The organism is Glutamicibacter sp. (assembly GCF_032154645.1).
Taxonomy (GTDB): domain Bacteria; phylum Actinomycetota; class Actinomycetes; order Actinomycetales; family Micrococcaceae; genus Glutamicibacter.
On sequence record NZ_JALDXV010000010.1, the window covers coordinates 1 to 57,671 of the forward strand.

The following is a 57,671-nucleotide window of genomic DNA, read 5'->3' on the forward strand; positions in this document are numbered from 1 at the left end:
CTTCAGCAATAGATGAAAAGGTTCAGATTGCTGCTTGACAGACATAGAAGAGTCCGCGTGTGCCATTGCGCATGGCCAGACGCTTCCTGAGATCGTGCGTAGCCATCCGAAGAACGCACCAACCACAATGCACATTCCGCACATGAACACCAACCCCCAGGCCCCTTCCGCGAAGGGATAGTTGTACCCCAGCAGGATCAACGGCGCGTGCCACAGGCCCCAAATCACACCAGAAACGAAAATGGCGGGGACTCGTCCATATTTCTGCAGGCGTGGCCATAACCATCCGCGCCAACCGATCTCTTCACCCATCGCGGGCAAGAGATTCACCAGGGTTGCAAGCAAGATCGATCCAACCTGACTCATAAGATAAGCTCCGGTTCCTTGCGAGCCAGCCAGAAAATGAAGAATCGTAAAGTTCTTGAGGTCACCGGGAAAGGTACCCAACCACGTTCCAATGTATACGGCTTGAATAGTCAGAAAAACTGGAAGCGCAATTGCCAGCAGGAGACACCAGAGCAAACGCTTGGGATATTTCAACGGCCAGAGACCCACGTCTCTGACAAAACTGGACATCCTTGCTTCAATAGCACAGACCACCACTGCTGCGATGGTCGGAGTGGACATCATCGCTACTGCAAACAATGTGAATCGTGAATTATTGAGGCCTCCGTCGACCCAGATCGGCAAAGCGACCAACCATGCGAGAAAGCAACTTAGCAGCATAAAGATCAAGATGGCCGTTGAATTAGTAATTTTCCATCGTTGCACTTTAAGATCACCAAATCAGATTCGAGAGTACGTACCTATTGACCACACTAGACACATCGAATCGTAATTTGAGCGTCGCATAAGCTAAACTAATTCCGGTTACGCCTCCTTAGCTCAGCTGGATAGAGCAAGAGCCTTCTAATCTCTAGGTCGTGGGTTCGAATCCCGCAGGGGGCACTAAGGAAACACCGCCCTTCATTTGGTTAAACATATGAAGGGCGGTGTTTAGTTATTCAGCATTTCGCCTTTTCGCAGCAAGGTGCGGACTGGCCACATTTCCAATACCGAGTGCATAGAACAGTTGTACCAAAATCGGGTTGCTACGGATGTTTTATAGCGTCAGTCGTTCAGGTCGCTGACAATTCCGCGCCCAGTTTCACGGCCGCTGAAGAGACACCCTCCAAGGAACGTCCCCTCCAATGCGTTGTAGCCATGCATTCCACCGCCCCCAAATCCGCTGGCTTCCCCAACAGCATAGAGACCGTGAAAAACTGCACCATCCATTCTTAGGGCACGCCCTGCCAAGTCAGTTTGAATTCCACCCAATGATTTTCGAGTCAATGTATGCAATTTGACAGCGATCAGAGGGCCATCTCCCTTTGCCAGAATTGGGCGTGGCGCTACGACTCGCATTAGCTTGTCGCCAATATATCGTCGCGCGTTGTGAATGCTCTGAATCTGTGCATCTTTCGAAAATGCATTCTTAACTTGTAAATCCCTGGCTTCAATTTGCTCACGCAAGCGAACAGCGTCAAGATGCGCATCGGGAGCAATTTCATTCATCTTGTCAACAAGTAGTTCGATACTAGGTGCGACAACGAAGTCCTCTCCATGACGCAAAAAAGCGGCGATTGACGCTGGGGCCCCTTTGCCAAAAAGACGGTCCTTGAGAACAGCCTTTCGATCACGGTCGGTGATATCAGGATTCTGTTCCGACCCCGAGAGCGCAAACTCTTTCTCAATAATTCTTTGGTTCAAAACAAACCAGGAATGGTCGTGGCGGCGTGCCCGCTCGTTAGTCCGAAGAAATCTTAGGGTTCCAATAGTGTCGTGTCCCGGTATGCCGGGGACTGGCAGTCGATGCCCCTCAGCGTCGAACCATATCGAACTTGGCCCAGGGAGAATTCGTATTCCATGTTGTGGCCATATTGGGTTCCAATTGCGGATTCCCTCGGTGTAATGCCACATGCGATCACGATTCACCAGCCTTGCTCCAGCCGCTTCCGCTATCTCCAGACCACTGCCGTCGACATAGGCAGGCACACCAGTAATCATGTCGTCTGGAGCCCGCCCAAGCCGTTCCGGCCAGTACTGTCGCACAAGGTCGTGATTACCTCCGATTCCTCCGGAAGCAAGTACCGTCGCGCGTGCCTCAATCACAAATTCCCCTGACACTTCTCGCGAAGACTGCGTACCTCGCGGGCTATCGTCAGCGACCAGCACTTGACCTCGACAGCCCGTCACGTTCTCAGAATCAACCAAAAGCTCGGTGACGCGACATCGATTCAAGAAGTGGAGATTTCCTTCTGCCTGAGCATCCAAGGATTTTTGAACAAATGGCTCAGATACTCCGGTTCCGGTCCCCCAAGAAATATGAAATCTGGGCACCGAATTACCATGTCCTTGCGCATTTCCATCACCGCGCTCAGCCCATCCGACGACAGGCGTCAGCTCAATCCCCTGCTGTTTGATCCATGCCCGCTTCTCACCGGCAGAGAATTCAACATACTTTCGTGCCCACCTAATTGCCCACGAGTCCTCGTCCTGTTGACGATCAAATTGGGCACTTCCAAGCCAATCCGACCAGGCAAGTTCGAATGAGTCTCGGATTCCCATGCGACGCTGCTCCGGTGAATTAACGAGAAATAGACCTCCGAAGGACCAATAAGCTTGACCGCCCCAGTTAAGCGAGTTCTCTTGGTCCAGCACAATAACTTTGAGCCCGCCGGCTACAGCCTCAACTGCGGTGACCAGTCCGGAGAGACCAGCCCCAATGACAGCCACATCCGCCTTCAATCTTTTCACGCTCATCGCGATTCTCCGCATCCCTTGGTACGACCGTGACCCGAGACTACGTTGAATCCTCAAATTGCGCTACTAACAATGGGCTCTGACGTGGTGCAAATTCAAAGAGTTCTATCGGTTACTCAGCTATCGCGTATAAATCAACGCCCGCGGATAATTTTCACAGATTTGAACCAGCTGAGCGGAGCCGGAGAAATGAAACATAATGTGCATCCACGCCGATTACCTCACACGTGTCTCGCGGCCATTGAGATAAACTGAATCCGAATTACTAATCGGAAGGCAAGGGGTAAATGACCCAAGCAGTCAAGAGCTATACGCGGGAAAAAATGTCTGAGAAACAAAGTCTCAACATCATATTTTTCATCGCTGGCTTGTCTTTCGCCTCATGGGCCGGACGCCTATCTGTCATTGACGCAATTTTTGACTTCTCTGGCCTTACACTAGGGACTTTCCTACTTTGCATGACCACGGGAACTCTGTTCGGCATAAGCATTATTCCGACCATCAGCAGGAAAGTTAATACTAAGAATCTCCTTTTATTCTTACCACTATTACTTTCCGCTTGCCTAATTGCTCTCGGTTTTGCAATTTCCATAACAAAAGATCCAACAACTGCTTATATTATTCTATTCATCAATGGTGTATTTTTTGGCTGCCTGGATATCATGATGAATGTCAGTGGCGCGCGCGTTGAACGCCACTTAAATCGAAGTATTATGCCAATATTTCACGGATTCTTTAGCTTAGGAACCTTGGTTGGTGCCGGAATTGCCACTGCAACTATTAGTGTTCACATGTTTACGATTTGGCACTTTACTCTTGTTGCACTCATCATCGTTTTCCTCACGATGCTGTCTCAGCGCGGCTTGCGTGGGTGGGAAAACGAGAACTACAACAAAGACAAGTCGCAGTTGTCGACACCCACCAATTCCGACTCTCAGAAGCTCGGAGCGCTCCTACTTATCGGACTCATGGTTGCCGGACTTAGTTTTGCCGAAGGTTCCGCCAATGACTGGATTGCAGTTGCCGCTGTCAGCGGGCACGGCTTACCACATCAGGCGGGCGCGCTGATGTTCACCCTATTTGTTGCAGCTATGACAATTGGGCGTTTCACTGGCGGGCGCATGATTGATTCAATGGGTCCCAAGCGAACCCTAATGATCATGGGCACCATTGGTCTTGCAGGAATTTGCCTATTTATTTTGGGAGACGGACCGTTCATCCTAGGGGTATCCGCAGTGATGTGGGGGCTCGGAAGTTCTCTCGGCTTCCCAGTTGGCATGACGATTGCAGCTTCACAAAGCAGTCGATTGGGCCCAAATGCTGTGAGTATTATCAGTGCTTTTGGATATGGTGCAATGCTCGCCGGGCCACCGCTGATTGGATTCATCGTAGATCATGTCGGGTTGCCCAACGCGTTGTGGCTGGCAGCAGCCGTGATGGCCACGTCACTGATGCTCACACCGCGAGTGGCACGTAATTCCCATAGGTCACCGCAGAAAATCTAAACTGGAAGGATTGCCTGCCCCTTTATATTTCGCATCACGATGGTGCTTGTCAGTTTCTCGACGGCTGGTAGCCCAACCAGCACTTCGTCGTAGACGAGCTGATAATGAGCCAAGTCCTTGGCATATACGCGCAGAAGGAAATCCGGCTCGCCGAATAGTCGTTGTGCTTCAACGATTAGCTCTTCCGCCTCAACGGCAGATTCAAATTCTTTGAGGTGCGCACGATCTCGCAGCGTGACAAATACTAGGGCCTCGAATCCGAGACCCACAAGGTCTGGATTAAGCACGGCCTGATAACCGGCAATTACCCCTGAACGTTCTAGCTCACGAATTCGTCGATGACAGGGCGCAACAGACAGACCAATTTTTGAAGCTAGACTAGTTGCGCTCATACGCCCATCCATCTGCAGCTCCGCCAGGATCGCACGATCAAGATCATCCATGGGTTAATCGTAGCTCACAAGAATTTTGCGTTGAATTACAGAAAATATGAACTTCTTTGCGCAAATATTGGCTACCGAGACTTTATTCGCAAGCACATTTCGCTCATATTTTCATAGTCTTATCATCGCAACCAATTATCAACTACTGAACTCAGGGCATGATGGACCTCGCGCAGATCTCAACTTTCTTAGTCGTATCAGTAACCCTGGCCTGCACTCCCGGCGCCGATTGGGCCTACATTATTTCTTCCGCACTCAAGAAGGACAGCTACTACGTGGCTATCTGGGGCCTCCTGTCCGGATATTTGGTGCATACACTGTTACTTGCCTGCGGCATTGCGGCCCTTGTCGCCGGATCTCCTACCCTTCTCACTTGGCTGACAACCGCCGGAGCCCTGTACCTGTTGTGGTTGGGCCTCTCCACTCTTCGCAGCTGGAAAGCTGCAAAATTCTATAACAATGACTCGCTGAATACCGCTATCGAACCTCAACGAGACGGTAGGGGTTTACCGCTGCCAGCCGCTATCACATCAACGACCACTGCGATCATCGCAGAACGCAATATAGAAGCTTCCATAGACAGCAAGCGATCACAGTACTTCAAAGGCTTGCTCACGAGCGGAACAAATCCCAAGGCATTATTGCTCTATGTTGCGCTGATCCCTCAATTCATTGACCCTTCAAGCGCCATGCCGGTTGCATTCCAAACATCGCTTTTTGGGCTCGGTCATTTTCTAGTTTCAGTTGTCATTTATTTTGCAGTTGCCAAGGTGGCGCGTCGTTTGCTCCGCTCACGCCCAGCGGCAGCACGTGTCGTAACCATGTGCTCCGGCATCATCATGATCGTCATTTCCCTGATGTTGTTTTGGGAACAATTCAGCGTTGTATAGATGGCATCTTGAACAGTGATCAAGAAAATTGAACAGTGATCAAGTATGCTCTTTAGAAGTGGTGCAACCGCCACTTTCAAGTAACAGCTGAAGCGGCCAATTCGAAACTGCTTCAGTACCGTAGAAGAGGATCGCTGACTCACCGTGGACCTGCCGCAGATTCGACTTGAGAACGTCACCGTCACTGTTGAGAACAGAGACGTGCTCAAGGACGTCTCGTTGACGCTGAACGAACATCGTATTGGAATCATTGGGGCCAACGGGGCAGGAAAGAGCACGCTGTCGAGACTGATTAATGGTCTGGTACTACCAAGTCGCGGCACCGTTTTCATCGATGAGCTTTCAACAGCAAAACACGCGAAACAGATCCGCAGAGATGTAGGTTTCGTATTTCAAAACCCTGCGAACCAGATCATCATGCCTCTGGTTGCCGACGATATCGCGTTTGGACTAAAAAATCTGGGAATAAACGCCAACGAACGTGACGCGCGTGTAAGGGCAACCCTCGAAGAGTTGAACATCTGTCATTTAGCAGACCGCGAAAGTCATACACTTTCTGGCGGTGAGCAACAAATGGTCGCATTGGCCGCAGTGATTGCCATGCAGCCTCGAACCATCGTATTTGACGAACCAACTACGATGCTTGACCTGCGCAACCGTCTGGCCTTCCAAAAAGAAATATCTAGACTTCCCCAGAGAGCTATAGTCATCACCCACGACCTGGAAATCCTCGAAGATTTTGATCGTGTTTTGGTCGTGACGAACGGTCAGATATCTTTCGATGGATCTCCGGATCCAGCCATCGCGCACTATACCCAGTGGAGCAGGGCATGATTGCCGCGAAGAACTCCTCATGGCTTTCGAAGGTTCCTGCAGGCTGGAAGTTCGGAAGCTTGCTGCTGATCAGCATCGCCTTGTACCTGATCAGTTCCTGGCAGGTCCTGCTCATGCTACTCGTCATCAGCGTCGCCGTGCTCGTCTCGGCAAGGGTCGGATTCGCCCAACTGCGCGGACCACTAACCACGCTCTCAATCATCTTGGGAATAGTATTCATAGCGCTCGGACTGCAGACCAGTTGGCTCAACGCTAGCGTCTCGGTCACTCGACTATTGACTCTTTGCCTCTTCGCCTATTCAGTCAGCCTGACCACTAGCTTTAACGCAATGCTGGAACTTTTCCAACGAGTCGCTGCACCGCTACGGCACATCGGAGCGAATCCGGCACAAATCGCTTTAGCCCTATCCATGGCCATTCGCTTTATCCCGGAACTTCGAAGAGTTTATTCCGAGGTCAGAGAAGCCCAGCATGCTCGTGGTTTGGGCAACAACCCCTTCGCGGTCAGCGTTCCATTGGTGATCCGAGCCCTCCGGATAGCTGATGAAACCGCCGAAGCATTAGATGCACGTGGGTATGATTCGGCACCCGCTGACAACCGTTAATTCATACAACCCATCATCACTTGATATCACCCAACGTTAGGAGCCCGTTATGACTACAACAGCCGTTCGTCCCTCGCAGACGAAGAACACTGTATATATCGCAGTTTTCGCCGCACTCATCGCAGCCATGGGGTTAGTACCCCCAATCACCTTGGGCATCGTTCCGGTTCCTATCACGCTGCAAACACTAGGAGTCATGCTCGCTGGAGCGATTCTGGGTCCATGGCGGGGTGCGATGGCATCACTCGTTGTCGTGGTCCTATCCTTGGCAGGCCTGCCGTTGTTGGCCGGTGGCCGTGGCGGGCTTGGCGTACTCTTCGGCCCCACCGGCGGCTACCTAGTTGGTTGGGTCTTTGGTTCATTCGTCATCGGTGCCTTGTTCAAGTACTGGGTCATTCGCATCGAATCCAGGACCGCTCAGATTTTCGCTGGTCTTGTGTCCACCATTGTGGGAGGCATCGTCGTGATCTACGCGTTTGGTGTTCCTTGGACGGCGGTTGCCACCGGTCTTGACCTGAAGACTTCACTAGTAGGTTCCCTTGCCTTCCTTCCTGGTGACTTGATTAAGGCTGTAGTTGCAACCTTGGTGGCACTCACCGTCCACCGTAGTTACCGTGGTCTGCTCAAATAGAATCATGGACTTCACTCGGTCTTTAGAATTTTGGGCCCGAAGCGCACCGGAACGGATTGCTGTCGCAACGTTCAGCAAGGAACTCAGTTTCCTTGACCTTGCACTTCGGGCCCAAACTTTTGCTCAGCAGCTGCAAGATCTCCCATTTAGAAGAATTGGGATCTGTACAACCGACCCAATCAACATGGCGGTTGGCTTCTATGCTGCGATTCTCGCCGAAAAGTCGTTGGTCGTTCTTGATCCTTCATGGCCTGAGGAACTAATTACAAAAATGTCTGGTCAGCTGGGTGTGAATGCTGTTATCTCGGAAACAGAACTAACTGACCGTTTGACATCGATTCAACAACTTTTGCTTGCACCTCCTAAACCTCTTGACGAACTGCAACGTGTCCACTCAACCCGTCTTCCCAATCGAGAAATGTTGGTGATTTGTACCTCCGGTTCAAGCGGACTGCCGAAAGCAGTTGTTCGCACCCAAGAATCATGGCAGCAATCCGTATCGATAGGTTCCGATATTCTTGGTGCGCTCCCGGCCTCAACAACAATTTGCCCAGGCCCAATTTCCCACGGTCTAGGCCTCTACGCCCTAGTCGAATCCATAGCCAACGGCGGCACGTTGATTGCCGGTGGGTACTTTAACTCGAGAATTGTTCAATCACTCATGGAGCGCCACGCGTGCACTCGACTGGTATCCGTTCCAACGATTATTGATCGCATGCTCAGACTCCTGCCGCGACAAGTATTAGCTTCATTGACCACAGTCGTCAGCGGAGGCGAACCGCTCGATCAACGGATCGTCAATCAGCTGTTCAAACTGCCCGCATTTGAGGATTGCATCGAATATTACGGAAGCAGCGAACACAGCCTCATAGCCTTCCGACATCGTAATGTCGATGAGGTGGTCGACCGCGAATTCATCGGCAACATTTTTCCAAGCGTCAAAATTCACATCCATGATCCAAGACCGGTCAGTGGACTTGGTGAAATTTTTGTCGACAGTCCCTTCAATGCCAGTGGCTACGACTCCAGTTCCGGCGAAGGTATTCGACGATGCAAAACGTCAATTAGCGCTGGAGACCTGGGCAGAATTACCGCAGAAGGAACACTTGAACTCAAGGGACGCGGCGGTGAAATGATGAATCTCAACGGCAACAACATCCACCCCAGCGAAATCCTCGAAGTCTTCACGAAATGCGGAATCTCAGAAGTACGGGTGGGTGTAGAGTCGCGCAACGGCGAACCGATACTGGTTGCCTACACCTGCTCCGCTTCGATCCCCACCACCGATTTAATACTGCATCTGAACAAGGCACTGCCTCGATATAAAATCCCGCGCGAACTAGTATTCCTTTCTTCATGGCCAACCACGAATAGCGGAAAAACTGCATTCACCGCACTCTCCAAATACGAACACCACGTGATGAAACGAGTTGAATTGAGATGAATGATGCATTCGTCATTAACGCCCGGCGGACACCTATCGTCCGCGCAGGAAAACAATTCTCACGGCTTGGTGCTGAAAAGCTGCTGGGCAAGGTACTCGACACCCTGCTTGACGACGTTGCTATCGCCCCTGACGAGGTGGACCATGTCTTTGCAGGCAATGCAGCGGGACCGGGTGGAAATATTGCCCGGGTTGCAGTGCTGGCGTCGGCGCTTCCGGAAGGTATCGGTGCGACCAGCCTTGATGCCCAATGCGCAAGTGGATTGGAAGCCATTGCTGCTGCCGCTCGAATGATTCGCTGTGGAGAAGCCGAAGTGGTCATTGCCGGTGGTGTTGAATCGGTCAGTACCGCTCCATGGCGTATGAAAAAGTGCACCGATCCGATGGAAGAACCTCGACTGTATTCAAGGGCTCGGTTTACTCCAGAGCCAAACCCCGATCCAGACATGGGAGTTGCCGCAGAAAACATCGCCAGGCGATTCGGCATCGACAGGCAACGGCAGGACGAGTTTGCATTGCGCAGTCATCAACGCGCGTTGGAGGCCAGGTCTCGAGGAGACTTTGACGCGGAGCTTGTCCCCATCGCCACGGCTGACGGGCTGGTCAACAGCGACACTTGCCCTCGACCCGGCCTGAGCACGCGAAAATTGCAGGCACTAAAGCCAGCCTTCGCCCCCGGCGGCAGCGTAACGGCCGGAAATTCATGCCCTATCAATGACGGTGCCGCGGCGGTGATGCTGGTCAGCGGCAAGGTGCTTCGTCGGTTGAACCCCGGGTTCGCATTGAAGTACCTAGCTTCGGCTTCGGGTGGATGCGATCCAGAAGTGCTTGGCATGGCAGCGGTACCTGCCTATGAACGGCTTGCTAGAATCTTGGGTGACTCCCCCGCACAGGCAGATTCACTGATTGAGTTCAATGAAGCTTTCGCGGTTCAGGCCCTTGCCTGCCTAGATGAACTTGGTATCGAGGATCACCGTGTAAATCGAGAAGGCGGGGCGTTGGCCTTGGGCCATCCCTATGGGGCAAGCGGCGCTGTCCTCACAACACGTCTGTTTTGGCAGGCACACAGTGCTGCACTGTCGGGACAACGGGCGGTGGCATTGATGGCGGCGGCTGGCGGAACGGGCTCGGCAATTGCCTTTGAAATTACGACAGCCTCCCCGGTTACAGGTTGAACCCCAGGGCTCTCATCTGGTCACGGCCATCATCAGTATTTTTCTCTGGTCCCCACGGCGGGGTCCAGACCCAGTTGAGGTGGTAGACGCTGACAAGATTCTTTAGTGCCAGCTTCACCTGCTCTTCAATCATCTCGGTGAGAGGACAGGCAGCAGTGGTCAAAGTCATATCAATTTCAAGGACAGTGGACTCCCCATAGCGCAGTCCGTACACCAACCCAAGGTCGACAATATTCACGCCGAGCTCGGGATCGATGACATCTTTGAGAGCTTCTTCGATTTCACCGATGGGGCGGGCAATCCGTGTGCTCGTGCCACGCGAGTCTTCCAATGTAACCTCCTATATTAGGTAGCCCTTTTATGATTACAGAAGACTATACGTGCGTTATGGGCCCCATGGCTAACGCCATGCCGAGTCCAGACCTCGCAATGAACGCCTGTACATTAAACAGAAACCGCCGGGACAGAATTTTTCATTCTGTCCCGGCGGTTTCAATTAGCCATAGCTAGATGTTGAAGCCAAGGGCTCGCATCTGATCGCGACCGTCATCGGTGATTCGTTCTGGACCCCAAGGCGGCATCCAGACCCAGTTCAGCCGGTGTTCGTCTACAACGTTTTCCAGCGCCTTGCCAACCTGCTCCTCGATAATATCGGTCAGCGGGCAAGCTGCGGTGGTTAGCGTGAGATCCAACAGAAGCGCGCCGTCGTCGGCGTACTTCAGTCCGTAAAGCAGACCAAGGTCGACAATGTTGACACCCAATTCAGGGTCAATGACGTCCTTTAGCGCTTCCTCGACATCCTCCAAGGGAGTCGTTGTGGCCCCCTGGTGCTGTTCGGTCGATTCGCTCATTGGAATTTCCCTATCTAGGCGTTGACGTTGATGTAACGGTCGTAGCCTTCTTCTTCCAGGCGGTCCGCCAATTCTGGACCGCCCTGCTCTGCAACCTTGCCATCCACGAACACGTGCACGAAGTCTGGCTTGATGTAGCGCAGGATGCGGGTGTAGTGGGTGATCAGCAGGGTGCCCATCTGGTTCTCGTCCTGAGCGCGGTTAACACCTTCAGAAACGATCTTCAGCGCGTCGACGTCAAGACCGGAGTCGGTCTCGTCGAGAACTGCAAACTTAGGCTTGAACAGCTCAAGCTGCAGGATCTCAACGCGCTTCTTCTCGCCGCCGGAGAAGCCTTCGTTGACATTGCGCTGTGCGAAGTCGGCGTCGATCTTCAACTTGCTCATTGCTTCCTTGACGTCCTTGGTCCAGGTACGCAGCTTAGGAGCTTCGCCGTCGATAGCGGTCTTTGCGGTGCGCAGGAAGTTGGTCATGGTGACGCCTGGTACCTCGACTGGGTACTGCATCGCCAGGAACAGGCCAGCCTTGGCGCGCTCGTCAACACTCATCTCCAGCACGTCTTCGCCGTCCAGGGTAATGGAACCCGAGGTGACGTTGTAGCGTGGGTGGCCGGCGATGGTCGACGCCAGGGTCGACTTGCCCGAACCGTTAGGACCCATGATTGCGTGGGTCTCATTGGTGTTGATGGTCAGGGTTACACCCTTGAGAATTTCCTTCTCGCCCTGCTCGGTGTCGATCGAGACGTGCAGGTCCTTGATTTCCAGAGTAGACATACGTCGTTCCGTTTCTTTCTAAAAAGCTGATGAAGACAGGCGCTGACTAGTTGTCAGTTGCAGCCAGTTCGGATTCGATGGTGTCGGTCAGACGCTCCTGCAGAGCCTCGTCGCCGATCTGCTGAACGATTTCGTTCAGGAAGCCACGAACCACCAGGCGGCGTGCGGTCTTCTCATCGATGCCGCGGGCCATCAGGTAGAACAGGTGCTCATCGTCGAAGCGGCCGGTGGTCGATGCGTGTCCCGCACCGTCAATCAGACCGGTTTCGATTTCGAGGTTTGGCACCGAGTCGGCGCGGGCGCCGTCGGTCAGAACCAGGTTGCGGTTCGCTTCGTAGGAGTCGGTGCCCACAGCGGCCTTCTGGATCAGCACGTCGCCAACCCAAACGGTGTGTGCATCCTTGCCCTGCAGCGCGCCCTTGTACAGCACGTTCGACTTGCAGTTTGCCACTGCGTGGTCGACGAACAGGCGGTGCTCCAGGTGCTGGCCTGCATCTGCGAAGTACAAGCCGTACAGTTCAACCTCGGCGCGTTCGCCGGTGAAGCGAGCCGATGGGTTCACTCGCACCAGGTCGCCACCGAAGGTGACTGCCACGTGCTTGAAGGATGCACCTGCGGCGACCAGTGCCTGCTGCGAGGAAGCGTGAACGGAGTCATCTTCCCACGCCTGCAGGGATACGACGGTCAGGCGAGCGTTCGGGCGAACGTCGAATTCGACGTTCTGTGCGAGCACTGCCGAACCCACGTGGTCCAGCACGATGGTTGCTTCGGAGTTTTCCTCCGCCACAACGATGATGTGCTGTGCCGCGGCATCCAGCGATTCGCCGGTGATGCGCAGGGTGGCCTTTTCGCCCTCGGCGTTCTTTGGAACGGTCACTACCTGCGAGGTGGCGGCGTACTTCCAAGCGTTGGCCGAAACGCGGTCGTCCGGGGTGTGGGCGATGCCGTTGAGCACGTCATCCGCTGGTACCTCGGTCAGGGTGACAACGTCGCTGCCGTGCAGTTCAACCTTTGGCGCTGCGCCGGTCAGCTCGTCGCTGTGCAGACCCTTGATGCGCTTCAGCGGGGTGAAACGCCAGTCTTCTTCACGGCCGGTCAGCTTGGCGAAGTCGTCAACGTTGTAGCTGGTCAGGCGGCCTGCTCGCGAGGAGTCAGGCACACCTGCGCCGCCGCCGTGGCTGTGGGCCTTGGCAGCGGAGCCGCCCAGAGGCGAGCTGCTGTTTTCGTTGATCGGCGAAAGGTCTTCGCCCTCTTCGGTGAAGCCAGGGATGGATGGTGCGCCGATGCGCGCCTTCTCTTCTGGGATATGGGTGGTGGTCTCCGACATTCTTAGCCGACCGATCCTTCCATCTGAAGTTCAATAAGGCGGTTCAGTTCCAGGGCGTATTCCATTGGCAGCTCGCGGGCGATCGGCTCAACGAAGCCGCGCACGATCATTGCCATGGCCTCGTCCTCGGCCAAGCCGCGGGACTGCAGGTAGAACAGCTGTTCCTCGGATACGCGGGAAACGGTTGCCTCGTGGCCCATGGTGACGTCGTCTTCACGTACGTCGATGTATGGGTAGGTGTCCGAACGCGAAATCTGGTCAACCAGCAGCGCGTCGCAAACCACCGAGTTCTTGGTGCCCTTGGCGCCCTCGCGGACCTGCACCAGGCCGCGGTAAGCCGAACGGCCTCCGTTACGAGCCACCGACTTGGCAACAATTGCCGAGGAGGTGTTCGGAGCGATGTGCACCATCTTGGAGCCGGTGTCCTGGTGCTGGTCTGCGCCGGCGAAGGCGATCGACAGGGTCTCGCCCTTGGCGTGCTCGCCGACCAGGTAAACGGCTGGGTACTTCATGGTGACCTTGGAACCGATGTTGCCATCGACCCATTCCATGGTTGCGCCCTCTTCACAGACGGCGCGCTTGGTCACCAGGTTGTACACGTTGTTCGACCAGTTCTGGATCGTGGTGTAGCGAACGCGGGCGTTCTTCTTCACGACGATTTCTACAACGGCGGAGTGCAGCGAGTCGGACTTGTAGACCGGTGCGGTGCAACCCTCGATGTAGTGAACGTAGGAACCCTCATCAGCGATGATCAGGGTGCGCTCGAACTGACCCATGTTCTCGGTGTTAATGCGGAAGTACGCCTGCAGCGGGATCTCCACGTGGACGCCCTTGGGAACGTACACGAAGGAGCCACCGGACCAGGCGGCGGTGTTCAGCGAAGCGAACTTGTTGTCGCCGGCTGGAATGACCGAGCCGAAGTACTCCTGGAAGATCTCAGGGTATTCCTTCAAACCGGTGTCGGTGTCGAGGAAGATGACGCCCTGACGCTCAAGGTCTTCGCGCAGCTGGTGGTAGACAACCTCAGACTCATACTGAGCTGCAACGCCGGAAACCAGCGCCTGCTTTTCAGCCTCTGGGATGCCCAGCTTGTCGTAGGTGTTCTTGATGTCTTCTGGAAGGTCTTCCCAGCTGGTTGCCTGCTTCTCGGTGGAGCGGACAAAGTACTTGATGTTGTCGAAGTCAATGCCGGAGAGGTCTGGACCCCAGGTTGGCATTGGCTTGCGGTCGAAGTACTTCAGAGCCTTCTGGCGGATGTCAAGCATCCACTCTGGCTCGCTCTTCAGAGCCGAGATGTTTGCTACGACATCCTTATCGATGCCGCGGCGAGCATTCGCTCCGGCAACGTCCTTGTCGGCCCAACCATATTCGTAATTACCGATTCCCTGGAGTTCAGGGTTCTTCTCCAGAATCTCGGAAATTACACCTGGGTCTGCAGACTCCTGTGCAATCTGATCCGTCATCGCGGCCTCTCCTGCTTCGTGAACTGAATTCGAGTTCTCTTCTCGGCGCGCACTGGCGCCTTTTCACGACCCACGGGGATGTGGGTCGTACACACGTGTCCGCCTCCGGCCAGGGTCGAGAGCCTACGCACATCAACCCCAAGCAAACGGGCGAACATTTCAGTTTCCGTGTCACAAAAGACCGGAAACTCCCGTGCCAAGTCTTGTATCGGGCAGTGTCCTTGACACAGCTGAACACTGTGCATCAGGGCAGTTGCCACTTTCGTATCAACCTTGCGGGTATAACCCACAAATCCATCAGCACTGAGCAATTCGCTCAATACCTCTGCGCGGGCCTCAAGCCCTTCAACGCCTGCCAGTGCCTTGGCGTAGCGGGCCTCCATCGTTGCAAAACGGTCGCTGGCGAATTTGCGGATTGCATCCTCGCCAGCAGCCTGGCCAAGTACCTTCAACGCATCCGTGGCAATTTCCAAGTAATCGTTTCCGAGCTTGGCCTGTCCACGGTGGGAAAGCACATACCGGCGAGACGGGCGACCTGCGCCAGTCTTCTGGTTGGCTACCAGTTTTACTTCAACGAGCCCGGCCTTTGACAGGGCATCAAGGTGACGGCGGACCGCCGCGGGTGTGAAGCCGAGCTTGTTTCCAAGTTCAGCCGCACTGACCGGACCATCTTCTAGAACTGCGTTCAAGACCCGGTCGCGCGTGCGTTCCTCTGTATCACCCGGGACACCGACAAGTGCCGCGTCCGAGCCACTCTCTGAGTTTGATTTAGATGAATACACAACACAATCATGCGTAAATTTTGGCTGTCAGTCTAGTAAGGAAGGACTTACTAAGGATGAGCTTTCCCGCCTAGTGATTTCGCCAATTATTGACCTACAACTTTCCTCTTCAATTCTCTCGCGCAACGATGCCCATCTCGAGCAATCGTGACAAACCACTCAGCAAATGTGACTTCGACGTGGCGTAGAATGCTGTGGTGTCTTCTGTAACCCCCAGCCTTGTAATTAACGAGCTGGCCAAAGATTTAGGTCCTGTTCCGGCCTTGGACAATCGCATGCTGCGAGTCTTGGAGTCGGTGTCGCTCAAGGCCTACCCCGGCCAGGTCACAACACTTCTAGGGTCCAACGGCGCCGGTAAGTCGACGACGCTCGCCTGCGCTCAGGGGCTATTGCGCCCCGAAGGTGGAACTATTGAACTGCTGGGCCAAGACCCCTACGGCGACAAGCCGGAACTTCGCGCCCGTGTCGGCGTGATGTTGCAGGACGGCGGCCTGCCACCGTCGATGCGCCCGATTCCCCTCCTGCGACATGTTGCATCCCTTTACCGCAATCCCATCGATCTTGACGTCATCATCAAGCGCCTCGATCTGGAGTCCTTCGGTTCAAGAACCATCCGCAGGCTTTCAGGCGGACAGAAGCAGCGCGTCGCCCTGGCCATCGCCTTGGCGGGCGACCCGGAGGTCCTTTTCCTCGACGAACCAAGCGCGGGACTCGACCCCCAGTCGCGACAGGTGGTCTTCGACCTCATTGCGGAACTGCGTGACGCTGGGAAGGCAATCATCCTCACCACGCACCTGATGGATGATGCACAAAAACTCAGCGACTACGTCTACATCATTGACAAGGGCTGCACCGTCGCCCAGGGCACCGTCTCGGAACTGATTGCCCGCGCCCAAGAAGAACATGATGCCCGGCCGGTTTCATTCAGTGCACGTTCTGGACTGAACCTGCCACAGCCGCCGGAAGGCCTGTACCTCACAGAAACCTCTGCCGGTCAGTACCGGCTGGATGGAGTGAGCTCGGCAGATCATCTACATTGGCTCACCGGCTGGTGGGCGCGTGAATCGATACTTCCAACTCAACTTAATCTGCAGGCGCGCAGCCTTGAAGACGTCTTCCTTGAATTTGCCCAGAAGGAGGAGCAGGCATGAGCCAAACTACTGCCGAACCCCGCGCCGTCTCGCCGCTCAAACGCATTTTGATTCAGGGAAAATACGAGTCAATTCAGATGCTGAGCAATGGCGAGCAATTGATTCTGGCGGTCGTCATGCCGATGATCGCACTGTTCGTTCTGACATTCACGGATCTGATCTCTGACATCGCCGACCGCACCATCGATGCCGCGGTTCCAGGCGTCCTGGCCCTGTGTGTCATTTCCACCGCCTTTACCGGACAGGGAATCGGAACCGGTTTCGATCGCCGCTACGGCGTGCTGAAAATGTTCTCCACGACCCCCCTGGGGAAAACTGGACTGATCTTCGGCAAGGTCATTGCGGTCCTTACCGTCTTGCTTATTCAGGTAGTCCTGATCAGCGTCGCCGCTCTGCTGATGGGCTGGCAGCCGAATCCTTGGGGCATCCTGCCCGGCATCCTGTTTCTTTTGCTCGGAGCAGCGGCTTTTACTTCCTTGGGGCTTCTGATCGCAGGCACCGTGCGCCCGGAGGCCACCTTGGCCATCACCAACCTTGCCTGGATTCTTTTGGCTGGCGCCGGCGGTGTACTCTATCCGCTGAGCATGGCGCCGGCGTGGATACAGCCGACGCTGAACGCCCTGCCATCGGCCGCCTTGGGCGACGCCATGCGCGACGCATTGATTGACGGCCATTTCAACTTTGCCGCCTTGATCTTCTTGGTGCTTTGGGCCTCGGTGGGCTCCTTTGCATGCATCAAGAAGTTCAAGTGGACCTAAACCACCATTCGAATCTAGAGGGAGATTCCCATGCCTTCAGACCTAGCTTCCCGAAGCTGGTCCGCGAAACTGCCGACAACTGTCACCCGCTTGGTGCACGGTCTGGCGATCGCATCGCTGATCTCGCAGATCGGCATCATTGTCACCGGTGGCGCTGTCCGACTCACCAAGTCCGGGCTGGGTTGTTCGAATTGGCCCAATTGCGTACCGGGGTCGATGACGCCGGTACCAGAAATGGGCATCCACGGATTAATCGAGTTCGGCAACCGGACCTTGACCTTCGTCCTGCTGGTCATTGCGGTTGCATTCCTTGTGGCCATCTGGAACATGCGATCCACCCATAAGACGCTTTTCACCCTTGGCATCGTCCTTTTGGCCGGCATTCCTGCACAGGGCGTCATCGGAGGCATTACCGTATGGACCAAGCTGAATCCATGGGTTGTTTCCCTGCACTTCCTGCTATCCGGTGCACTGGTCATTTTGGCCACCCTCCTAGTCAATCGCACCGGCGCTGAGCTCAAGAAGCAGCCTTCGGAGCCAACAACAAAGAACATCCGCATTGTTTCCTATGCCACCTGGATCCTCTCCATGGTCGCGGTCATTCTGGGAACCATTGTCACCGGCACGGGCCCCCACGCCGGTGATGAGAACGCTCCACGGCACATGTTCGACACCCTGCTAGTAACGCGTCTACACGCCGCGCCCGTGTACATGCTGGTCCTGGCAACCATTGCCCTGGTAATCCTGGTGTACAAGGCGGGCGGCAACGCACGCCTGCGGAAATCGATCTGGTGGATGGTCGCCGTGATCCTGCTGCAGGCCGCTATCGGCTACACGCAGCATTTCACTGGGCTGCCGATCCTGCTGGTGCTCTTCCACATGTTTGGTGCAAGTCTTCTGCTCGCCTCCACCACCGACGTGTGGGATCGAGCCAACCTGCTTCCTAAGTACGAGCTCGCTTCCAAGTAGTAGACAACAACTCACACCTACTCAAGGTTCCACGGCCCAACTCGGGTGGTGGAACCTTGCTCTTTAACCCGCATCCCCTCCTGTTGCCGACTACTGGAAGGATGATATTCGAACTGCCTAGGCGCACGTCGCGAGCACCAACTGGCATTCCTATTAACAACCGTCCTCGAATGACCTGCCCACAGGCGTAATTTTTACCGTCATGCCGAGAGGCAGATGCGAAGGAACTATGCGCGTAGTTCGGTGGTCACAGCCACTGTGGTCCCCTGCCGCCTTGTCGAAATCCGTCGTGCTTCGAGGCCTCGGACTCCCGTTGCATCGCTTTTTACTTGGCACCGTTTGGCACGGCATCACGGCGCAGGTGCGAGCTGGAAAGGCAGCAGCTAATTCCCCTGCATGAATTCACGAATGCAAAAAGCCTCGGCCGCAGATTCTTTTTCAAGAATCTGCGGCCGAGGCTTTAGCGGTCCGCGTGAATGCTACGGGATCAGCGGTCCGCCGACGAATGGATCGATTGCCAATGCAAGGAAAAGAATCGTCAGGTAGGTGATCGAAATATGGAAGACCTTCATCGCCTTGCGGTTGACCTCGGCAGGCTTATGATCCGACTGGGCCTCGTGGTACAGCACGTGGGCTTCGTAAATGAACCACAGACCGGCCACGCTGGCGACGACCGTGTAAACGATGCCCGCGCCGCCCAGCGGCACGAGCAGCAGCGAGCAGACAACGGTTGCCCATGCGTAGAGGACCACCTGCACCGAAACACGACGGGCGTTGGCGATTGCCCCGAGCATCGGCACGGAAGCTGCGTTGTAATCATCTGCATACTTCATGGACAGCGGCCAGTAATGCGGCGGGGTCCAGAGGAAGATGACCAAGAACAGGATGATCGCTGGCCATTCAATGGTGTCCTTAACTGCGGCCCAAGCGATCAGAACCGGCATGCAACCTGCGATGCCGCCCCAGACAATGTTCTGAGCGGTGCGGCGCTTGAGGATCAACGTGTAGAAGACAACGTAGAGCAGGATTGCAGCCAGGCCCAATGCCGTGGTTAATGGGTTGGTTCCAAACCAGAAGACGACCAGCGAGGCAACGGCCAATACCCATGAGAAGATCAGCGCTTCCTTGGGTGTCAAATCTCCGGTCACCAAGGGGCGGCCCTTTGTTCGCTTCATCAGCTTGTCCATATCGCGATCGATATAGCAGTTGAATGCACCCGAAGCGCCGGCAGCCATGGCGCCGCCAACGATGGTGGAGATCATGAGCCATACCGACGGGAAGCCACGCTCAGCAAAAATCATGGTCGGAAGGGTGCTCACCAGCAACAATTCAACAACGCGAGGCTTGGTCAGCGCGAGATACGCACTGGCCTTGCGGTTGATGAAGGCGCCGAGAGCCTCTTCAGGCTGGCGCGATGCGCGTGGCACTGACGTGCCAGCGACACTTTGAGTCTTCAATTAAACGCACTCAGTTCTTCACGGGTACAAGGACAGACACAACTTATTCTACGCTCAATAGAAATTGAAAGAAACTCTCCGCCGCAAGATCATGCCGGAATATCTAGTGATCTCAGTCAACTTCGCAACGATAATTTGCTGTTACTCCGCCTTCGGATTCATCGCTCTGGGCCGTCGCCCACCGTCCAACATGCGAACCTCAGGCACCCACTACGCCGACCACCATGAGGGATGTGTCCACCACCACCTAAGCACTCTCGTCCTCGCGTCCTCTCGTGGGAACCATCTCACGCAATCATTCGCCTGATCGGTTTTCATCACCGAGCCGTGCAGGCTTGTCACCGCGAACAAAGAATAAATCATGTATCAGATACCTACACAAGGACTTATCTTGATACTGGGATGTAACGGAGCTAAGTTCTGGCATCTATTCCCTCGGCGTGAAAACCAACCAAATCAACACTGCGGGCACTGCGCGGAACACCCCCATGACTGCGGGGCTGAAAACCTGTCTAGATTCTTCTCATGTCATCTTGCTTAACCCGCGCATCACAGGGCGGTTTCGCGATAGAGTTGAACTTGATTGCGCCGTCGCGAACCATGACCCCTTAAGCTCGAGCACCGGGTACATAGGACCGACGGCGTATTGCGTGTCAGCGGGAGACATCTCCCGTCCAAGCCTGAATGGAAGGAACGCCGCCGTGGCGACTGAATCCTTAGTAGAAGAGTTCTCACTCACCGAGTTGGACCACAAAGCCATTGACACCACCCGTGTCCTGGCCGCCGACGCTGTAGAGAAAGTTGGCAATGGCCATCCCGGCACTGCCATCAGCTTGGCTCCGGCCGCCTATCTGATCTTCCAGAAGCACCTGCGCCACGATCCCAAGGACCCGAACTGGATCGGCCGCGACCGCTTCATCCTCTCCCCTGGTCACACCTCGCTGACCCTGTACCTGCAGCTCTTCCTCTCCGGCTACGGACTTGAAATGGAAGACATCGCCGCGCTGCGCACCTGGGGCGCCAAGACCCCCGGCCACCCGGAATACGGCCACACCGCCGGCGTAGAAATCACCACCGGTCCACTGGGCCAGGGCCTGGCATCCGCCGTTGGTTTCGCCTACTCCCAGCGCCGCATGCGCGGTCTGATGGATCCGGATGCGGCAGCGGGCACCAGCCCGTTCGACCACACCATCTACGTCATCGCCTCCGACGGCGACCTGCAGGAAGGCGTCACCTCTGAAGCCTCCTCGCTGGCAGGCCACCAGGAACTCGGCAACCTCGTCGTAATCTACGACGACAACAAGATCTCCATCGAAGACGACACCGACATCGCCTTCACCGAAGACGTGCTGGCACGCTACGCCGCCTACGGTTGGCACACCCAGCGTGTGGACTGGACCGAGACCGGCGAATACGTTGAAGACCTCGGCGCCCTGGACGCGGCGATCCGCGCCGCCAAGGCCGAGACCGGACGCCCGTCGATCATTTCGCTGCGCACCATCATCGGCTGGCCGTCGCCAACCAAGCAGAACACCGGCGGCATCCACGGCTCCAAGCTGGGCACCGAAGAGGTCGCCGGCCTGAAGAAGGCGCTGGGCTTCGACCCAGAGGCCAACTTCGCCATCGACGACGAGGTGCTGGCCCACGCCCGCGAAACCCTCACCCGAGGCGCCGCAGCCCACGAAGCCTGGAACCAGGACTTCGAAGCATGGAAGCGCGCCAACCCTGCCAACGCAGAACTACTGGCACGACTTGAATCCGGCAAGCTCCCCGAGGGCTGGACCGAGAAGCTCCCGGTCTTCGAGCCGGGGTCCACGCTGGCCACCCGCGCCGCCTCCGGCAAGGTCATCAACGCCATCGCCGATGAACTGCCCGAGCTCTGGGGCGGCTCGGCCGACCTTGCGGGATCGAACAACACCACCATCGCCACCGCGAAGTCATTCGCCCCCGAACGCCGCGCCACCGACACCTGGTCCACCAGCCCCTACGGCCGGGTGCTGCACTTCGGCATCCGCGAGCACGCGGCGGCATCGATCGTGAACGGCATTGTGCTTTCCAGCCCAACCCGCGCGTTCTCCGGCACCTTCCTGATCTTCTCCGACTACCAGCGCCCGGCCATCCGCCTGGCTGCGCTGATGGGCGTACCGTCGATCTTCGTCTGGACCCACGACTCCATCGGCCTGGGCGAAGACGGCCCAACCCACCAGCCGGTCGAGCAGCTGGCCTCACTGCGCGCCATCCCGAACTTCGACGTGGTGCGCCCGGCCGACGCCAACGAGGTGGCCTACGCCTGGCGCGGCATGCTTGAACTGACCGACACCCCATCGGGCATCGTGCTCTCCCGCCAGAACCTGCCGATCTACGACCGCTCGGCCGCAGGCTTCCGCGGCGCCGAGGGCACCCTGAAGGGCGGCTACATCCTGGCCGAGGCAGTGCGCGAGGGCGCAGAGGTCACCCCGGATGTCATCCTGCTGGCCACCGGCTCCGAGGTTGAGTTGGCGGTCGAGGCCCGCGAGGCGCTGGCGGCGAAGAACATCGCGGCCCGCGTCGTTTCCCTGCCAAGCCACGAATGGTTCGCCAAGCAGGACGACGCCTACCGCGAAGAGGTCCTGCCGGCAGCCGTGACCGCCCGTGTCTCTGTTGAGGCAGGCGTGGCCCAGGGCTGGCGCGAGCTGGTTGGCGCGAACGGCGAGATCGTCTCCCTTGACCACTTCGGCGCATCCGCCGATTACAAGCTGCTGTACTCGGAATTCGGCATCACTACCGAAGCTGTAGTGGCCGCCGCCGAGAAGTCAGTACAGAACGCTGCCAAGTAAAGGAACTGCTAAAAACATGAGCAACCCCAACACTCAGGCCCTCACCGACGCCGGAGTATCCATCTGGCTCGACGACCTCTCCCGCGAACGCTTGACCAGCGGATCGCTGGCCAAGCTGATCGAGGAAAAGAACGTCGTCGGCGTGACCACCAACCCGTCCATCTTCGCCGCCGCGCTGTCCAACGCAGCAGTCTACGGCGAAGCCATCGCGGCGCAGACCCACAACTCGGTGGAAACCGCGATCACGGAAATCACCTGCGACGACGTGGCCGCGGCCTGCGACCTGTTCAAGGGCATCTACGACGCCACCGACGGCGTGGACGGCCGCGTCTCCATCGAGGTTGACCCGCGCGCGGCCCACGACACCGCAACCACCATCGCGCAGGCCAAGGAACTGTATCAGCGCGTGGACCGCGAGAACGTGCTGATCAAGATCCCAGCCACCAAGGCGGGCCTTGAGGCGATCACCGAAACCATCGCCGAGGGCATCAGCGTGAACGTCACCCTGATCTTCTCCCTCGAACGCTACCGCGAAGTGGTCAACGCCTACCTGCTGGGCCTGGAAAAGGCGCACGCCAAGGGACTGGACCTGTCGAAGATCCACTCGGTGGCCTCCTTCTTCGTCTCCCGCGTCGACACCGAGATCGACAAGCGCCTGGATGCCCTCGGCACCGACGCCGCAGCGGCTGTGCGCGGTCAGGCAGGCGTCGCCAATGCCCGCCTCGCCTACCAGATCTTCGAGGAGTCCTTCTCTGCAGTGCGCTTCGAGGTGCTCAGCTCCGCCGGAGCACACGTACAGCGCCCGCTGTGGGCCTCCACCGGCGTGAAGGACCCCGCCTACCCGGCAACCCTGTACGTTACCGAGCTGGCGGCCCCGCACACCGTGAACACCATGCCGGAAAAGACCCTGGACGCCACCGCTGAACAGGCGCAGGTGCGCGGCAACGCCGTCTCCGGCAGCTACGATGCGGCAAACCGCGTGCTGGACAAGCTCGCGGCCCTGGGCATCGACTACAACGAGATCGTCGACCTGCTTGAGGTCGAGGGCGTGGCAAAGTTTGAAGACGCATGGATCGAACTACTCGAAGACATGGCAGTCGCCCTGAAGGGAGCAAAATAGATGGAACTGGGTCTTGTCACCTCCGGCGACGCCCTCGCCTTCGTCGATGCACAGCTTCCAGCGCTGATCGAGGCAAAGATCGGCAGCCGCATCGCCGCCGAGGACCCCACGATCTGGGGTCCCGCCGCGCAGGCCGAATCATCCATCCGCCTGGGCTGGGTCAACCCCTTTGAAGCAGCGGAAAAGCTGATCCCTGCAATCAACGCACTGCGCGATGAACTGGTCGACGAGGGCCTGACCCGCATCGTGCTGTGCGGCATGGGCGGCTCATCGCTGGCACCGGAGGTCATCTGCGCGCATGACGAGGTCGACCTGGTCATCTGCGACACCACCGACCCGTCGATGCTCGCACCGATCATCGCCACCGACCTGGAACACACCGTTGTGGTCGTCGCCTCCAAGTCGGGCTCCACCGTGGAAACCGACTCGCAGCGCCGTGCCTTCACGGCGGCCTTCCAGGCCGCCGGCATCGACCCGGCCACCCGGCTGGTGCTCGTCACCGACCCGGGTTCCCCCATGGACAACCCTCAGGGCGTGCGCGCGGTCTTCAACGCCGATCCGAACGTGGGCGGCCGCTACTCCGCGCTGACGGCCTTCGGCCTGGTGCCGTCCGGCCTGGCCGGCGCCGACATCGAGGCGCTGGTGGAGGAAGCCGGGCTGCTGCACGATGTACTCAGCGTGGACGACGAGGACAACCTTGCCCTGCACCTGGGCGCCGCCATGGCCACCAAGGGCCGCGACAAGCTGGTCATCGCCGGAGTCGGCGACGCACTGCCTGGCTTCGGGGACTGGGCGGAACAGCTCATCGCCGAATCCACCGGCAAGGAATCCAAGGGTGTGCTCCCGGTCGTCGCCCACGTGGGCGCCCCGGAGCTGAATACCGTGGCCGCCGACGTGCTGCCGCTGTACATCTACGACGAGCTGCCCGAGCAGGTGGATGAGGACGCCACCGCCGTGCACTTCAGTGCGCCGCTGGGCACCAGCTTCATGATCTTCGAGTACGCCACCGCGGTGGCCGGCTACCTGCTGGGCATCAGCCCCTTCGACCAGCCGGATGTGGAGGCCGCCAAGGTGGCAGCCCGTTCGCTGCTCGACGCACCCGCGGCCGCCGCACCGGACGCGGTAGACGGCGCCGTACAGCTGTTCGGCACCACCGCAGACACCCTCACCGGTGCGTTGGAGGAGCTGACCGGCAAGCTGGGTGCGGACGGATACCTTGCCATTCAGGCCTACCTGAACCGCAACGAGGACACCGCGCTGCTGACGCTGCGCGATGAGCTGGCGGCGAAGACCGGACGCCCGGTGACCTTCGGCTGGGGCCCGCGCTTCCTGCACTCCACAGGCCAGTACCACAAGGGCGGCCCGGCACAGGGCGTGTTCCTGCAGATCACCGCCGAACACCCGGCCAGCGAGGACTTGGAAATCCCCGGCCGCCCCTACAGCTTCGGCGGCCTGATCACCGCCCAGGCCAGCGGCGATGCAGGGGTGCTCTCCGATGCCGCGCACCACCGCCCGGTGCTGCGCGTGAACCTCACCGACCGCCAGGCTGGAATCGCCGCCCTGCTTGAGGCAGCGAAGTAAGGGACCATGAGCAATCCACTACGCGACGCCCGCGACCGGCGGCTTAACCGCATCGCCGGTCCGGGCGCGCTGGTGTTCTTTGGAATCACCGGCGACCTTGCCCGCAAAAAGCTGATGCCAGCGGTCTACGACCTTGCAAGCCGCGGCCTGCTTCCCCCGAACTTTGCCATCGTCGGCTTCGGCCGCCGCGACTGGAGCGCCGAGGACTTCGCCGCCCAGGCCCGCGAATGGATCCTCGCCAGCTCCCGCACCCCGTTCAACGAAACGGTGTTCACCCAGCTGGCCTCCGGCATGCGCTTCATCTCCGGCGCCTTTGACGACGACGCCGCCTACGAGCAGCTCTCCGCCACCCTGGACGAGCTGGCCGAAACCCGTTCCACCGGCCGCAACCACGCCTTCTACCTCTCGATCCCGCCCAGCTGGTTCGACGTGGTCTGCGAAAAGCTCTCCGAACACAAGCTGGCCAACGACGCGAATCCCGGCTGGGAACGCGTGGTCATTGAAAAGCCCTTCGGCCACGACCTGGCCAGCGCCCGCGAGCTGAATGCGATCGTCGAATCGGTGTTCCCGCCCGACTCGGTGTTCCGCATCGACCACTACCTGGGCAAGGAAACCGTGCAGAACCTGCTGGCGCTGCGCTTTGGCAACCAGATGTTCGAACCGCTGTGGAACAACAAGTACGTAGACCACGTGCAGATCACCATGGCGGAGGACATCGGCATCGGCGGCCGCGCCAGCTACTACGACGGCGTGGGCGCCGCCCGCGACGTCATCCAGAACCACCTGCTGCAGTTGCTGGCGCTGACCGCCATGGAGGAGCCCATCTCCTTCAACGCAGACCACCTGCGCAGCGAAAAGGAGAAGGTGCTCGCCGCGGTCCAGCTGCCCGAGGACCTGGGCGCCGCCTCCGCGCGAGGCCAGTACACCTCCGGCTGGCAGGGCGGCGAAGAGGTGGTCGGCTTCCTCGATGAGGAGGGCTTCAACCCCAAGTCGAAGACCGAAACCTATGCGGCGGTGCGGCTGAACATCAACACCCGACGCTGGTCGGGCGTGCCCTTCTACCTGCGCGCGGGCAAGCGCCTGGGGCGGCGCGTCACCGAGATCGCCGTGGTGTTCAAAAAGGCCCCGAACCTGCTGTTCACCGACCACAAGGACGACGAGTTCGGGCAGAACGCGTTTGTGATCCGCGTGCAGCCCGACGAGGGCGCAACCATCCGCTTCTCCTCCAAGGTGCCCGGCACCCAGATGGAGATCCGCGATGTCACCATGGACTTCGGCTACGGCAACGCGTTCACCGAATCCTCCCCCGAGGCCTATGAACGCCTGATCCTCGACGTACTGCTGGGCGAGCCGCCGCTGTTCCCCCGCCATGAAGAGGTCGAGCAGTCCTGGCGCATCCTGGATCCGTTCGAGGAGTACTGGGCCGCGCTGCCCACGCAGCCCGAGCCCTACGCCCCGGGTTCCTGGGGGCCAGCCAGCAGCGATGAGCTGATGGCCAAAGACGGAAGGACGTGGCGACGCCCATGATGATCGATCTTCCCAATACGACCACTTCCAAGGTGGCCAAGAAGTTGCTGTCCTCGCGCCGTACCCACGGCGTGGTGGCGCTCTCCCGCGTACTGACCCTGGTGGTGATCACCCGCGAGGGCTTCGCCGAAAGCGCCATCGACGCGGCGAACTTGGCTAGCCGCGAGCACCCCTGCCGCATCATCGTGGTGGTGCGCGGCTCGGCCCAGGGCGAGAACCGCTTGGACGTGCAGATCCGCGTGGGCGGTGACGCCGGCGCCTCCGAGGTCATCGTCATGCGCACCCACGGCCCCGACATGGAGGCCGACGAGGCGCTGATTTCAGCCCTGCTGCTGCCCGATGCCCCGATCGTGGCCTGGTGGCCGCACGGCGTGCCGGCCGACCCGTACAACACCCCGCTGGGCAAGATCGCCCACCGCCGCATTACCGATTCCGGCGAGATGGAAGATCCCACCGCGGCGCTGTTCAGCCGCATCTCCAGCTACCGTGCGGGCGACACCGACCTTGCCTGGACCCGCCTGACCCTGTGGCGCGCCCAGCTGGCGAGCATCCTGGATTTGATCGGCACCGAAGGGCTGACAGGCATCACTGTGAAGGGCTCGGAGAATTCCCCGTCCACCACGCTGTTGGCGGCCTGGCTGACCATGTGCCTCCAGGTGCCGGTGACCATCGCCGCAGACAAGTCCACCGGCGGCCTGTCTTCGGTGCGTCTGGCGCGTGAGGGCGGCGACGTCGAACTGTCCCGCCCCTCCGGCGCGGTGGCGCACCTGTACCTTCCGGGCACCGCACCCCAGCGCATCTCGCTGCCGCGTCGTTCGGTGGCTCAGTGCCTGGCCGAGGAGATGCGCCGCCTGGATGCCGACGATGTATTCGGCGAGGTCGTCACCCGCGGCCTGGCCCTGACCAACCTGAGGAGCATCCGTTCCAGTGATCGCTAGACAGATCGTCATCCACGATGACCTGCAGGCCACCGCACAGGGCATCGCTGCCCGGCTGATCACCTCGATCGCCGATGCCGTCGCCGCCCGCGGCGTGGCCCACGTGGTGCTCACCGGGGGTTCGCTGGGCATCGCCGCGCTGAAGGCAGTGGCGGCCAACCCCGCCAAGGTCGCCGTGGACTGGGCGCAGGTGCATTTCTGGTGGGGCGATGAACGCTTCGTTGAATCCTCTTCGCCGGATCGAAATGCGGGCCAGGCTCAGGAGCTCTTCGACGCGCTGCTGCCGCTGGGTCTGGAACTGGACACCGTGCACGTCATGGGATCCACCGACCAGTTCTCCAGCGCGGAAGAAGCCGCCGCCGCCTACACCGAGCTGCTGGCGCAGGAAGCCGAAGAGGGCGCCGCGTCGCCCGCCTTCGACGTGCTGATGCTCGGCATGGGACCGGATTCGCACATTGCCTCGCTGTTCCCGAACCACACTCGGTCCGATGAACTCGGCGCAATTGCCGTGCACAACTCCCCCAAGCCGCCCGATGACAGGGTCTCGCTGACCATGGGCACCATCAATACCGCCCGCGAGGTGTGGCTGCTGGTGGCAGGTGCAGAGAAGGCGCCGGCCCTGGCCGCCGCCCAGCACGAGGTCAACGAGGCGGCGGTACCCGCCAGCGCCGCGCACGGCACACAGGCCACCCGGTGGCTGGTGGACCGCGCAGCTGCAACCCTGCTTTAAACACCACACTCACAGACCGGCATCACCTTTTCTAAGGAGATGCCGGTCTGTGCCATTTGACCCTCATCAACGAAGATTAGGAGCATCACCTTTCATGAACATCACCGTCATCGGCTCGGGCGTCATCGGATTAACTAGCGCCCATGAACTGGCCAAGGCTGGCCACCGGGTCACTGTCATCCACGACCAGCCGCTGCTTGAATCGGTATCCTCCGTGGCTGCGGCCATTTGGTTCCCCTACCACTCGGAGAACTCGGAGGCAGCAGACCGGCTGCTGCGCCACTCGCTGGCCCGCTTCGAAGAACTCTCGTCCATCCCCGAGACCGGGATCGACCTGCGCTACGGCCTGAACATCGACCACCTGCCGGACTCCGACCGTTCATGGACGAAGATCGTGAAGGACACCTCCGAGGCGCCGAAGGAAGACCTGCCAGACGGCGCGAATTCCGGCGTCTACGCGACCCTGCCGATCATCACCATGACCACCTACCTGGGCTGGCTGCGCGAACAGGTCGCGGCCCTGGGCGTTGCATTCGTGCAGGAAACCGTCACCGACCTGTCGCAGCTGAAGAATGAGGCAGATCTCGTCGTGCTCGCGGCGGGCCTGCGCGGTGGCGAGCTGCTGGGCGACGATGACAGCGTCTACCCCATCCGCGGCCAGGTGGTGCGCCTTGCCAACACCAAGGGCCTGACCGACTGGTTGTGCGACGACGACTACCCGGAGGGCGTCACCTACATCATTCCGCGCCGCGATGACATCATCGTCGGCGGCACCGACACGGCGAACGACTGGAACCGCGAGGTCGAGCCGGAGACGGCCGTAGCGATCCTGGCCCGGGCCGCGAAACTCGTTCCCGGGCTGGAGAACCTGGAAGTACTGGAGCACAAAGTGGGCTTGCGACCTGCACGTCAGAAGATCCGATTGGAGCGCGTTCAGGGGCAGGCGGTGCCTGTCATCGCCGCCTACGGCCACGGCGGCGCCGGCGTGACCCTGTCCTGGGGCACCGCACAGCGGGTGGTCGAGCTGGCTGTAGAAAACGCTGGCAGCTAGGTCCGGTTCACCCAGCTTAAATAAAACCGGAGGCCATCTGATTTCTCAGATGGCCTCCGGTTTTCGTTATACGACGAAGTTCTACATTTCGACGTTGAACCTAAGAATCAGGGCTAGGCCGATGATGACCGCGCCCCAAACCAAGCCAAGGATGATGGTGATGCGGTTCAGGTTGCGTTCAGCAACGCCCGAGGATCCCATCGAGCTGGTCATGCCGCCGCCGAACATGTCGGACATGCCACCGCCCTTGCCCTTGTGCAGCAGGATCAAGAGGGTGAGCAGAACGCTAGTGATTCCCAGCAGTATCTGCAGAATGATCTTGAGAATATCCAAGACGACGGTCCTTAGTTAGATTCAGTCGGTGACGAGATGATGCTCGAACCTGACTATATTAGCAAATTCTTCGGCGTCGAGGCTGGCCCCGCCAACCAACACGCCGTCAACGTCGCGTTCACGCATGATCGCTGCAGCGTTCGCTGCCTTCACGCTTCCACCGTACAGCAGTCGAGTCTTCTCCGCGATGTCCTCGCCGAAGCGCTCTACCAGGGCTGCACGGATGGCTGCGCACATCTCTTGAGCATCGGCCGGACCTGCAACTTCACCGGTGCCGATGGCCCAAACAGGCTCATAGGCAATCACAAGGTTATCGGCCTGCTCGGCGCTGACGCCTTCAAGCGATTCGTTCAGCTGGTTCAGCGTGTAGGAAACATGCTCCCCAGCCTTGCGGATCTCCAAGCCTTCGCCCACGCAGAGCACCGGGGTGATCTCATGGCGGTAGGCGGCTGCCAGCTTGGCGGCGATGACCTGGTTGGTCTCGTTGTGGTACTCGCGGCGTTCCGAATGGCCCACCAGCACGTAGGTGCAGCCGAGCTTCTTCAGGAACTGGCCGGAGATTTCACCGGTGTAAGCACCCGAATCCTGGGTAGACAGGTCCTGTGCACCATAGACGACGTCGAGCTTGTCGCCAAGGGTCAGGGTCTGCACACCGCGGATGTCGGTGAAGGGCGGGAACACTGCAACTTCGGCACGGTCATATTCGTGACCTGCGTCCTTCAGGGTCCACGCCAGCTTCTGCACCAGGGTGATGCCCTGGACGTGGTCCATGTTCATCTTCCAGTTGCCGGCGATCAGCGGCTGGCGCACATAGGCGCCGTTCTGCGAAATGGTCATCATTAGCCTTCCAGTGCGGCAACACCCGGCAGGGTCTTGCCTTCGAGGTACTCCAGGGAGGCGCCGCCGCCGGTGGAGATGTGGCCGAAGTCGTCTTCGGAGAAGCCCAGGGCGCGGACAGCCGCGGCCGAGTCACCGCCGCCTACCACGCTGAAGGCTTCCGAATCCGCCAGGGCCTGGGCCACGGTGCGGGTACCCTCGGCGAACGCAGGGATCTCGAAAACGCCCATCGGGCCGTTCCAGAACACGGTGTTCGCGCCGGTGATGTAGCTGGCGAACTTCTCGGCCGACTTTGGACCGATGTCAAGGCCGAGGCCGTTGGAGCCGAAGCTCGCTTCCTCGATCTTGTCTGCGTCCAGCACCTCGTGCCGGGCGTCTGCGCCGAACTTGTCGGCGACGACAACGTCGGTAGGCACGATGATGTCGCAGCCGAGCTTGTCAGCGCGCACCAGGTACTCCTGGCAGGTGGCAATCTGGTCTTCTTCCAGCAGGGAGCCGCCGATGGCGTAGCCCTGGGCCTTGAGGAAGGTGAAGGCCATGCCGCCGCCGATCAGCAGCTGATCGGCCTTGCCCAGCAGGTTGTCGATAACAGCCAGCTTGTCGGAGACCTTAGAACCGCCCAGCACCACCACGTAGGGGCGCTTGGGAGCCTCGGTCAGGGTCTTGAGGACCTTGACCTCCGTGGCCACCAGGTCGCCCTGGTAGCTTGGCAGCAGTGCGGCGATATCGTACACCGAGGCGTGCTTGCGGTGCACTGCACCGAAGGCGTCGTTGACGTAGGCGCCGTTCTCGCCGGTCAGCGCGGCGAGTTCCTTGGCGAACTCTTCGCGCTCCGCGTCGACCTTGGAGGTTTCTCGGACGTCGAAGCGGACGTTTTCAAGAACCAGCACGGAACCGTCGGCCAGGTCTGCCGCCGCGGCGCGGGCTGACTCGCCCACCACGTCGGCGGCAACTGCCACGTCGAAGTCTGCAAGTTCGTTCAGGCGCTTGGCAGCAGGTGCGATCGAGTACTTCGGGTCCACCTGGCCCTTGGGACGACCCAGGTGGGCCATCACAATCACCTTGGCGCCGGCGTCAACCAGCTTGGAGATGACAGGCAGGGAGGCGCGGACGCGGCCGTCATCGGTCACGGTGGCTCCATCGAGCGGTACGTTCAGGTCGCTGCGGACCAGAACATAACGTGAACGGACACCGTTGTCAGCGATCAATTCGTCGAGAGTATGTGAAGACATGTCTCTAGGTTATCGACTAGAGGCTTGAACCTACGAATTCGACAAGGTCAACAAGGCGTGAGGAATATCCCCACTCGTTGTCGTACCAGGCGACAACCTTGACGCTGTTACCGATCACGGTGGTCAAACCTGAATCGAAAATAGCAGAGTGCGGGTTGGTGACGATGTCCGAGGAGACCAGTGGATCGGTCGAGTATTCCAGGTACTTGGAAAGCTTGCCCTCGCTGGCAGCCTTTTCGAATGCCGCATTGATCTCTTCTACGGTGGCGGTGCGAGCCAGGTTGACGGTCAGGTCGGTGGCCGAACCGGTGGGCACTGGAACGCGCATGGCAAAGCCGTTGAGCTTGCCCTTGAGCTCTGGAAGTACGACGCCGATGGCCTTGGCGGCACCGGTGGAGGTAGGGATCATGTTCAACGCTGCGGCGCGGGCACGGCGTGGGTCGCGGTGCGGAGCGTCCTGCAGGCGCTGGTCTGCGGTGTAGGCGTGGATGGTGGTCATCAGGCCGTCGACGATGCCGAATTCATCGTTGAGCACCTTGGCCACCGGAGCCAGGCAGTTGGTGGTGCACGAAGCGTTCGAGATGATGGCGTGGCTCGCCGGATCATACTTGTCGTGGTTGACGCCCATCACGATGGTGATGTCTTCATGCTTGGCTGGAGCCGAGATGATGACCTTCTTGGCGCCGGCTTCGATGTGGTGGCGCGCGTCGTCGGCCTTGGTGAACAGGCCGGTGGACTCGATAACGATGTCCACATTCAGTTCACGCCATGGAAGGTAGCTTGGCTTGCGTTCGGAAAGAACCTTGATACGGCGTTCACCGACAATGATCTCGTCGCCGTACACGGAAACCGACTCGCCCAGCGGGCCGAGCACGGAATCAAACTTCACCAAGTGAGCCAGCGAATCGATTGAACCAAGGTCGTTGACGGCGACGATTTCTACGTCTGCCTTGTGGGCCAGAACTGCACGCAGGAAGTTGCGTCCGATTCGACCGAAACCATTGATTCCAACACGGGTTGTCACGTGACTATCTCCTCTAAATGGGATTTTGATGCCACGACCGCACTCAAACGGAAGTGGCCTGCTTTAAGAGGACACTTCGTTGTGCCGTGCTTGCGGATCCCGGCAATAACCGGGATCCGCTACACACATGAATATTCTACGCTAACTTAGCGAGAATTGTGAGGTAACTTACCGAAAAAGTAAGTTTACTTGCCTGGAACGATCAGCGAAGCTGCGCCGTTGCGTGCAGCCTCGAAGCGAGCCTGAACGTCAGCCCAGTTCACGATGTTCCAGAAGGCCTTGACGTAGTCAGCCTTGACGTTGACGTAGTCCAGGTAGAAGGCGTGCTCCCACATGTCCAGCATCAGCAGCGGGGTGGTTGCCACTGGGACGTTGCCCTGCTGATCGTACAGCTGCTCGATAACCAGCTGGCCGCCGAGTGCGTCGTATGCCAGAACTGCCCAGCCCGAACCCTGCAGGCTCATTGCCGCAGCGGTGAAGTGACCGCGGAAGCCATCGAAAGAACCGAAGTACTCGTCGATTGCCGCAGCCAGCTCGCCCTCAGGCTTGTCGCCGCCTTCTGGGGACAGGTTGTTCCAGAAGATCGAGTGGTTGGTGTGACCACCCAGGTGGAAAGCCAGGTCCTTGGACAGCTTCGGGATGTTGCCGAACTCGCCCTTTTCGCGAGCCTCAGCCAGCTGCTCCAGTGCCGAGTTGGCGCCGGCAACGTAGGCTGCATGGTGCTTCGAGTGGTGAAGCTCCATGATGCGGGCCGAGATGTTCGGCTCAAGTGCGGCGTAGTCGTACTGCAGTTCTGGCAGTGAATAAACAGCCATGATTCTCCTCAATCTTTTCAATTGGTTGAATCTCCGCGGCGAGAGTGCCACGGGGACGAATTACTGTTCCAGTTCATCTACTGGAACACTGGACTCGGTTCCTGGTATTCCCAGATCGCTGGCTTTTTTGTCAGCCATCGCCAGGAGGCGACGGATGCGGCCGGCAATCGCGTCCTTTGTCATGGGCGGCTCGGCCATCCGACCGAGCTCATCCAGCGACGCCTGTTTGTGTTCCAGGCGAAGCAATCCGGCGTAACGCAGATGCGTGGGCACCTCGTCACCCAGAATCTCAAGGGCCCGCTCCACGCGGGCTCCGGCGGCCACCGCCGCCTGGGCGCTGCGACGCAGATTTGCGTCGTCGAAGTTTGCCAGGCGGTTGGCCGTGGCGCGAACTTCCTTGCGCATTCGACGCTCCTCCCACACCATCAGAGCATCATGAGCTCCCATGCGGGTGAGCAGCTGAGCAATTGCATCGCCGTCGCGGATCACCACGCGGTCTACGCCGCGCACTTCGCGGGCCTTGACCGTCAGTCCCAAGCGGCGCGCAGCACCGACGAGCGCCAGGGCAGCTTCCGGGCCCGGGCAGGTGATCTCCAGTGCAGAACTGCGTCCCGGCTCGGTCAGCGAACCATGCGAAAGGAACGCGCCACGCCACACCGCTTCGGCGTCGGCGGTAGAACCGTTGACGATCACCGAGGGCAGGCCGCGCACCGGCCGGCCGCGCTGATCCAACAAACCAGTCTGCCGGGCAAGCACTTCGCCGTCTTTGGAGACGCGGACTATGTAGCGGCTGCCCTTGCGGATGCCCGAGCCGGAGACCATGACGATCTCTGCGTCGTGGCCGTACAACTCGCCAATGGCAATCTTCAATCTGCGGGCAGTCGCCGCCAGATCCACCTCAGCTTCGATGACAATTCGTCCGGAGACGATATGCAATCCCCCGCTGAAACGGAGCATGGTCGAAACCTCGGCCTTGCGAACCGAAGGCTTGCGAATTTCTACCCGCGACAGCTCGTCTTTGACGGAAGCCGTCAATGCCATGAATCAAACTCCCTTACTTTGGATCTTCCTAGGATCCGATCGCGGTAAACACCTCATGATAGGCCGCCGCTAAACGCAACGGGTCGTGCACGGCACGACCGTCAGACACACCTACTCTACTAAAAAAGGTCCGTGCACCGAGTTTTTGCGCTGCGAGCTCAAATCGTTCTTTATTGTTAACAAGCGATTCATCAGCCAAAATTGCGTCGAATCTTACCTCTGGCGCGTAGCGTCCGAGCACTTCCAGATGCGCCGCGGCATCTAGTCCAGCAGTTTCTGCAGTTTCAAGATCTAGGTTCATCGTCAACAGGCGCTTTGCCGGGGTGTTGGCGATGGCGCGACGCATGTCCGGAAGCAGCAGGTGCGGCAGCACCGAGGTGTACCAAGACCCTGGACCCAAGACCACCCAATCGGCCAGTTCAATGGCGTTCAGCGCCTCACCGCAGGCCGGTGCATCGCCAGGTTCAAGGCTGACATTTGTGACCAGTCCCCCATTGCCCGCCTTGGCCAGCTTGGCCTGGCCCTTGATCTTGCGGCGAACCAGTGCGTCGGACAGCGGGTCCGACTCCAGGACTTCACCCTGGATGGACAGCGGTACGGTGCTCATCGGAAGCACCTGTCCGCGCGCCCCGAGCAGGGCACCGGCCCAGCGCAAACCAGCCACTGGGTCATCCAACAGTTCCCACAGGGCCAGGATCAGCAGGTTTCCCACCGAGTGGCCGTTCAACGGCTCTTCCATATTCGCTTGGGAGGCAAAGCGGTGCTGCATGACATCCCGCCAGGTCCTGCCCCAGTCGTTGTCATCGCACAACGCCGCCAGGGCCATGCGCAGATCACCCGGGGGAAGCACGTCGAAGGAACCACGGATTCTTCCCGAACTGCCCCCGTCGTCGGCGACGGTGACGATGGCCGTCAGGTCGGTGCTGAGCCGGCGCAGCGCCGACAGCGATGCCGCTAGTCCGTGCCCTCCGCCCAATGCAGCCACCGACGGGCTCTGGTAGTTATCGGTGCGGTTCAGGTTCTGCAGCGGTATGGGACCGGTTGCGTACGCCATAAACCCTACTCACGCCCTAGGTCGCGGTGGCTTACGTTGACGCGGACATTGGGCAGCTGGGCCAGGCGCCGACCGAGTTCAATGCTTGTGGCCACCGAACGGTGCTTGCCGCCGGTGCAGCCCACGGCAATCGTGGCATAGTGCTTGTTTTCCCGGCGGTACCCTTCGAACACCGGTTCCAGGGCCTTGAGGTAGTTTTCGATGAACTCACCGGTGCCCTCCTGGGAGAGCACGTAGTCGGAGACTTCCTTGTCCTTGCCGGTCTGCGGGCGCAGCTCCGGCACCCAATGCGGGTTGGGAATGAATCGGACGTCTGCCACATAGTTGGCGTCGGTGGGTACACCGTACTTGAAGCCGAAGCTCATCACGTTGATCCGCAGGATCACCGGTCCCGATTCGCTGAACAGCTCATAGACGGCGCGGGAGAGATCGTGCACCGACATATTCGATGAATCAAGTACGATTTCCGCCGCTTCACGCAATTCGCTGGTGATGCCGCGTTCGCGTTGGATGCCGTCGACGATGCGACCGTCGCCCTGCAGCGGGTGCGGGCGTCGTCCCTGCTCAAAGCGGCGCACCAAAACTTCGTCGCTGGCATCCAGGTACACCAGGCGGAAATTGATGCCGCTGGAGCGGAGGTTTGCCAGGGCGTCGCGGATTTCCGGGAACATCTCCTTGGAGCGCACGTCCATAACCACCGCAAGGCGGGTCACCGAGCCCTGGGACCGGCTCATGAGTTCGGTCAGCGGCCACAGCATAGCGGGCGGCAGGTTCTCCACCACATACCAGTCCTGGTCTTCCAATGCGTGGGCTGCCGTTGTGCGGCCGGCACCTGACATGCCGGTAACGATGACCAGCTCGGATTCAGGGGGTTTTAGGGCTTCATACTCAGCGCTCATATCTCAAGGCTAGTCTAGAATTTCGCCGGTCGTCATGTTTACAGCGTTTGGTGACGAACCTTCCAGTGAATCCCTAATTGTCGTTGCCAGCTTCTCGCCGATCCCCGAAACCTGCATCAGCTCTGCCACGCCAGCGGCCCGGATCTTCTTCATCGAACCAAAGTGCTTGCGCAACGCCTCCTGCTTGGCCTTGCCGAGACCCGGGATCGCATCCAGCTCGGATTCAAGCATCGATTTGCCGCGCTTGGCTCGGTGGAAGGTGATGGCGAAGCGGTGCGCCTCATCGCGCAGCCGCTGCACCAGGTACAGGGCGGCGGAGGCGCGCGGCAGGATCAGCGGGAACGGATCATCCGGCAGCCATAGCTCTTCCAAACGCTTGGCCAGGCCGACCACGGGGATGTCGTCGATGCCGAGGTCGTCCAGGGCCTGCTGTGCGGCGGCCACCTGGGGCGGGCCGCCGTCGACGATCACCAGCGACGGCGGGTAGGCGAACTTCTTCACCTCGGCGGTGCCGGCTTCGACCTCGCCGCCGGAAAAGACGTTCGGGTCCACCTTCTCCTTCAGGTAGCGGCTGAAGCGGCGGTGGATGACGTCGTACATGCTGGCGGTATCGTCGCGGGCCGCCTCGCCGGTGATGGAGAACTTGCGATACTCGCTCTTCTTGGGCAGCCCGTCCTCGAAGACGACCATGGAGGCGACGACGTTCGTGCCCTGGGTATGGGATGCGTCGTAGCATTCGATGCGCAGCAGCGCCTGCTCGGCACCCAGCGCATCCTGCAGTTCCTGCATGGCCAGCGAACGGGTGGTGATATCGCTGGCGCGCTTGGATTTGTGCAGGCGCAGCGCCTGCTCCGCGTTTTCCTCCACCGTGGAAGCCAGCGCCGCCTTGTCCCCGCGCTGGGCAATGCGCAGCGAAACCTTAGATCCGCGCAGCTCGGTGAGCCAGGTGGTGACCTCTTCAGGGTCTTCGGGCATGGCGGGGACCAGGATTTCCCGCGGGATCCTGTCCGCATGGTCTGCGTAGACCTGGGTGAGCAGCTGTTCGATGAATTCGGCATCCGTCAGGTCGCTGACCTTTTCAACGACCCAGCCGCGCTGGGAGCGGATGCGCCCGTCGCGAACGTGGAACACCTGGACCGCCGCTTCCAGCTCGTCGCCGTGGATGCCGAAGATATCCGCGTCGGTGTTCTGCGCCAGCACCACGGCGTTGCGCTCGAAGACCTTATTCAGTGCGGCGATGTCATCGCGGTAGCGTGCCGCCCGCTCATATTCGAGCTCCGCCACCGCCTCCTGCATCTTGAGGGTCAGCGCCTTGGTGAAGCGGGTTGCCTCCCCAGACATGAAGGTGCACAGGTCTTCGGCCAGCTGGCGGTGGTCTTCCTCGCTGATGCGTCCCACACAGGGGGCGGCGCATTTGTCGATGTACCCCAGCAGGCAGGGCCTGCCCGAGGCTTCGGCGCGGCGGAAGACTCCGGGGGCGCAGCTGCGCACCGGGAAGACGCGCAGCAGCGTGTCTAGGGTTTCGCGGATCGCCTTGGCCGGGTAGAACGGGCCGAAGTACTTCACGCCCTTGCGCTTGTCCCCGCGCATCACCAGGGCGCGCGGATATTTTTCGTCCATCGTCACCGCGAGGTAGGGGTAGGTCTTGTCGTCGCGGAAAACGATATTGAAGCGCGGGGTGTACTCCTTGATCCAGGTGTACTCCAGTTGCAGCGCTTCAAGCTCCGAACCCACGACGGTCCACTGCACGCTGGCGGCGGTGAACACCATGGTCCTGGTTTTGGGGGTCAGCCTGTCAGGGTTCGCAAAATAGGACAGCAGCCGGTTGCGCAGGACCTTTGCCTTGCCGACGTAGATGACCCGGCCGTGTTCATCGCGGAAGCGGTACACCCCGGGGTTGGTCGGGATGTCAGAGGTCTTCGGCCGGTAGCTGGCTGGATCTGCCATGGCTTATTTGGCGTCCGGCGGCAGCTGGTTGTACGAATCCACGCGTTCCTGCCCGGAGAGTTCGGCGATGGCGTCCACGATGCGGTCGGTGGCAAGGCGGCGCTGCGGCAGCGGGTGCTTGCGGCCGAGCTTGTCGAAGTACAACGGCTCGCCGTAGTGGATCTTGAACTTGGTGGGCCTGAATCCCTTGGAGCCTGCTGGCTGCAGCTTTTCGGTGCCGATCAGCCCGACCGGGACCACCGGTACGCCGGTGGTCAGCGCCAGCCAGCCCACACCGGTGCGTCCACGGTAGAGCTTGCCGTCGCGGGAGCGGGTGCCCTCGGGGTAGATGCCGATGCCGCTGCCGGACTCGATGATCTCCACCAGGGAGTCAAGCGCTGCCACGGAGGCAGCCTGTTCTCCACGCTGCACCGGAATGGAACCCACGGATTCGAAGAACGACTTCATCACCTTGCCCTTGATTCCGGGGGTGGTGAAGTATTCGGCCTTGGCAAAGAACGCGACATCGCGCGGCGTCAGCGCCTGGATGATCAACGAGTCGAAGAACGACAGGTGGTTGGAGGCGACAATAAACCCGCCCTCTTTAGGCACGTTCTCCAGACCGGTCACCTCGGCGCGGCACACGCCGTGGATGATGCCGCGAATCGAAGAACGCGTCATGGTGTAGAGGCTCATCTACTGTGCACCTTCCTGCATCAGTTCATGAAGTTTAATCTGCTTTGCGCGCTCTGCCCCCAACAGCAGGTCGGCCAAAGCGGCGGTGGTGGACACCCGGTAGTCGGCGATGCTCAGCTCGCCGCCCTGCGCAAAGCCCCAGTTCACGCCGATGGATGCCACCGAGTTGGCCCTGGCGGCGTCGATGTCGTAGTGGCGGTCCCCCACCACCACGCTGCGCGCGGGGTCAAGTGCTCCGGCGTGAAGCGCTGCGGCGACGATGTGCGCCTTGCTTGAACCGTGCCCGCCGTGTTCGCTGGTATTCCCGTGCACCGCGTCGAGGCAATCGGTCAGCCGCTGCGCTGCAATCAGCTCACGGGCGATGTGCTCCGGCTTCGCGGTGGTCACAGCCACGTGAATGCCTTCGCTGCGCAGCGCGGTGAGCAGTTCGCGGATGCCCGGGTAGAGCCGTGATTGGCTCATGCCCACCTCGGCGTAGCGGGTCCGATAGGTGTCGATGATGGCGTCGATGTTCTCATCGTCGACACCGTCCAGGGTGCGCAGCCCGATCTGCAGGGGCGGACCCACCAGTGCTTCGACGCGCTCCTCGCCCGGATCCGCGATTCCATGCGCCACCAGGGCATAGCGAATCCCCGAAGTGATGGATCCGGCAGGGTCAACGAGGGTCCCGTCGAGATCGAAAAGCACGCTTGCAACCGACATATTCACCTAGACATCATCCCATGAAGCGGGCGTGGGTTAGACATTCATAACTGAGAACACATATTTCCCATACCCGCGCCCTGTTTCGGGCCAGCGCTGACGCGGATCGCTAGAGGATCTCCGCCAAGAACTTTCCGGTGTGCGATTCTGCAACCTTTGCCACCTTTTCCGGGGTGCCGGTGGCGATGATCGTCCCGCCGCCCGAACCGCCCTCCGGGCCCAAATCGATGATCCAGTCGGCGGATTTGATGACGTCCAGGTTGTGCTCGATGGTCAGCACGGTGTTGCCCTTCTCCACCAGGCCCTGCAGCACCAGCAGCAGCTTGCGGATGTCCTCGAAGTGCAGGCCAGTGGTCGGTTCGTCGAGCACATAGATGGAGCGTCCGTTGGAGCGCTTCTGCAGCTCTGCGGCAAGCTTGACGCGCTGCGCCTCGCCTCCGGACAGCGTGGTGGCCGGCTGGCCCAGCCGCACGTAGCCCAGGCCGACATCCACCAAGGTCTTCAGGTGGCGGGCGATCGGGGTGAAGGCGCTGAAGAACTCTGCGGCCTCGCTGATCGGCATGTTCAGCACGTCTGCAATGTTCTTGCCCTTGTAGAGCACCTGCAGGGTTTCGCGGTTGTAGCGGTCGCCGTGGCAGACCTCGCAGGGGACGTAAACGTCGGGCAGGAAGTTCATTTCGATCTTCAGCGTGCCGTCGCCCGAACAGGACTCGCAGCGTCCGCCCTTGACGTTGAAGGAGAAGCGGCCCGGCTGGTAGCCGCGCAGTTTCGCCTCGTTGGTCTCGGCGAAGAGCTTGCGGATGTTGTCGAACACGCCGGTGTAGGTGGCGGGATTTGATCGTGGGGTGCGTCCGATCGGCGACTGGTCAACATGGACCACCTTGTCCAGGTGCTCCAGGCCCTGCACGCGGGTGTGGCGCCCGGGAACCTGCTTGGCGCCGTTGAGCTTGTTGGCCAGCACCTTGTACAGGATGTCGTTCACCAGGGTGGACTTGCCCGACCCCGACACGCCGGTCACCGCCGTGAGCACGCCGAGCGGGAAATCCACGGAGACGTTCTGCAGGTTGTTCTCACTGGCGCCGACGACCTTGAGCTTGCGCTCCTTGTCCACCTTGCGGCGCTTGGCGGGGATTTCGATCTGCCTGCGGCCCGAAAGGTAGTCGCCGGTCAGCGACTTGGTGTTGGCCTTCAGCCCGTCCACGGAGCCAGAGTGCACTACCTCGCCGCCGTGTTCGCCGGCGCCGGGTCCGATGTCAACGATCCAGTCGGCCTCTGCGATGGTGTCCTCGTCGTGTTCCACCACGATCAGGGTGTTGCCCAGCGAACGCAGGTGCAGCAGGGTGTCGATCAGCCGGCGGTTGTCCCGCTGGTGCAGGCCGATGGAGGGTTCGTCGAGCACGTAGAGCACGCCCACCAGGCCGGAGCCGATCTGGGTGGCCAAGCGGATGCGCTGGGCCTCGCCGCCGGAGAGCGTTCCCGCCGCGCGTTCAAGGGTCAGGTACTCGAGCCCCACATCCAACAGGAACTTCATGCGGGCGCCGATTTCCTTCAGCACCTGCACGGCGATCTTCGTTTCGCGGCTGCTCAGTTCCAGGGTGGTGAGGAACTCGGCGGCGCTGCGCAGGTCCATGGCCGCAACCTCGGAGATCGACTTGCCGCCCACCAGCACCGAGAGCGAGGCAGGGTTCAGGCGGGCACCGTTGCAGGTAGGGCAGGGGATCTGGCGCATGTACTGCTCATAGCGGTCGCGCGCGTGGTCGGATTCGGTTTCCTCGTGCTTGCGGTGCACATAGGAGACGACGCCCTCGAAGCCGGTGGAGTACTTGCGTTCGCGGCCGAAGCGGTTCTTGTACTGCACGACCACCTTATGGTCCTTGCCGTTCAGGATCGCCTGGCGCGCCGGTGCAGGAAGGTCCTTCCACGCGGTGTCCATGGTGAAACCGAGCTCATTGCCCAGTCCCTCGATCAGGCGGTTCCAGTATTCGGTGGTGGCCTTGCCCAGCGACCAGGGGGCGATCGCGCCGTCGGCCAGCGTGACCTCGGGGTCGGGAACGATCAGGTGCTCGTCCACTTCCAGCTTGGTGCCGATGCCCGAGCAGGCGGAACAGGCGCCGAAGGGGTTGTTGAAGGAGAAGGTGCGCGGCTCGATCTCGTCGATGGCCAGCGGATGCTCGTTAGGGCAGGCCAGATTCTCGGAGAAGGAGCGGACCCGCTTGGGGTCTCCCTCGTCCAGGTCCACGAAGTCTGCGAGCACGCGTCCGTCGGCGATGCCCAGGGCGGTTTCAATGGAGTCGGTCAGGCGCTGGCGGACGTCTTCCTTGATCACCAGACGGTCGACGACCACCTCGATGGTGTGCTTGACCTGCTTGGCCAGCTTCGGAGGATCACTGAGTTGGATGGTTTCCCCATCGACGCGGGCGCGGGAGAACCCCTTGGCCGACAGCTCTGCGAACAGGTCGACGAACTCGCCCTTGCGCGCACGGACCACCGGGGCCAGGATCTGGAAGCGGGTGCGCTCGGGCAGCTCCATGAGCTGGTCGACGATCTGCTGCGGGGTCTGCTTTGAGATCGGCTCGCCGCAGATCGGGCAGTGCGGGTGGCCCACACGCGCCCAGAGCAGACGCATGTAGTCATAGACTTCGGTGATGGTACCCACGGTGGACCGCGGGTTGCGGCTGGTCGACTTCTGGTCGATGGACACCGCTGGGGACAGACCCTCGATGAAGTCCACGTCTGGCTTGTCCACCTGGCCCAGGAACATTCGGGCATAGGCAGAGAGCGACTCGACGTAGCGTCGCTGCCCCTCGGCAAAGATGGTGTCGAATGCCAACGACGACTTGCCCGAACCGGACAGTCCGGTGAACACGATCATCGCATCGCGCGGCAGATCAATGTCCACGTTCTTGAGGTTGTGTTCTCGTGCGCCCTTAACGACCAAACGAGTTAGATCAGTCTTTTTGCTCTCTGCAGTAATAGCCACGAATCCATAATAATCGAAAATTGCTTCGAATGAGTGTGGAGTTCATTGCACCGTGCCAGCTTTCTTGCGGGCCGGGTTATTCCGCCGCGTCGGCCCGGTCCAAAATTGCCGGGCCTGCACCTTCGACGAGCTTCGGCGGCAGGTGCTTGACCAGCAGCGGACGTACCACCGATACGGCGATGACCACAATCAGTGTGCCCAGTGCCAGTCCGGTGAGTGCGTCATGCAAATAGTGGGCGCCGGCTCCCACCCGGGAGAGTGCTACCAGTGCCGCCGCAGTGGCGAAGTACCAGCGCAGGGCGGGCAATGCCAAAATGCAGGCGGTGGCGAATGCACCGGCGATCACCGAATGGTTCGACGGCCAGGACCAGTCCCCCAGCGGCGGACATTCAAGCACCGTCGCCACGTGAATGCTTTGACACGGCCGCTGCTCGTTGACCAGCTGTTTGAGGATCGTACTCACTGCGTAGGCGGCGATGACACCCACGGCCCCGGCGGCGATCGTCCAGAACACGCTTCGGTCCTTGAACCACGACCACACGCCGATGGCCGCCGAGCTCAGGACCAGCAGAATCAGCAGTGGCTCGGAGCAGAAAACCGCCAGCGCACTGAGTACCGCAGATGATTGCACCGAAGTGCTGATGGAGGTGTACAGCTGGACCTCGAAGAGGAATGCCACCACCGCCGACGCTGCAAGACACAGCACAATGATGGAACTTTTCGAGAGTTTGATCGACGCTTCGGTCGCTGGGTCAGGGGTCATGAGTTGGGATTATACGAGCGAAAACTGACACACCAACTCAGCGTTCACCATGCTTTCATTCAGCTTTGCCGGCCAGTGGTTCGCCCGGTCATTCACCGTCTGCTAGCGTGGAGAGGCTGGAATCATGGCCAACCAGTAAAGCTAGACCCCTGGCAAATTCCGTGGGTTCCAGCTGGCCTGCGGCACGGCAACGATTCTGGCAAACAGGTTTTTTTCTTACAGAATTGCAGTCCCATGCCCACACCGTTCAGCTGGCTCGCGTCGAAATTTTCGACCTCGTTGAAAACCGTTCAGATCGCATCGTTGATCTCACTGCTGCTGGCAATCCTCGTAGTTGTCGGCGGCTCGGTGGTTCGGGTGACTGGTTCCGGTCTTGGCTGCACCGAGTGGCCTTACTGCACCCCCGAAACCCTGGCTCCCACCGCCCAGATGGGCATTCACGGGATCATCGAGTTCAGCAACCGCCTGGTCACAGTGCTGCTGTGCCTCGGCGTCGGATGGCTGATCGTTGCCGCACGGCTGTACAAGAAGCACGGACAGGAATTGACGCGCCTTGGCTGGCTGCAGTTCTGGATCGTTGTGCTCAACGCGGTCGTCGGCGGAATCACCGTATGGGTCAAACTGAACCCCTTCGTGGTCGCCGCACACTTCATCGCCGCATCGCTGCTGCTCACGGCCGCCACCATCACCTGGCACAAGGCTCTGCAGATCGACCAGCCACCGGTCATCGGAACCACGCAAAAACAGAAGTCGCTGGGCACGGCGATCCTGTTCGTCACCGCACTGCTGCTGGTCATCGGCACCGCGGCCACCGGGACGGGACCGCACGCTGGAGACTCGGCGGAGGTTCCCCGCATGCCTTTTGATTGGGCCACCGTCACCGTCATCCACGGCTCGCTCGCAGCAGCGAGCTTGGGCCTGACCATCTGGCTGTTGCTGGACTGCCGCCGCACCGAACATCGGGCACTGGGCCTCAAGGCGCTGTTGCTTGTCGCTGCCATTCTGGCTCAAGGAGCCGTCGGCCTCTACCAGTCCCTTGACGGCCTGCCGGAGGTCGTGGTCATCCTGCACCTGCTTGGGGCCGCCATTGTCTGGATCGGGGCCATCCGGGTCTTCCTGACAAGCCGCATCCCCGCAGCTGTTCGCGCGGCCGATCCCGCGGTGCCGACAAACTAAACGCTACAGGCTGACCTGGCCCTGTACGCAGGCCGTCACCTGTCCGCCCACCCAAATATCCTCCGCGTCGTACTGGATGTGGATCCTGCCCCGATATCCGATGGCGGTACCCTGCGCGGCAACGTAATTCCTGGTGGTGACGCCGCTGTGGCGCAGCCAATGGGCTAGGCCGGCATTGAGGCTGCCGGTCACCGGGTCCTCCCACACCGGGTCGCCGCCGAGGAACGCCCGCACCTCGTACTGTGTGTCTCCGCCTTGCTGATGCGCTCCGATCACCCCGATGCACAATTCGCCCAGGTCCTGTGGGTCGGGGTTCAAGGCAAGGACCCCCTCGGCACTGTTGAGCCGGATGCCGATCCATTCAGGTCCATTGACAATCCAGGAGGCGTCAAGGATGTCCTCTGGTGTCAGGCCCACAGCGGCGGCCACCTGTGAAAGCTTTTGCGCCGACAACGGCTCGAAACGCGTCAAGGTCGGGGCTTGAAAGGCGAAGTGCTGCCCGGTGGTTCGAACCTTGAGCAGCCCTGCGCCGCATTCCTGGACCAGATAACCGTCGTTCTTGGGCCGCCCGCCTCCTTGAAGCCAGGCAAAGGCCGAACCCAGCGTTGGATGCCCGGCAAAGGGGTATTCCTGGGTCGCAGAGAAGATCCTCACCCGATAATCCGCCCCCGGCCGTGTGGGCGGAAGCAGGAATGTGGTTTCGGCAAGGTTTGTCCACTTGGCAAAACGCTGCATCTGCTCGGCGCTCAGGCCCTGGGCGTCATGCACGACTGCCAGTGGATTACCCAGATAGGCAACGGGTGAAAAGACGTCTACTTCGCTATAGGTGTGACTTCGCATCGGACGAACCTCGCAGTTCCGTGGTTAGCGCGGCAGCGAGCTGAAGGCGGCGCGAAGGTACTTCACCGCGGTTTCTTCATCCACCGACCAGGTCTGGGCGATGCGCGCAAGATCCGCGGCGGCGTCGCTGACTTCCTGCTCCGCTCGGTCTTCGGCCGCCTGGACCACCGTACCGTGACGCCCGCGCGTCACCACAGCACCCTGAAGTTCAAGTTCTTTGTACACCTTGGCCACGGTATTTACTGCCAAGTTCAGGGCACCGGCGAGCGCGCGCACCGAGGGCAGCTTGGTGCCCGGGGCAAGTTTCCCTTCGGCGATGGCGTTGAGAATCTGCTCCCGCACCTGCTGATACGGGGCCACGGCGGAATCATGTTCGATGGTGATGAACTCTAGGTCAGTCATACAACGGTCCGTTTCATATAGTGATCGTGTCTTTCGAGCCTATCGTGTCGACGCCGCGATTCGCCGTACCCTGAAGACATGAAAGAACTTCTACTCGATGACGTCGTGATTCGCTGGATCTCGGTTTCAAGCATGAATAACAACGTGTATCTGGTCACCGAGCGTGCCAGCGGCAAGCAGCTACTGGTGGATGCCGCAGATGACTTTTCGGCCATCGTTGAGCTGATCGATGCCGCGGGCACCGACGGCCCCGATCCTCGGCTGGTAGGCATCGCCACCACCCATCAGCATTGGGACCATGTTCGGGCCCTGGCCGAGGCGGCGAAGAACTATCCCGTCCCCACCTATGCCGGCGTGGACGACGCCCAGGGCATCTCCCGTGAAGCCTCGGTGAGGATCAGCAATGAGCTCGCCCACGGCGATGTGATCTCCTTGGGGGATGTCACCATCGAGGCGATCCACCTGCGGGGCCACACCCCCGGCTCCATCGCCTATGTGATTCGTGATTCCTCGGGCCAAAACGTGATCCTCAGCGGTGACAGCCTGTTCCCGGGCGGCGTCGGCAATACCGGCAGCAGCCCGCAGCGTTTTACCTCGCTGCTCGACGACGTCATCGAACGGATTTTCGATCGCTTCGGCGACGACACCCTGGTCTATCCGGGCCACGGCGATGCGACGACCCTCGGCGCCGAACGCGGTTCGCTCGATGAGTGGCGCGCCCGCGGCTGGTAGGCAGCACCGCGGCGGCGGTATGCAGGGCCCGTGGAGGCAGGATTCACCGTCCTGGCGCCACGGGCCTCATTTATCCCAGTTTGCGCCCGATCATGAACAGGCGGCGGAAGGGGAAGTTGGTCAGCTGCGTACCGTCCGGGCCGAGGAATGACGGATAAGCCTGATTGACCTCCCGGGCGTAGTCGGCCTCGAAGTCAAGATAGTCTCCGGCGCTCAGCGCCTGCCTGATCGGCAGCAGCGCGGTCCCGCGCACCCACTGCAGGATCGGGTCCTCGCCCACCATGACCTGTTGGTAGGTGGTTTCCCAGACATTCGCTTGGAAACCTGCCTCCAGCAGCAGCCGCTGATATTCATCGGGCTCCCCCACGGCGTCATCGTGGCGCAGCACCTCTGCCAGCTTCCCGATCCATTTCTCCGATTCGGCCACCTGACGCATCAGCGCGTGGGAGGGGGAGGTAAAGTTCCCGGGTACCTGGATGGCTACATAGGCGCCGTCCTTCAGCGCTTCTAGCCAGCGGCGCAGCAATTCCCTGTGTCCCGGGATCCACTGCAGCATGGCGTTGGAGAACAAGAGATCGGTCTGCGGCGACGGATCCCAGTCCACCGCATCGGCCAGGGCAAAGCCGAGGTTTTCGAGGCTGACGGTGGTCTTTGCATGCTCAATCATCGCCGGGGAAGAGTCGAGTCCGAGCACCTGGGCCCGCGGCCATTTCTGAGCCAGCAGGGCTGTCATGTTGCCCGGCCCGCAGCCCAGATCCACCACCTGTCGCGGGTCGGCGCCGCCTAGTTGATCCAGCAGGTCGCGGTAGGGCCGCCCGCGGTAGTCGGCGAATTCGGTGTACTTTGTCGGGTCCCACTTCATACCCCTGAGCTTAATCCGCGCCCTTGGGGCAAAACTAGGGGCCGGTCACAGTTCGCAAAGGATAGGCTTAGAACATCATGTTGCTCACTGACTATCTGCCTGCAGACGCAAAAAACGTATCAGACGACGAAATCTACGAGGCCTTTGGCCGCTGGGTCACCACCCGCGGCATCGAGCTCTACCCGGCCCAGGACGAGGCCTCCATGGCCCTGGCCGCCGGGAGCAACGTCATCTTGGCAACCCCCACGGGTTCCGGCAAGTCCCTTGTGGCCATCGCCGCGCACTTCTACGCCATGGCCCGCGACCAGATCAGCTTCTACACCGCACCGATCAAGGCGCTGGTCTCGGAAAAGTTTTTCGATCTGTGCAAGATCTTCGGAGCGGAGAACGTCGGCATGGTGACCGGCGACTCCTCGGTAAACGCGGATGCTCCGATCATCTGCTGCACCGCCGAGATCTTGGCGAACATTGCGCTGCGCGAGGGCTCGCGCGCGGATGTTGGCTGCGTCATCATGGACGAGTTCCATTTCTACGCGGACCCGCAGCGCGGCTGGGCCTGGCAGGTGCCGCTGATCGAACTGCCGCAGGCGCAGTTCCTCTTGATGAGCGCCACCCTGGGCGACGTGACCCGCTTCGACAAGGAACTTGAGGAGCGCACCGGCAAGACCACCGTCACCGTCGCGCATACCCAACGCCCGATCCCGCTGCACTTTTACTACTCCATGGACCCTGTCCAGGAGGCGGTGGAGGAGCTGATCAAAACCCAGCAGGTGCCGATCTACATCGTGCATTTCTCGCAGCTGGACGCGATCGACCGCGCCACCGGGCTGATGAGCATCAACGTCGCCACCCGCGAGGAAAAGGACCGCATCGCAGAGCTGATTGCCGGGTTCCGCTTCGCCGCAGGCTTCGGCAAGACGCTGAACCGGCTGGTCCGCCATGGCATTGGTGTACACCATGCGGGCATGCTGCCCAAGTACCGCCGGCTGGTGGAGCAACTGGCGCAGGCAGGCCTGCTCAAGGTCATCTGCGGCACCGACACCCTGGGCGTGGGCATCAATGTGCCGATCCGCACCGTGGTGATCACCGCCCTGTCCAAGTTCGACGGCACACGTACCCGCATCCTCAACGCCCGCGAATTCCATCAGATCGCCGGCCGTGCGGGCCGAGCAGGGTTCGACACCGCCGGAACCGTGCTGGTGCAGGCTCCGGAGCACGCCATTGAGAACCACAAGGCCATGGAGAAGGCGCTGAAGAAGCACGGCGAGGGCTCCTCCAAGCTCAAGCAGATTCCCAAGAAGAAGCCGCCACAGGGCTTCGTGACCTGGGGCGAGAAGACCTTTGAACGCATTGTGGAGGCGCCCCCGGAGACCCTGAAGTCTTCCTTCCAGGTCTCCCACTCGATGCTGCTGAACCTTTTGGAGCGAGAAGACAACGCTTTCGAGGCAGCGGTCCGCCTGCTCACCGAGAACCACGAGACCCCCTCTGCACAGCGCAAGCTGAAGCTGCGCGCCATCGGTATTCTGCGCGAACTGATCGCCACCGGCGTGGTGGTGCGCCGGGCCGAGCCCGACCAGTACGGCAACTACTATGAGCTGACCGTCCACCTGCAGCAGAACTTCGCACTGAACCAGCCGCTCTCCCCCTTCGCACTGGCCGCGCTGGAGTTGTTGGACCCCGACTCCGCCAGCTATGCGCTGGATGTGGTGTCTACCATCGAGGCCACGTTGGAAAAGCCGCGCCAGGTGCTCTCCGGCCAGGAGAAGAAGGCCCGCGGCGAAGCGCTCGCGGCGATGAAAGCCGAAGGTCTGGACTACGACGCCCGCATGACCGCGTTGGAAGAGGTCAGCTACCCGCAGCCGCTGGCTCAAAAGCTTGAGGCTGCCTTCGAGCAGTACCGGCAGGGCGCCCCGTGGCTGGCTGACTTCGAGCTGCAGCCCAAGTCCGTGGTGCGCGATATGTACGAACGCGCCATGGGTTTCTCCGACTTCGTCCAGTACTACCAGCTGGCCCGGTCCGAGGGCGTCCTGCTGCGCTATCTCACCGACGCCTACAAGGCGCTGCGCCAGTCGGTCCCGCAGGATGCACTGCGCGAAGATCTGGAAGACCTCATCGAGTGGCTGGGCGAACTGATCCGCCAGATCGACTCCTCGCTGCTCGACGAATGGGAGGAACTCTCCCGCGGCGAGCTGCACGACGACTCCGAGGAGATCACCCCGCCGGCCCCGGAGAAGCTGACCAGCAATATGCGCGCCTTCCGCGTGATGGTCCGCAATGAGATGTTCCGCCGGGTCAAGCTCTTCGCCGATGAGCAGGACAAGGCGCTGGGCGAACTGGACGAACACAACGGCTTCGACGCGGATGCCTGGGCCGACGCCATGGACGACTACTTCGACGAGCACGACGACATCAACGACGGTCCCGAGGGACGCAGCCCCAAGCTGTTCATCGTCAATGAATTGCCGGGCCGCATCTGGGAGGTCCGCCAGATCTTCGCCGACCCCGAAGGACACCACGACTGGGGCATCAATGCGAAGATCAGCCTCGATGACTCCGATGAGGCCGGCGAACCGGTGGTCGCAGTGACCGCGGTGGGACGACTGGACTAACTACTGCCGGTACTGGTGCCCGCAACAGCCTGCCATAAATTGCTAGCGCTGTTGCGGGCATTGTCGTAGGGTAACGGCATGAACGGAATCACGCTCAGGATTCTCGGCGCAGCCGCCATCATGGTGGGGCTCATCTGCCTGCTCAGCGGATGGTCAGCGGTCTTCGCTGTGGAGGGAACCATGTTCACAGCCATTCAATGCGCGCTCGTGCTCGGCGGACTTTTCATGGTCTACCGGGGTGAGAATCCCAAGTCGAGGCATCCCAAGTAGCTGGTTGCCGGTCCACGCCCCAACTAACCGTTCAGCCGCTGTTTGAGCCAGCCGATGGCCGCCGCAGCCTGCTTGGCGTGGTATTCGCGCAGTGTCGGCAGTGTAGGGATCGGCGGCCTGCGCGCCGCATCCACGTAGAATCCTGCAAGACCTGCCAATACTGCATTCACCGCCTCAGGTTTCGCGGAATTGAAGAGCTCATGCGATCCCAACCAGTGATCAACATCGAACCCGGGTGAATAGATCCTCGCCTCGATCAACACCGTCAGTCCGTCATACCACGCGGCGCCACGCGATGCCCAGGGCCAATCGATCAGCACGACCGTTGAGTCAGAGTTGATAAGCAAATTGTCCGACCGCAGATCGGAATGGACCAGCTGGTTCCCTGAAAGCGCCGTTGCGCCACAGAGCGCCAAGTCGTTCAGTTCAACCATGTTTGCCGCGATCCAGGGATCCGACGGCACAAAGTTCTCTGAAAGCATCCGGGCGAAGCCCTGGAAATCTTCGCGGAGTTCCGCGTCCAGCGTCGGAAGTTCATTCATGAATCTTCCCGTGGCTTTTTCGGCCATGCCCGAAACAGCATCGAGCACCAACTCCAACTGGTCTTTCTTCCAGGGCAGTGCGGGACTGTCCCCGTCGATATCCGCAAAGATCAACGCTTCCCAGCCGTTCCAACTCACGTACCCGATAAATTCCGCGACCGGCAGCGACGAGGGCAAAAGTGCGGCAATTTTCGCCTCCCTAGCATGCAGGCATGCCGAGCCTTCGTTCAGGTGACTGTTGACAGCCTTGATGAATGCCCGGCTGCCATCCGAGGTCAGCACTCGATCGGCACTGCCTGGTGAGAATCCGCCGTGTTGGCTGCTGCTGGCTACCACTGCCGAGCCGAGGCACGCTTCCAACCGGGCCCTCAATTCCGTCGGAAGCGTGGGCCAGGTCATTCGTTGAGCGAATTTCACCTGCATACACTAAGTAGTCTCAGATCAACTCCGCGTTGACAAGGGTTGCCACAAATAACAGTCTCGAGTCCACGAGGTTTGACGAAGCATTCCCCATAGCTGTCGGCCGCTGTCTGCTGCTACGCGATGACCATTTCAATAGTCCTGCACCGCATCACCAAAATGAATTTCAACGACTTCACCGCGGCCGCTGCCGACCGTACGCCAGTGGTCAAGCAGAACCAACCGAGAGCACGGTCATGCCTATGGTCGGCGACCTGACGATGCGCCGCCCGCCGGAAACCTGCCAGACGGCCCGGGCGGCGTGAGGTGAAATGGGCGACGACAAGCGGTCCCTCGCCCTCATCTGGCGGCCGGGAATGAGAAGTTCCGCCGAATGTTGCTCGCCACCGGGCAACGGGAGTAGACCTTGGGTGAACTCGACCACTGCGACGCCAGCCTTGACTGCGCGAGGGACAAAGGAGAGTCAGTCGCTACGGTCACCGTAGTCTGCGGCTGGGCTGGTAATCGTCGGGTAACACACCGGTAATGCTGCTTGCCCCATTCTTGGATTCGACAGCAAGAACACGGTCTAGCAGAGGAGCAGGACATGGCATTGTTGAGTCAATCAACTGCGACGTCGGCGACGTGGTCTTGGCTCTCCGGCGTTGTCGCTCCTTCTGTTCCGCGGTGGCACCAGAGCAACCTGACCAACTGCCAACTTTCACAAGATGGGCCAATGGCCAGCAGCGATGACTCCAATGCTATTTTTTCAATGCACCTGCTGCGTTATGCGGCGCAACACCAGGATCTGATTAAGGCGCTCTTCTGGGCCCACGGTGGACCGGTCGGAGCAGCGCAGCATGGCTGCGGCGCGCAGTGGCTCCGGGGCGCTAGGAACCTGCACTGTCTCATTCACCCTCACCATGGGTTGGCAATTCCCCTTCCAACTTCCGGAAATCCGCAATTATGCGCAGATCACCGGGACCGCCAACGTCACGGACCGTATTGATGGTTGGCGCACCATAGACCACTTGGATCTGCAAAGGGGCAGATCAAGCCTATTTGCTGTTGACCGTGGCCATGTAGGTTTTGGACCACGGTGGCGGCTCGAACGTTCGGCTGAACGAAACCTTCGGCTGGTGCCATCTACTCAGGCTTGCCGCTGGTGGACGTGAGCTGAACATGCTGCGCGTGCCGAGGGTGGGGGCGGCACGCACGGGAACTCTTTTAACTGCGAAATGTCTTCCTTACAGGAGCAGGATATGAACTATGAAAACCGACCGGTGTGCCTATCGAAACCGGTCATTCAGCGAGAACTGCCGGCAGGACTGCCGGATATGCGCATGCGTCTCATACGCGTGCTGTCAAAGGTCTGGGTCAATGAAACCGAACTGCACTACTTCTTCATCGACGGACCCGAAGCCCAACGGGAAGCCGTACGCCATGCCTTTGCAGAGTGGAAGGCGCTGCCGCTGGGATTGAAATTTACCGAGACCACGGACCGCGCCGCCTCCGAAATCCGTATTGCCTTCGATCAGGCCGACGGTTCCTGGTCCTACGTCGGACGCGACCTACTGGGAATTCCTGCCACTGAAACAACCATGAATTTCGGTTGGGACCTGACGGATGACTACGGCCACACCACGGCGCTCCACGAGATCGGACACAGTCTGGGGCTGCCGCATGAGCACCAGAACCCATTTTCCGGAATCGTGTGGGATGACGACGCTGTCTATAAGTACTTCACGGGAGCGCCGAACTTCTGGTCGCGGGCCCAGACAGAACAAAACGTACTGAAGAAGTTCGCGCAGCAGGAAGTGGACGGCTCCCCGTGGGATCCGAATTCTGTGATGGAGTATTGGTTCCCCGCAGGACTGATTCTCCAACCGGCCGAATACTCCACCGGACTGAACCCAGCCGGTGGCCTGTCAACCCAGGACAAGGAGTGGGCCAAGAATTTCTATCCTGCTACTTCGTCGACGATGACGGAGCTCAAGGCCTTTGAATCACAGGTGCTTCAGCTGGCGGCGGGGGCGCAAGCCGACTTCTCGATATCGCCTGCTGTCTCGCAAAACTACACCATCGCCACCTTTGGCGAAACCGATATGGTCATGGTTCTTTTTGAAGACGAGGGCGGCTCGCTGCGCTATCTGGGCGGCGATGACGACAGCGGAACGGGTCTCAACGCCCAGATGAAAGTCCGTCTGCTGGCCGGACGCCGCTATGTCCTGCGTTTGCGGCTGTACTGGGCTGGCGGCAGCGGCAAATCCAGCATCATGTACTGGTAGCCGCACCCTCCGCTGCGACAGAAACAACCCATCGTCCAACACCCCGCACTCCTCTAAAATCAAGGTGTGCGGGGTGTTGGACAGTTAGATCTGCGGCATCACGTCGGGCGTCCTTGGTCATCAGTGGTGAAGGACTGCGTTTGGAACTTGTTCAGGAACGCCACCAGTTTTCCGTCGGGTTTGAGAACGATCGTCGCTCCGTCCTGCCAGATCCAATTTTCATCGTCGTGACCGCCGCCCACCGGGTCGCCCTGATTCTGGTGGACGTTGTGCACGCCGAGGCCGCTGGAAAATGGTTCGCCGAAGACAAAGAAGCGTGTGCCGCCATCGATCACGGATTCCAACTCGGTGAGCGCCTGAATGCCGGTACCGCTGAGCCACCGCGGATTCCAGCGCAGCCAGGTTAAGAGCCGGTACAGCCAACCCGCGAAGAGCAGCAGGCGAATGACCAGCGGTGGGTGCAGCACCGTTGACCGAATGTAGTCCGCGGCGCCGCTGGTCGCGGTGGAAGCCAGTGGATGCCATCCATCGCTGAGCGAGGAAATCCCGGTGAAGTCTGCTGCCCGCAATCTGGGTGTTCGCCATTGGACGCCGTTGGGCATATTTTTGGGGTCCACGTCGATGGCGCAATGGTAATTCCCCTGTGGTGTGTGGATGACCAGATTGCCGTGATAATAACGGCCATAGTTGTCAGGCGGGTCGCGATAATAATCCTGCAGGGTCTCGACAAGCACCCCGTATCCATTGCTCAGCGGCATGAACTGCTCCCTTCTAAAATTTTGCTGTCTTCGCTTAATTTGCAGGACTGTCCAGCACCTGCCCCACTTTGTCCTGCACCCGCTTAGCCTGCTGGTCGACCATGACCGTAAACAACTGCTGCGCGGCCCCGAATATCACCGCCCAGGCAAGTATCTGCTGCGAGCTGTCGAGGTCGGATAGACCGGGAAAGAAGCCGCCCCGAATGAGCAACAGGCCAAATACTGAGATCAGCGCGCCAAGAGGCAGCTTCAGCAGGGCCATGGCAATCGCCAGATTAAAGGGTGCAGCGGTGCCGCCGACGGCGCGGAAGGAGCCTGCCGCAGACACCGCGGCACCTGCCATCCCGACGAAGAGCAGCAGCGAAATATCCGTGGGGCGCACGGTAGCGGCAACGACCTCGTCTCGACTTTGCACATTCTGCGCCTGTTGCTCGGTCTCCGCACCGCCGTTAGTTTGCGTCCCCTGTTCCGACGGCAATGGGCTCTCGTTGGTGGGGCACACCACGGTGGCCTTCCCCTCGGGGGTAAAGCAGATGGCCAGGTCGCTGGGGTTGGTCGCACCCCACAATGCCAGCCCGCCGGAAAGCAGCAACAGGATTACAGTCCATGCGGTGAGCCCGCGGCGGAAGCTGAGCATCCTTGCATATTCGCGTCGGTAGGCCATATTCGCGGCACTTCCGGCAGTGATGATTTCTTCGCGCACGAGTCCCGAATCAATGAAGTTCAGCTTGGCCTGCACATTGGTTCCCAATTTGTCCACATCACGCATCAGCAGTTCAAAAGCGATGCGTTGCGGGTCCTTGAGATCAAGGTGGTTGCGCACATCCGACTGGATCTTCGGAAGCTTTCCCAGCAGGTAGTCCGAATCTCCACGGCGCAGCATGAGTATGCTTGCGGCGTGCATATGCGCCATGACACTGCCGATGAGCGTGGTGCCCAGCATGAACTTCCACCGGGTGGTGCTCAACCGTGCCTGCGCCGCATCCAGGTGATGCTTGATCGCTGCGTCCAATTCCGCTGCCACATCGGCACCGCCGGACGTGGCCTCGAAAGGTGGAGGAAGCTTGGCCAGGTAGCGGGCTTCGTCTTGCCAGCCGGCAAGATCGGATACGGCAATGGGGAATCGCCGCTGGGCCATATTGACCCTGAACTGTGAATGTTTGTCGATGCTCGGCATGATCGGGTACCCCGCTTGCTTCCGAGTGGTCCTGCGGGCGCAGAAAAGCAGGCCCCGCGAACATTCCTTCAACCGAATGCCAACGGGAAACGAGGATCAGACAGGGCACGCCTCGCCGCTCCACACCTGGTCGGCTGCCGGCAGCCAACCATCGTCAATCATCTAGCGTGTAGTGTGAGGCATCGGGTGTTACCGGTGCATTACAGCCATCTGCGGGCGACGGCCAGATCCGAGCCAAGCACGGTTTCTGCAACTGCGGAGGGCTGGAAGCGGCCACGACCCCTGCCTATTAGGCGACGATCAGTGCGATGCCGACATAGGTGGTCAGCAGGGACGCCAGAATCCATTCAGCCTGAGAGCCGGTTTCCGCCAAAATCGGCAGGGCCACGCGGCCGTTGGCCTTCCACACTCCCCCGACCACCGGCAGCTTCCGGAACCACCGGGGGGATCGGATCTTGATCGGCCAGATGAGATTGCAGCCGCCGACGGTGAGCATGTCGCCCACGACGTGTACGACCACACCGGTGGCAACCGCCAGCAGGAACCACTCGTTGTCCTCGGGCGCGTTCATCCCTACAAAGGCGCCGGCCGCCAGCGCGATGATCCAGCACAGCGTCGCGGGCATGAATTTCAACGACTTCACCGCGAAGGAAATCAGCAGCACCGCAAAGAGCGCCGCGGCGGGATAGACGGTGCCCAGGGCAGCGGTCTGCACATCCCAGCCATTGGCCAGCCAGGCAAGCAGGATGAAGAATGCCATGCCGATGATCGAATGTGTGCCATTGCGGTGGCCGCCCGAAACCTGCCCGACGATCCGGGCGAAGATGCTTGAAATAGGCGGCAGCGAGCGGGCGATCGTCGCCCCGTGATGGTCCGCATCCGGCAGCAATGCCGCCCCGGCGCAGACGATGGCGCCGGCCAGCGTCTCCCAGCGGTCCATCTGCAGTACCCCGAAGCCGAGGTCGATCGAACCGATTGTCACCGGAGTTGTAATTGCTAGCCATGCGGCAGCGCCGCTTATGGCATGGTGTCCACCCATCATGAGTTCAACCTTAAGACTGGTCACCGACGTTTTAGCTGCACTGCGGCGGTAAGCTTGAGCACATGAGTATTGTGCGCGAAGCAACGCCCGCGGATTGCCCGCAAATTTTGGAGCTCATTCACGAGCTAGCAGTGTACGAAAAGGAACCCGACGCGGTGCGCAACACCGTTGAGGATCTCGCCGCGCACCTCTTCGGCGCCGATCCCAAGGTCTTCGCCCACGTGGCGCAGGACGAGGCGGGAAACATCGTCGGCACCGCCATCTGGTTCCTCACCTACTCCACGTGGGAGGGCCGCCACGGCATCCACCTGGAAGACCTCTACGTCCGCGAATCCCAGCGCGGGCTCGGCACCGGCACCGTCCTGCTGCGCACACTCGCGCAAATCTGCGTCGACCGCGGCTACAAACGACTTGAATGGGCGGTGCTCGACTGGAACACCCCCGCCATCAAGTTCTACGACGCCATCGGCGCAGATTCCATGGATGAATGGTCCACCCGTCGACTGGATGGCGATGCATTGACGGCACTGGCGGCGCAGGAGGCTGCACGATGACCCACTATCGCGGCATGGACGTGGCCGAACACCGCGTGACCGTCCCCCTGGACCATGCGGATCCACACGGCGAACAGATCAGCATCTTCGCCCGG

Annotated in this window: 55 protein-coding genes and 1 tRNA gene (1 of these 56 running past the window's edge); 25 read left to right on the forward strand and 31 right to left on the reverse strand. The window is 60.0% G+C overall.

Features of this window, described 5'->3' with window-relative positions; translation table 11 throughout:
• Positions 1–771 (reverse strand): CPBP family intramembrane glutamic endopeptidase (locus tag RUH64_RS09985; RefSeq protein WP_313813055.1); only part of this gene is annotated, 771 nt, incomplete at its 3' end.
• Positions 772–874: 103 nt separating this feature from the next.
• On the opposite strand from RUH64_RS09985, the gene RUH64_RS09990 reads away from it, so the two are divergent.
• Positions 875–948 (forward strand) — tRNA-Arg (locus tag RUH64_RS09990).
• 162 nt (positions 949–1,110) lie between these two features.
• On the opposite strand, the gene RUH64_RS09995 is transcribed toward RUH64_RS09990, so the two are convergent.
• The gene (locus RUH64_RS09995) at positions 1,111–2,802 is read right to left on the reverse strand and encodes an FAD-binding dehydrogenase (protein ID WP_313813056.1); all 1,692 of its coding nucleotides are present in this window, start codon (positions 2,800–2,802) and stop codon (positions 1,111–1,113) included.
• Positions 2,803–3,089: 287 nt separating this feature from the next.
• Here RUH64_RS09995 and RUH64_RS10000 point away from each other — a divergent pair, with 287 nt between their 5' ends.
• Positions 3,090–4,307, forward strand: coding sequence for an MFS transporter (locus RUH64_RS10000; RefSeq protein ID WP_313813057.1), 1,218 nt, complete (start codon positions 3,090–3,092; stop codon positions 4,305–4,307).
• On the opposite strand, the gene RUH64_RS10005 is transcribed toward RUH64_RS10000, so the two are convergent.
• Positions 4,304–4,750 (reverse strand): Lrp/AsnC family transcriptional regulator, encoded by a 447-nt coding sequence (locus RUH64_RS10005; protein WP_313813058.1) that lies wholly within the window; start codon positions 4,748–4,750, stop codon positions 4,304–4,306. The two genes, RUH64_RS10000 and RUH64_RS10005, sit on opposite strands and share 4 nt — an antisense overlap.
• A gap of 158 nt (positions 4,751–4,908) precedes the next feature.
• Here RUH64_RS10005 and RUH64_RS10010 point away from each other — a divergent pair, with 158 nt between their 5' ends.
• The 6 genes from RUH64_RS10010 (at position 4,909) to RUH64_RS10035 (ending at position 10,329) form a co-directional block, all read left to right on the forward strand.
• A complete protein-coding gene (locus RUH64_RS10010) occupies positions 4,909–5,640 on the forward strand; it encodes a LysE family translocator (protein WP_313813059.1) in 732 nt (243 codons plus the stop codon).
• Between the two features lie 144 nt (positions 5,641–5,784).
• A complete protein-coding gene (locus tag RUH64_RS10015; RefSeq protein ID WP_313813061.1) occupies positions 5,785–6,474 on the forward strand; it encodes an ABC transporter ATP-binding protein in 690 nt (229 codons plus the stop codon).
• The gene (locus tag RUH64_RS10020; protein ID WP_313813062.1) at positions 6,471–7,079 is read left to right on the forward strand and encodes an energy-coupling factor transporter transmembrane component T; all 609 of its coding nucleotides are present in this window, start codon (positions 6,471–6,473) and stop codon (positions 7,077–7,079) included. The genes RUH64_RS10015 and RUH64_RS10020 overlap by 4 nt, the downstream gene beginning before the upstream one ends.
• A 49-nt stretch (positions 7,080–7,128) precedes the next feature.
• On the forward strand, positions 7,129–7,710 hold the full coding sequence (locus tag RUH64_RS10025; protein ID WP_313813064.1) for a biotin transporter BioY: 582 nt from the start codon (positions 7,129–7,131) through the stop codon (positions 7,708–7,710).
• A 4-nt stretch (positions 7,711–7,714) separates the two neighbouring features.
• Positions 7,715–9,154: a class I adenylate-forming enzyme family protein gene (locus RUH64_RS10030; RefSeq protein WP_313813065.1), complete on the forward strand. Its 1,440-nt coding sequence runs from the start codon at positions 7,715–7,717 to the stop codon at positions 9,152–9,154.
• A complete protein-coding gene (locus RUH64_RS10035) occupies positions 9,151–10,329 on the forward strand; it encodes a thiolase family protein (protein ID WP_313813066.1) in 1,179 nt (392 codons plus the stop codon). The genes RUH64_RS10030 and RUH64_RS10035 overlap by 4 nt, the downstream gene beginning before the upstream one ends.
• Here RUH64_RS10035 and RUH64_RS10040 read toward each other — a convergent pair.
• The 6 genes from RUH64_RS10040 to RUH64_RS10065 form a co-directional block, all read right to left on the reverse strand.
• Complete coding sequence (locus tag RUH64_RS10040; RefSeq protein WP_313813067.1) at positions 10,319–10,660, reverse strand: metal-sulfur cluster assembly factor; 342 nt, start codon at positions 10,658–10,660, stop codon at positions 10,319–10,321. The two genes, RUH64_RS10035 and RUH64_RS10040, sit on opposite strands and share 11 nt — an antisense overlap.
• 175 nt (positions 10,661–10,835) lie before the next feature.
• Complete coding sequence (locus RUH64_RS10045; protein ID WP_313813069.1) at positions 10,836–11,180, reverse strand: metal-sulfur cluster assembly factor; 345 nt, start codon at positions 11,178–11,180, stop codon at positions 10,836–10,838.
• A gap of 14 nt (positions 11,181–11,194) precedes the next feature.
• Positions 11,195–11,953: a Fe-S cluster assembly ATPase SufC gene (sufC, locus tag RUH64_RS10050; protein WP_313813070.1), complete on the reverse strand. Its 759-nt coding sequence runs from the start codon at positions 11,951–11,953 to the stop codon at positions 11,195–11,197.
• Between the two features lie 46 nt (positions 11,954–11,999).
• A complete protein-coding gene (gene sufD, locus RUH64_RS10055; RefSeq protein WP_313813072.1) occupies positions 12,000–13,280 on the reverse strand; it encodes a Fe-S cluster assembly protein SufD in 1,281 nt (426 codons plus the stop codon).
• Positions 13,281–13,282: 2 nt separating this feature from the next.
• Entirely contained in the window at positions 13,283–14,743 is a 1,461-nt protein-coding gene (gene sufB / locus RUH64_RS10060; RefSeq protein WP_313813073.1) for a Fe-S cluster assembly protein SufB, read from the reverse strand.
• Positions 14,740–15,525, reverse strand: coding sequence for a metalloregulator ArsR/SmtB family transcription factor (locus tag RUH64_RS10065; protein WP_313813074.1), 786 nt, complete (start codon positions 15,523–15,525; stop codon positions 14,740–14,742). Before RUH64_RS10065 ends, sufB begins: the two co-directional genes overlap by 4 nt.
• A gap of 197 nt (positions 15,526–15,722) precedes the next feature.
• On the opposite strand from RUH64_RS10065, the gene RUH64_RS10070 reads away from it, so the two are divergent.
• From RUH64_RS10070 to RUH64_RS10080, 3 genes are read left to right on the forward strand one after another with little or no spacing between them, the layout of a single operon-like run.
• Positions 15,723–16,676, forward strand: a complete 954-nt coding sequence (locus tag RUH64_RS10070) for an ABC transporter ATP-binding protein (protein WP_396276005.1) — start codon at positions 15,723–15,725, stop codon at positions 16,674–16,676.
• Positions 16,673–17,434 carry an ABC transporter permease gene (locus RUH64_RS10075; RefSeq protein WP_313813076.1) on the forward strand — a complete coding sequence of 254 codons (762 nt, stop codon included), beginning with the start codon at positions 16,673–16,675 and terminating at the stop codon, positions 17,432–17,434. The genes RUH64_RS10070 and RUH64_RS10075 overlap by 4 nt, the downstream gene beginning before the upstream one ends.
• Before the next feature lie 30 nt (positions 17,435–17,464).
• Positions 17,465–18,403, forward strand: coding sequence for a COX15/CtaA family protein (locus tag RUH64_RS10080; RefSeq protein WP_313813078.1), 939 nt, complete (start codon positions 17,465–17,467; stop codon positions 18,401–18,403).
• 479 nt (positions 18,404–18,882) lie between these two features.
• Here the strand turns inward: RUH64_RS10080 and RUH64_RS10085 are convergent, their stop codons facing one another.
• Positions 18,883–19,830, reverse strand: a complete 948-nt coding sequence (locus RUH64_RS10085; protein ID WP_313813079.1) for a heme o synthase — start codon at positions 19,828–19,830, stop codon at positions 18,883–18,885.
• A 731-nt stretch (positions 19,831–20,561) separates the two neighbouring features.
• Here RUH64_RS10085 and tkt point away from each other — a divergent pair.
• The 7 genes from tkt to RUH64_RS10120 all read left to right on the forward strand — a co-directional run bounded on the left by tkt (position 20,562) and on the right by RUH64_RS10120 (position 29,623).
• Positions 20,562–22,676 (forward strand): transketolase, encoded by a 2,115-nt coding sequence (gene tkt, locus RUH64_RS10090; protein ID WP_313813080.1) that lies wholly within the window; start codon positions 20,562–20,564, stop codon positions 22,674–22,676.
• 16 nt (positions 22,677–22,692) lie between these two features.
• Positions 22,693–23,796 carry a transaldolase gene (tal, locus tag RUH64_RS10095; protein WP_313813081.1) on the forward strand — a complete coding sequence of 368 codons (1,104 nt, stop codon included), beginning with the start codon at positions 22,693–22,695 and terminating at the stop codon, positions 23,794–23,796.
• The gene (locus RUH64_RS10100) at positions 23,797–25,377 is read left to right on the forward strand and encodes a glucose-6-phosphate isomerase (RefSeq protein WP_313813083.1); all 1,581 of its coding nucleotides are present in this window, start codon (positions 23,797–23,799) and stop codon (positions 25,375–25,377) included.
• A gap of 6 nt (positions 25,378–25,383) precedes the next feature.
• Positions 25,384–26,904 (forward strand): glucose-6-phosphate dehydrogenase, encoded by a 1,521-nt coding sequence (gene zwf / locus RUH64_RS10105; protein ID WP_141364494.1) that lies wholly within the window; start codon positions 25,384–25,386, stop codon positions 26,902–26,904.
• Positions 26,901–27,842, forward strand: a complete 942-nt coding sequence (locus RUH64_RS10110) for a glucose-6-phosphate dehydrogenase assembly protein OpcA (RefSeq protein WP_313813085.1) — start codon at positions 26,901–26,903, stop codon at positions 27,840–27,842. The genes zwf and RUH64_RS10110 overlap by 4 nt, the downstream gene beginning before the upstream one ends.
• Positions 27,832–28,572, forward strand: a complete 741-nt coding sequence (gene pgl, locus RUH64_RS10115) for a 6-phosphogluconolactonase (protein WP_313813090.1) — start codon at positions 27,832–27,834, stop codon at positions 28,570–28,572. The genes RUH64_RS10110 and pgl overlap by 11 nt, the downstream gene beginning before the upstream one ends.
• A gap of 94 nt (positions 28,573–28,666) precedes the next feature.
• Positions 28,667–29,623, forward strand: a complete 957-nt coding sequence (locus RUH64_RS10120; RefSeq protein WP_313813091.1) for an FAD-dependent oxidoreductase — start codon at positions 28,667–28,669, stop codon at positions 29,621–29,623.
• Between the two features lie 81 nt (positions 29,624–29,704).
• Here the strand turns inward: RUH64_RS10120 and secG are convergent, their stop codons facing one another.
• From secG to RUH64_RS10185, 13 genes are all read right to left on the reverse strand, one after another.
• Positions 29,705–29,956, reverse strand: a complete 252-nt coding sequence (secG, locus tag RUH64_RS10125) for a preprotein translocase subunit SecG (RefSeq protein ID WP_313813092.1) — start codon at positions 29,954–29,956, stop codon at positions 29,705–29,707.
• 21 nt (positions 29,957–29,977) lie between these two features.
• On the reverse strand, positions 29,978–30,793 hold the full coding sequence (gene tpiA / locus RUH64_RS10130) for a triose-phosphate isomerase (protein ID WP_313813095.1): 816 nt from the start codon (positions 30,791–30,793) through the stop codon (positions 29,978–29,980).
• 2 nt (positions 30,794–30,795) lie between these two features.
• On the reverse strand, positions 30,796–32,025 hold the full coding sequence (locus RUH64_RS10135; RefSeq protein WP_313813097.1) for a phosphoglycerate kinase: 1,230 nt from the start codon (positions 32,023–32,025) through the stop codon (positions 30,796–30,798).
• 16 nt (positions 32,026–32,041) lie between these two features.
• Positions 32,042–33,049: a type I glyceraldehyde-3-phosphate dehydrogenase gene (gap, locus tag RUH64_RS10140; protein WP_313813101.1), complete on the reverse strand. Its 1,008-nt coding sequence runs from the start codon at positions 33,047–33,049 to the stop codon at positions 32,042–32,044.
• 185 nt (positions 33,050–33,234) lie between these two features.
• Positions 33,235–33,864: a superoxide dismutase gene (locus RUH64_RS10145; RefSeq protein WP_313813103.1), complete on the reverse strand. Its 630-nt coding sequence runs from the start codon at positions 33,862–33,864 to the stop codon at positions 33,235–33,237.
• A 60-nt stretch (positions 33,865–33,924) separates the two neighbouring features.
• Positions 33,925–34,905 carry a DNA-binding protein WhiA gene (gene whiA / locus RUH64_RS10150; protein WP_313813105.1) on the reverse strand — a complete coding sequence of 327 codons (981 nt, stop codon included), beginning with the start codon at positions 34,903–34,905 and terminating at the stop codon, positions 33,925–33,927.
• 28 nt (positions 34,906–34,933) lie between these two features.
• Positions 34,934–35,959: a uridine diphosphate-N-acetylglucosamine-binding protein YvcK gene (yvcK, locus tag RUH64_RS10155; protein WP_313813107.1), complete on the reverse strand. Its 1,026-nt coding sequence runs from the start codon at positions 35,957–35,959 to the stop codon at positions 34,934–34,936.
• A gap of 5 nt (positions 35,960–35,964) precedes the next feature.
• Positions 35,965–36,858: an RNase adapter RapZ gene (gene rapZ, locus RUH64_RS10160; protein ID WP_313813109.1), complete on the reverse strand. Its 894-nt coding sequence runs from the start codon at positions 36,856–36,858 to the stop codon at positions 35,965–35,967.
• Positions 36,859–36,867: 9 nt separating this feature from the next.
• Positions 36,868–38,805, reverse strand: coding sequence for an excinuclease ABC subunit UvrC (uvrC, locus tag RUH64_RS10165; protein WP_313813112.1), 1,938 nt, complete (start codon positions 38,803–38,805; stop codon positions 36,868–36,870).
• Positions 38,806–38,808: 3 nt separating this feature from the next.
• Positions 38,809–39,480: a lysophospholipid acyltransferase family protein gene (locus RUH64_RS10170; protein ID WP_313813115.1), complete on the reverse strand. Its 672-nt coding sequence runs from the start codon at positions 39,478–39,480 to the stop codon at positions 38,809–38,811.
• On the reverse strand, positions 39,481–40,182 hold the full coding sequence (locus RUH64_RS10175; protein WP_313813116.1) for an HAD hydrolase-like protein: 702 nt from the start codon (positions 40,180–40,182) through the stop codon (positions 39,481–39,483).
• A gap of 109 nt (positions 40,183–40,291) precedes the next feature.
• Positions 40,292–43,162 (reverse strand): excinuclease ABC subunit UvrA, encoded by a 2,871-nt coding sequence (uvrA, locus tag RUH64_RS10180; RefSeq protein ID WP_313813118.1) that lies wholly within the window; start codon positions 43,160–43,162, stop codon positions 40,292–40,294.
• A gap of 76 nt (positions 43,163–43,238) precedes the next feature.
• Positions 43,239–43,925, reverse strand: coding sequence for a phosphatase PAP2 family protein (locus RUH64_RS10185; RefSeq protein WP_313813119.1), 687 nt, complete (start codon positions 43,923–43,925; stop codon positions 43,239–43,241).
• Positions 43,926–44,159: 234 nt separating this feature from the next.
• On the opposite strand from RUH64_RS10185, the gene RUH64_RS10190 reads away from it, so the two are divergent.
• Positions 44,160–45,101: a COX15/CtaA family protein gene (locus RUH64_RS10190; protein ID WP_313813121.1), complete on the forward strand. Its 942-nt coding sequence runs from the start codon at positions 44,160–44,162 to the stop codon at positions 45,099–45,101.
• Between the two features lie 3 nt (positions 45,102–45,104).
• On the opposite strand, the gene RUH64_RS10195 is transcribed toward RUH64_RS10190, so the two are convergent.
• Both RUH64_RS10195 and RUH64_RS10200 read right to left on the reverse strand, forming a co-directional pair.
• Positions 45,105–45,941, reverse strand: a complete 837-nt coding sequence (locus RUH64_RS10195; protein ID WP_313813123.1) for a PhzF family phenazine biosynthesis protein — start codon at positions 45,939–45,941, stop codon at positions 45,105–45,107.
• Between the two features lie 24 nt (positions 45,942–45,965).
• The gene (locus RUH64_RS10200) at positions 45,966–46,343 is read right to left on the reverse strand and encodes a GntR family transcriptional regulator (protein ID WP_313813124.1); all 378 of its coding nucleotides are present in this window, start codon (positions 46,341–46,343) and stop codon (positions 45,966–45,968) included.
• A 78-nt stretch (positions 46,344–46,421) separates the two neighbouring features.
• On the opposite strand from RUH64_RS10200, the gene RUH64_RS10205 reads away from it, so the two are divergent.
• The gene (locus RUH64_RS10205) at positions 46,422–47,075 is read left to right on the forward strand and encodes an MBL fold metallo-hydrolase (RefSeq protein ID WP_313813127.1); all 654 of its coding nucleotides are present in this window, start codon (positions 46,422–46,424) and stop codon (positions 47,073–47,075) included.
• A 70-nt stretch (positions 47,076–47,145) separates the two neighbouring features.
• Here RUH64_RS10205 and RUH64_RS10210 read toward each other — a convergent pair whose 3' ends face one another.
• The gene (locus RUH64_RS10210; RefSeq protein ID WP_313813129.1) at positions 47,146–47,937 is read right to left on the reverse strand and encodes a methyltransferase domain-containing protein; all 792 of its coding nucleotides are present in this window, start codon (positions 47,935–47,937) and stop codon (positions 47,146–47,148) included.
• Between the two features lie 77 nt (positions 47,938–48,014).
• Between RUH64_RS10210 and RUH64_RS10215 the strand changes: the two genes are divergently transcribed.
• Both RUH64_RS10215 and RUH64_RS10220 read left to right on the forward strand, forming a co-directional pair.
• Positions 48,015–50,546, forward strand: a complete 2,532-nt coding sequence (locus RUH64_RS10215) for a DUF3516 domain-containing protein (protein ID WP_313813130.1) — start codon at positions 48,015–48,017, stop codon at positions 50,544–50,546.
• A 78-nt stretch (positions 50,547–50,624) separates the two neighbouring features.
• Positions 50,625–50,816, forward strand: coding sequence for a hypothetical protein (locus tag RUH64_RS10220; RefSeq protein WP_313813131.1), 192 nt, complete (start codon positions 50,625–50,627; stop codon positions 50,814–50,816).
• A 23-nt stretch (positions 50,817–50,839) separates the two neighbouring features.
• Here the strand turns inward: RUH64_RS10220 and RUH64_RS10225 are convergent, their stop codons facing one another.
• Together RUH64_RS10225 and RUH64_RS10230 are read right to left on the reverse strand one after the other, a co-directional pair.
• Positions 50,840–51,781, reverse strand: coding sequence for a phosphotransferase (locus RUH64_RS10225; protein WP_313813132.1), 942 nt, complete (start codon positions 51,779–51,781; stop codon positions 50,840–50,842).
• Between the two features lie 745 nt (positions 51,782–52,526).
• Positions 52,527–52,661 carry a hypothetical protein gene (locus RUH64_RS10230; protein WP_313813133.1) on the reverse strand — a complete coding sequence of 45 codons (135 nt, stop codon included), beginning with the start codon at positions 52,659–52,661 and terminating at the stop codon, positions 52,527–52,529.
• A gap of 358 nt (positions 52,662–53,019) precedes the next feature.
• On the opposite strand from RUH64_RS10230, the gene RUH64_RS10235 reads away from it, so the two are divergent.
• The gene (locus tag RUH64_RS10235; RefSeq protein WP_313813134.1) at positions 53,020–54,045 is read left to right on the forward strand and encodes a M12 family metallopeptidase; all 1,026 of its coding nucleotides are present in this window, start codon (positions 53,020–53,022) and stop codon (positions 54,043–54,045) included.
• 98 nt (positions 54,046–54,143) lie between these two features.
• Here RUH64_RS10235 and RUH64_RS10240 read toward each other — a convergent pair whose 3' ends face one another.
• From RUH64_RS10240 to RUH64_RS10250, 3 genes are all read right to left on the reverse strand, one after another.
• Positions 54,144–54,803, reverse strand: a complete 660-nt coding sequence (locus tag RUH64_RS10240; protein ID WP_313813135.1) for a DUF2278 family protein — start codon at positions 54,801–54,803, stop codon at positions 54,144–54,146.
• 34 nt (positions 54,804–54,837) lie between these two features.
• On the reverse strand, positions 54,838–55,980 hold the full coding sequence (locus RUH64_RS10245; protein WP_313813136.1) for a hypothetical protein: 1,143 nt from the start codon (positions 55,978–55,980) through the stop codon (positions 54,838–54,840).
• A 289-nt stretch (positions 55,981–56,269) separates the two neighbouring features.
• Complete coding sequence (locus RUH64_RS10250) at positions 56,270–57,022, reverse strand: metal-dependent hydrolase (protein WP_313813137.1); 753 nt, start codon at positions 57,020–57,022, stop codon at positions 56,270–56,272.
• 62 nt (positions 57,023–57,084) lie between these two features.
• Here RUH64_RS10250 and RUH64_RS10255 point away from each other — a divergent pair, with 62 nt between their 5' ends.
• On the forward strand, positions 57,085–57,576 hold the full coding sequence (locus RUH64_RS10255) for a GNAT family N-acetyltransferase (RefSeq protein WP_313813138.1): 492 nt from the start codon (positions 57,085–57,087) through the stop codon (positions 57,574–57,576).
• A protein-coding gene (locus tag RUH64_RS10260) for an alpha/beta fold hydrolase (protein WP_313813140.1) crosses the window boundary here: on the forward strand, positions 57,573–57,671 show its start. Its footprint extends 1,188 nt past the window's final position; only the first 99 of its 1,287 coding nucleotides appear in the window; the start codon lies at positions 57,573–57,575; the stop codon falls past the right edge of the window. The genes RUH64_RS10255 and RUH64_RS10260 overlap by 4 nt, the downstream gene beginning before the upstream one ends.

Coding starts and splice junctions, on each gene's coding strand:
- RUH64_RS10255 (WP_313813138.1), top strand. CDS start 57,085: ATGAGTATTGTGCGCGAAGCAACGCCCGCGGATTGCCCGCAAATTTTG.
- RUH64_RS10210 (WP_313813129.1), bottom strand. CDS start 47,937: ATGAAGTGGGACCCGACAAAGTACACCGAATTCGCCGACTACCGCGGG.
- sufD (WP_313813072.1), bottom strand. CDS start 13,280: ATGTCGGAGACCACCACCCATATCCCAGAAGAGAAGGCGCGCATCGGC.
- whiA (WP_313813105.1), bottom strand. CDS start 34,905: ATGGCATTGACGGCTTCCGTCAAAGACGAGCTGTCGCGGGTAGAAATT.
- tal (WP_313813081.1), top strand. CDS start 22,693: ATGAGCAACCCCAACACTCAGGCCCTCACCGACGCCGGAGTATCCATC.
- rapZ (WP_313813109.1), bottom strand. CDS start 36,858: ATGAGCGCTGAGTATGAAGCCCTAAAACCCCCTGAATCCGAGCTGGTC.
- RUH64_RS10145 (WP_313813103.1), bottom strand. CDS start 33,864: ATGGCTGTTTATTCACTGCCAGAACTGCAGTACGACTACGCCGCACTT.
- RUH64_RS10100 (WP_313813083.1), top strand. CDS start 23,797: ATGGAACTGGGTCTTGTCACCTCCGGCGACGCCCTCGCCTTCGTCGAT.
- zwf (WP_141364494.1), top strand. CDS start 25,384: ATGAGCAATCCACTACGCGACGCCCGCGACCGGCGGCTTAACCGCATC.
- yvcK (WP_313813107.1), bottom strand. CDS start 35,959: ATGGCGTACGCAACCGGTCCCATACCGCTGCAGAACCTGAACCGCACC.
- RUH64_RS10030 (WP_313813065.1), top strand. CDS start 7,715: ATGGACTTCACTCGGTCTTTAGAATTTTGGGCCCGAAGCGCACCGGAA.
- RUH64_RS10020 (WP_313813062.1), top strand. CDS start 6,471: ATGATTGCCGCGAAGAACTCCTCATGGCTTTCGAAGGTTCCTGCAGGC.
- RUH64_RS10025 (WP_313813064.1), top strand. CDS start 7,129: ATGACTACAACAGCCGTTCGTCCCTCGCAGACGAAGAACACTGTATAT.
- RUH64_RS10000 (WP_313813057.1), top strand. CDS start 3,090: ATGACCCAAGCAGTCAAGAGCTATACGCGGGAAAAAATGTCTGAGAAA.
- sufB (WP_313813073.1), bottom strand. CDS start 14,743: ATGACGGATCAGATTGCACAGGAGTCTGCAGACCCAGGTGTAATTTCC.
- RUH64_RS10235 (WP_313813134.1), top strand. CDS start 53,020: ATGAACTATGAAAACCGACCGGTGTGCCTATCGAAACCGGTCATTCAG.
- RUH64_RS10240 (WP_313813135.1), bottom strand. CDS start 54,803: ATGCCGCTGAGCAATGGATACGGGGTGCTTGTCGAGACCCTGCAGGAT.
- sufC (WP_313813070.1), bottom strand. CDS start 11,953: ATGTCTACTCTGGAAATCAAGGACCTGCACGTCTCGATCGACACCGAG.
- RUH64_RS10250 (WP_313813137.1), bottom strand. CDS start 57,022: ATGATGGGTGGACACCATGCCATAAGCGGCGCTGCCGCATGGCTAGCA.
- RUH64_RS10185 (WP_313813119.1), bottom strand. CDS start 43,925: ATGACCCCTGACCCAGCGACCGAAGCGTCGATCAAACTCTCGAAAAGT.
- RUH64_RS10005 (WP_313813058.1), bottom strand. CDS start 4,750: ATGGATGATCTTGATCGTGCGATCCTGGCGGAGCTGCAGATGGATGGG.
- RUH64_RS10120 (WP_313813091.1), top strand. CDS start 28,667: ATGAACATCACCGTCATCGGCTCGGGCGTCATCGGATTAACTAGCGCC.
- RUH64_RS10245 (WP_313813136.1), bottom strand. CDS start 55,980: ATGCCGAGCATCGACAAACATTCACAGTTCAGGGTCAATATGGCCCAG.
- RUH64_RS10135 (WP_313813097.1), bottom strand. CDS start 32,025: ATGTCTTCACATACTCTCGACGAATTGATCGCTGACAACGGTGTCCGT.
- RUH64_RS10080 (WP_313813078.1), top strand. CDS start 17,465: ATGCCTTCAGACCTAGCTTCCCGAAGCTGGTCCGCGAAACTGCCGACA.
- RUH64_RS10175 (WP_313813116.1), bottom strand. CDS start 40,182: ATGTCGGTTGCAAGCGTGCTTTTCGATCTCGACGGGACCCTCGTTGAC.
- RUH64_RS10110 (WP_313813085.1), top strand. CDS start 26,901: ATGATGATCGATCTTCCCAATACGACCACTTCCAAGGTGGCCAAGAAG.
- RUH64_RS10205 (WP_313813127.1), top strand. CDS start 46,422: ATGAAAGAACTTCTACTCGATGACGTCGTGATTCGCTGGATCTCGGTT.
- RUH64_RS10200 (WP_313813124.1), bottom strand. CDS start 46,343: ATGACTGACCTAGAGTTCATCACCATCGAACATGATTCCGCCGTGGCC.
- RUH64_RS10035 (WP_313813066.1), top strand. CDS start 9,151: ATGAATGATGCATTCGTCATTAACGCCCGGCGGACACCTATCGTCCGC.
- tpiA (WP_313813095.1), bottom strand. CDS start 30,793: ATGACCATTTCGCAGAACGGCGCCTATGTGCGCCAGCCGCTGATCGCC.
- RUH64_RS10045 (WP_313813069.1), bottom strand. CDS start 11,180: ATGAGCGAATCGACCGAACAGCACCAGGGGGCCACAACGACTCCCTTG.
- uvrC (WP_313813112.1), bottom strand. CDS start 38,805: ATGGCAGATCCAGCCAGCTACCGGCCGAAGACCTCTGACATCCCGACC.
- RUH64_RS10190 (WP_313813121.1), top strand. CDS start 44,160: ATGCCCACACCGTTCAGCTGGCTCGCGTCGAAATTTTCGACCTCGTTG.
- RUH64_RS10010 (WP_313813059.1), top strand. CDS start 4,909: ATGATGGACCTCGCGCAGATCTCAACTTTCTTAGTCGTATCAGTAACC.
- RUH64_RS09995 (WP_313813056.1), bottom strand. CDS start 2,802: ATGAGCGTGAAAAGATTGAAGGCGGATGTGGCTGTCATTGGGGCTGGT.
- RUH64_RS10225 (WP_313813132.1), bottom strand. CDS start 51,781: ATGCAGGTGAAATTCGCTCAACGAATGACCTGGCCCACGCTTCCGACG.
- RUH64_RS10220 (WP_313813131.1), top strand. CDS start 50,625: ATGAACGGAATCACGCTCAGGATTCTCGGCGCAGCCGCCATCATGGTG.
- RUH64_RS10215 (WP_313813130.1), top strand. CDS start 48,015: ATGTTGCTCACTGACTATCTGCCTGCAGACGCAAAAAACGTATCAGAC.
- RUH64_RS10195 (WP_313813123.1), bottom strand. CDS start 45,941: ATGCGAAGTCACACCTATAGCGAAGTAGACGTCTTTTCACCCGTTGCC.
- RUH64_RS10170 (WP_313813115.1), bottom strand. CDS start 39,480: ATGAGCCTCTACACCATGACGCGTTCTTCGATTCGCGGCATCATCCAC.
- RUH64_RS10075 (WP_313813076.1), top strand. CDS start 16,673: ATGAGCCAAACTACTGCCGAACCCCGCGCCGTCTCGCCGCTCAAACGC.